Annotated in this window: 51 protein-coding genes (2 of these 51 running past the window's edge); 23 read left to right on the top strand and 28 right to left on the bottom strand. The window is 70.9% G+C overall.

The annotated features are described in order from the left end of the window. Together ACZ4FV_RS01410 and ACZ4FV_RS01405 are read left to right on the top strand one after the other, a co-directional pair. A protein-coding gene (locus ACZ4FV_RS01410) for an MDR family MFS transporter (protein WP_402229112.1) crosses the window boundary here: on the top strand, positions 1-306 show its final stretch. 1161 nt of this gene lie to the left of the window's left edge; the window shows 306 of its 1467 coding nt (coding positions 1162-1467); its start codon lies beyond the left edge, outside the window; it ends in the stop codon at positions 304-306. 37 nt (positions 307-343) lie between these two features. Then, complete coding sequence (locus ACZ4FV_RS01405; protein WP_395859686.1) at positions 344-862, top strand: SRPBCC family protein; 519 nt, start codon at positions 344-346, stop codon at positions 860-862. Positions 863-997: 135 nt separating this feature from the next. Here the strand turns inward: ACZ4FV_RS01405 and ACZ4FV_RS01400 are convergent, their stop codons facing one another. Together ACZ4FV_RS01400 and ACZ4FV_RS01395 are read right to left on the bottom strand one after the other, a co-directional pair. Next, positions 998-2308, bottom strand: coding sequence for a DUF1214 domain-containing protein (locus tag ACZ4FV_RS01400; protein WP_395859687.1), 1311 nt, complete (start codon positions 2306-2308; stop codon positions 998-1000). 1 nt (position 2309) lies between these two features. After that, positions 2310-3566 (bottom strand): sulfotransferase family protein, encoded by a 1257-nt coding sequence (locus ACZ4FV_RS01395; protein WP_395859688.1) that lies wholly within the window; start codon positions 3564-3566, stop codon positions 2310-2312. A 390-nt stretch (positions 3567-3956) separates the two neighbouring features. Here ACZ4FV_RS01395 and cysC point away from each other — a divergent pair, with 390 nt between their 5' ends. Further along, positions 3957-4550, top strand: a complete 594-nt coding sequence (cysC, locus tag ACZ4FV_RS01390) for an adenylyl-sulfate kinase (protein WP_395859689.1) — start codon at positions 3957-3959, stop codon at positions 4548-4550. Between the two features lie 233 nt (positions 4551-4783). Here the strand turns inward: cysC and ACZ4FV_RS01385 are convergent, their stop codons facing one another. The 4 genes from ACZ4FV_RS01385 to ACZ4FV_RS01370 form a co-directional block, all read right to left on the bottom strand. Further along, positions 4784-6454 (bottom strand): MFS transporter, encoded by a 1671-nt coding sequence (locus tag ACZ4FV_RS01385; protein ID WP_395859690.1) that lies wholly within the window; start codon positions 6452-6454, stop codon positions 4784-4786. Between the two features lie 1445 nt (positions 6455-7899). Further along, positions 7900-9066: an ATP-binding protein gene (locus tag ACZ4FV_RS01380; RefSeq protein WP_465321563.1), complete on the bottom strand. Its 1167-nt coding sequence runs from the start codon at positions 9064-9066 to the stop codon at positions 7900-7902. 1550 nt (positions 9067-10616) lie between these two features. Then, positions 10617-11642 (bottom strand): TIGR03617 family F420-dependent LLM class oxidoreductase, encoded by a 1026-nt coding sequence (locus tag ACZ4FV_RS01375; RefSeq protein ID WP_395859692.1) that lies wholly within the window; start codon positions 11640-11642, stop codon positions 10617-10619. Next, the gene (locus ACZ4FV_RS01370) at positions 11639-12574 is read right to left on the bottom strand and encodes an enoyl-CoA hydratase/isomerase family protein (RefSeq protein WP_465321562.1); all 936 of its coding nucleotides are present in this window, start codon (positions 12572-12574) and stop codon (positions 11639-11641) included. The genes ACZ4FV_RS01375 and ACZ4FV_RS01370 overlap by 4 nt, the downstream gene beginning before the upstream one ends. 130 nt (positions 12575-12704) lie before the next feature. Between ACZ4FV_RS01370 and ACZ4FV_RS01365 the strand changes: the two genes are divergently transcribed. From ACZ4FV_RS01365 to ACZ4FV_RS01355, 3 genes are all read left to right on the top strand, one after another. After that, entirely contained in the window at positions 12705-13520 is an 816-nt protein-coding gene (locus ACZ4FV_RS01365) for a coniferyl-alcohol dehydrogenase (RefSeq protein WP_395859694.1), read from the top strand. Positions 13521-13930: 410 nt separating this feature from the next. Then, on the top strand, positions 13931-14275 hold the full coding sequence (locus ACZ4FV_RS01360; protein WP_465321561.1) for a hypothetical protein: 345 nt from the start codon (positions 13931-13933) through the stop codon (positions 14273-14275). 121 nt (positions 14276-14396) lie between these two features. Beyond that, positions 14397-14612: a hypothetical protein gene (locus tag ACZ4FV_RS01355; RefSeq protein ID WP_465321560.1), complete on the top strand. Its 216-nt coding sequence runs from the start codon at positions 14397-14399 to the stop codon at positions 14610-14612. A gap of 251 nt (positions 14613-14863) precedes the next feature. Here the strand turns inward: ACZ4FV_RS01355 and ACZ4FV_RS01350 are convergent, their stop codons facing one another. From ACZ4FV_RS01350 to ACZ4FV_RS01340, 3 genes are all read right to left on the bottom strand, one after another. Continuing rightward, a complete protein-coding gene (locus ACZ4FV_RS01350; RefSeq protein ID WP_395859697.1) occupies positions 14864-15061 on the bottom strand; it encodes a DUF397 domain-containing protein in 198 nt (65 codons plus the stop codon). 143 nt (positions 15062-15204) lie between these two features. Continuing rightward, positions 15205-15402: a DUF397 domain-containing protein gene (locus ACZ4FV_RS01345; RefSeq protein WP_395859698.1), complete on the bottom strand. Its 198-nt coding sequence runs from the start codon at positions 15400-15402 to the stop codon at positions 15205-15207. Continuing rightward, entirely contained in the window at positions 15381-16175 is a 795-nt protein-coding gene (locus ACZ4FV_RS01340; RefSeq protein WP_402229127.1) for a helix-turn-helix domain-containing protein, read from the bottom strand. The genes ACZ4FV_RS01345 and ACZ4FV_RS01340 overlap by 22 nt, the downstream gene beginning before the upstream one ends. Positions 16176-16826: 651 nt before the next feature. On the opposite strand from ACZ4FV_RS01340, the gene ACZ4FV_RS01335 reads away from it, so the two are divergent. Further along, positions 16827-17366, top strand: a complete 540-nt coding sequence (locus ACZ4FV_RS01335) for a hypothetical protein (protein ID WP_465321559.1) — start codon at positions 16827-16829, stop codon at positions 17364-17366. A 192-nt stretch (positions 17367-17558) separates the two neighbouring features. Here ACZ4FV_RS01335 and ACZ4FV_RS01330 read toward each other — a convergent pair whose 3' ends face one another. The 4 genes from ACZ4FV_RS01330 to ACZ4FV_RS01315 form a co-directional block, all read right to left on the bottom strand. Next, complete coding sequence (locus tag ACZ4FV_RS01330) at positions 17559-18038, bottom strand: MarR family winged helix-turn-helix transcriptional regulator (protein WP_395859701.1); 480 nt, start codon at positions 18036-18038, stop codon at positions 17559-17561. 347 nt (positions 18039-18385) lie between these two features. Further along, entirely contained in the window at positions 18386-19327 is a 942-nt protein-coding gene (locus ACZ4FV_RS01325; RefSeq protein WP_465321558.1) for a cyclase family protein, read from the bottom strand. 139 nt (positions 19328-19466) lie between these two features. Continuing rightward, positions 19467-20573 carry an alcohol dehydrogenase catalytic domain-containing protein gene (locus tag ACZ4FV_RS01320; RefSeq protein ID WP_395859703.1) on the bottom strand — a complete coding sequence of 369 codons (1107 nt, stop codon included), beginning with the start codon at positions 20571-20573 and terminating at the stop codon, positions 19467-19469. Between the two features lie 471 nt (positions 20574-21044). Further along, on the bottom strand, positions 21045-21557 hold the full coding sequence (locus ACZ4FV_RS01315) for a GNAT family N-acetyltransferase (protein WP_395859913.1): 513 nt from the start codon (positions 21555-21557) through the stop codon (positions 21045-21047). Positions 21558-21647: 90 nt separating this feature from the next. Here ACZ4FV_RS01315 and ACZ4FV_RS01310 point away from each other — a divergent pair, with 90 nt between their 5' ends. The 3 genes from ACZ4FV_RS01310 (at position 21648) to ACZ4FV_RS01300 (ending at position 23418) form a co-directional block, all read left to right on the top strand. Next, a complete protein-coding gene (locus ACZ4FV_RS01310; RefSeq protein WP_395859704.1) occupies positions 21648-22241 on the top strand; it encodes a maleylpyruvate isomerase N-terminal domain-containing protein in 594 nt (197 codons plus the stop codon). A gap of 186 nt (positions 22242-22427) precedes the next feature. After that, a complete protein-coding gene (locus ACZ4FV_RS01305; RefSeq protein ID WP_465321556.1) occupies positions 22428-22781 on the top strand; it encodes an avidin-fold protein in 354 nt (117 codons plus the stop codon). A gap of 70 nt (positions 22782-22851) precedes the next feature. Then, positions 22852-23418, top strand: a complete 567-nt coding sequence (locus tag ACZ4FV_RS01300) for a hypothetical protein (RefSeq protein WP_465321555.1) — start codon at positions 22852-22854, stop codon at positions 23416-23418. A gap of 55 nt (positions 23419-23473) precedes the next feature. On the opposite strand, the gene ACZ4FV_RS01295 is transcribed toward ACZ4FV_RS01300, so the two are convergent. Beyond that, positions 23474-23920: a winged helix-turn-helix transcriptional regulator gene (locus ACZ4FV_RS01295; RefSeq protein WP_402229137.1), complete on the bottom strand. Its 447-nt coding sequence runs from the start codon at positions 23918-23920 to the stop codon at positions 23474-23476. Between the two features lie 80 nt (positions 23921-24000). Here ACZ4FV_RS01295 and ACZ4FV_RS01290 point away from each other — a divergent pair, with 80 nt between their 5' ends. The 3 genes from ACZ4FV_RS01290 to ACZ4FV_RS01280 all read left to right on the top strand — a co-directional run bounded on the left by ACZ4FV_RS01290 (position 24001) and on the right by ACZ4FV_RS01280 (position 27697). Beyond that, positions 24001-25455: an MFS transporter gene (locus ACZ4FV_RS01290; protein WP_465321554.1), complete on the top strand. Its 1455-nt coding sequence runs from the start codon at positions 24001-24003 to the stop codon at positions 25453-25455. Between the two features lie 302 nt (positions 25456-25757). Beyond that, a complete protein-coding gene (locus ACZ4FV_RS01285; protein ID WP_465321553.1) occupies positions 25758-27065 on the top strand; it encodes a sensor histidine kinase in 1308 nt (435 codons plus the stop codon). Continuing rightward, a complete protein-coding gene (locus tag ACZ4FV_RS01280; protein ID WP_395859711.1) occupies positions 27053-27697 on the top strand; it encodes a response regulator in 645 nt (214 codons plus the stop codon). The genes ACZ4FV_RS01285 and ACZ4FV_RS01280 overlap by 13 nt, the downstream gene beginning before the upstream one ends. A 51-nt stretch (positions 27698-27748) precedes the next feature. Here the strand turns inward: ACZ4FV_RS01280 and ACZ4FV_RS01275 are convergent, their stop codons facing one another. The 5 genes from ACZ4FV_RS01275 to ACZ4FV_RS01255 form a co-directional block, all read right to left on the bottom strand. Next, positions 27749-28729 (bottom strand): fumarylacetoacetate hydrolase family protein, encoded by a 981-nt coding sequence (locus ACZ4FV_RS01275; protein WP_465321551.1) that lies wholly within the window; start codon positions 28727-28729, stop codon positions 27749-27751. A 136-nt stretch (positions 28730-28865) separates the two neighbouring features. Continuing rightward, complete coding sequence (locus ACZ4FV_RS01270) at positions 28866-29495, bottom strand: 3-oxoacid CoA-transferase subunit B (protein WP_395859713.1); 630 nt, start codon at positions 29493-29495, stop codon at positions 28866-28868. Then, positions 29495-30277 (bottom strand): CoA transferase subunit A, encoded by a 783-nt coding sequence (locus tag ACZ4FV_RS01265; RefSeq protein ID WP_395859714.1) that lies wholly within the window; start codon positions 30275-30277, stop codon positions 29495-29497. The genes ACZ4FV_RS01270 and ACZ4FV_RS01265 overlap by 1 nt, the downstream gene beginning before the upstream one ends. A 349-nt stretch (positions 30278-30626) precedes the next feature. Then, on the bottom strand, positions 30627-31562 hold the full coding sequence (locus tag ACZ4FV_RS01260) for an MBL fold metallo-hydrolase (RefSeq protein WP_395859716.1): 936 nt from the start codon (positions 31560-31562) through the stop codon (positions 30627-30629). Between the two features lie 138 nt (positions 31563-31700). After that, a complete protein-coding gene (locus tag ACZ4FV_RS01255; RefSeq protein ID WP_395859717.1) occupies positions 31701-32240 on the bottom strand; it encodes a TIGR03086 family metal-binding protein in 540 nt (179 codons plus the stop codon). Positions 32241-32525: 285 nt separating this feature from the next. Here ACZ4FV_RS01255 and ACZ4FV_RS01250 point away from each other — a divergent pair, with 285 nt between their 5' ends. Together ACZ4FV_RS01250 and ACZ4FV_RS01245 are read left to right on the top strand one after the other, a co-directional pair. Next, positions 32526-33221: a DsbA family oxidoreductase gene (locus tag ACZ4FV_RS01250; protein ID WP_395859718.1), complete on the top strand. Its 696-nt coding sequence runs from the start codon at positions 32526-32528 to the stop codon at positions 33219-33221. Continuing rightward, entirely contained in the window at positions 33218-34441 is a 1224-nt protein-coding gene (locus tag ACZ4FV_RS01245; protein ID WP_395859719.1) for an MFS transporter, read from the top strand. The genes ACZ4FV_RS01250 and ACZ4FV_RS01245 overlap by 4 nt, the downstream gene beginning before the upstream one ends. A 237-nt stretch (positions 34442-34678) precedes the next feature. Here ACZ4FV_RS01245 and ACZ4FV_RS01240 read toward each other — a convergent pair whose 3' ends face one another. Then, positions 34679-36349, bottom strand: a complete 1671-nt coding sequence (locus ACZ4FV_RS01240) for a family 20 glycosylhydrolase (protein WP_402229150.1) — start codon at positions 36347-36349, stop codon at positions 34679-34681. Between the two features lie 497 nt (positions 36350-36846). Here ACZ4FV_RS01240 and ACZ4FV_RS01235 point away from each other — a divergent pair, with 497 nt between their 5' ends. The 6 genes from ACZ4FV_RS01235 (at position 36847) to ACZ4FV_RS01210 (ending at position 44553) form a co-directional block, all read left to right on the top strand. Beyond that, entirely contained in the window at positions 36847-39366 is a 2520-nt protein-coding gene (locus tag ACZ4FV_RS01235; protein WP_395859722.1) for a sensor histidine kinase, read from the top strand. Then, positions 39363-39788 (top strand): roadblock/LC7 domain-containing protein, encoded by a 426-nt coding sequence (locus ACZ4FV_RS01230; protein ID WP_360314312.1) that lies wholly within the window; start codon positions 39363-39365, stop codon positions 39786-39788. The genes ACZ4FV_RS01235 and ACZ4FV_RS01230 overlap by 4 nt, the downstream gene beginning before the upstream one ends. 80 nt (positions 39789-39868) lie before the next feature. Next, positions 39869-41083, top strand: a complete 1215-nt coding sequence (locus ACZ4FV_RS01225; RefSeq protein WP_395859723.1) for an ABC transporter substrate-binding protein — start codon at positions 39869-39871, stop codon at positions 41081-41083. Positions 41084-41113: 30 nt separating this feature from the next. Then, complete coding sequence (locus ACZ4FV_RS01220; protein ID WP_395859724.1) at positions 41114-41989, top strand: branched-chain amino acid ABC transporter permease; 876 nt, start codon at positions 41114-41116, stop codon at positions 41987-41989. Further along, entirely contained in the window at positions 41986-43842 is a 1857-nt protein-coding gene (locus ACZ4FV_RS01215) for a branched-chain amino acid ABC transporter ATP-binding protein/permease (RefSeq protein ID WP_402229155.1), read from the top strand. Before ACZ4FV_RS01220 ends, ACZ4FV_RS01215 begins: the two co-directional genes overlap by 4 nt. Before the next feature lie 3 nt (positions 43843-43845). Further along, positions 43846-44553: an ABC transporter ATP-binding protein gene (locus tag ACZ4FV_RS01210; RefSeq protein ID WP_395859726.1), complete on the top strand. Its 708-nt coding sequence runs from the start codon at positions 43846-43848 to the stop codon at positions 44551-44553. Positions 44554-44620: 67 nt separating this feature from the next. On the opposite strand, the gene ACZ4FV_RS01205 is transcribed toward ACZ4FV_RS01210, so the two are convergent. From ACZ4FV_RS01205 to ACZ4FV_RS01175, 7 genes are read right to left on the bottom strand one after another with little or no spacing between them, the layout of a single operon-like run. Continuing rightward, the gene (locus ACZ4FV_RS01205; protein WP_465321548.1) at positions 44621-45370 is read right to left on the bottom strand and encodes an FHA domain-containing protein; all 750 of its coding nucleotides are present in this window, start codon (positions 45368-45370) and stop codon (positions 44621-44623) included. 56 nt (positions 45371-45426) lie between these two features. Beyond that, a complete protein-coding gene (locus tag ACZ4FV_RS01200) occupies positions 45427-46728 on the bottom strand; it encodes a VWA domain-containing protein (protein WP_395859728.1) in 1302 nt (433 codons plus the stop codon). 24 nt (positions 46729-46752) lie between these two features. Beyond that, entirely contained in the window at positions 46753-48006 is a 1254-nt protein-coding gene (locus ACZ4FV_RS01195; protein WP_465321547.1) for a protein phosphatase 2C domain-containing protein, read from the bottom strand. Further along, positions 48003-50288, bottom strand: a complete 2286-nt coding sequence (locus tag ACZ4FV_RS01190) for a serine/threonine-protein kinase (protein ID WP_465321546.1) — start codon at positions 50286-50288, stop codon at positions 48003-48005. The genes ACZ4FV_RS01195 and ACZ4FV_RS01190 overlap by 4 nt, the downstream gene beginning before the upstream one ends. Continuing rightward, on the bottom strand, positions 50285-51559 hold the full coding sequence (locus ACZ4FV_RS01185; protein ID WP_395859731.1) for an FUSC family protein: 1275 nt from the start codon (positions 51557-51559) through the stop codon (positions 50285-50287). Before ACZ4FV_RS01185 ends, ACZ4FV_RS01190 begins: the two co-directional genes overlap by 4 nt. Continuing rightward, entirely contained in the window at positions 51556-52554 is a 999-nt protein-coding gene (locus ACZ4FV_RS01180; RefSeq protein ID WP_402229161.1) for a glutamate ABC transporter substrate-binding protein, read from the bottom strand. The genes ACZ4FV_RS01185 and ACZ4FV_RS01180 overlap by 4 nt, the downstream gene beginning before the upstream one ends. Then, the gene (locus tag ACZ4FV_RS01175) at positions 52551-53861 is read right to left on the bottom strand and encodes a hypothetical protein (RefSeq protein WP_395859733.1); all 1311 of its coding nucleotides are present in this window, start codon (positions 53859-53861) and stop codon (positions 52551-52553) included. Before ACZ4FV_RS01175 ends, ACZ4FV_RS01180 begins: the two co-directional genes overlap by 4 nt. 438 nt (positions 53862-54299) lie before the next feature. Here ACZ4FV_RS01175 and ACZ4FV_RS01170 point away from each other — a divergent pair, with 438 nt between their 5' ends. Together ACZ4FV_RS01170 and ACZ4FV_RS01165 are read left to right on the top strand one after the other, a co-directional pair. Further along, entirely contained in the window at positions 54300-55289 is a 990-nt protein-coding gene (locus ACZ4FV_RS01170) for an ATP-binding cassette domain-containing protein (protein ID WP_395859734.1), read from the top strand. Positions 55290-55386: 97 nt separating this feature from the next. Next, the gene (locus ACZ4FV_RS01165; protein WP_465321545.1) at positions 55387-56220 is read left to right on the top strand and encodes an ABC transporter permease; all 834 of its coding nucleotides are present in this window, start codon (positions 55387-55389) and stop codon (positions 56218-56220) included. A 100-nt stretch (positions 56221-56320) separates the two neighbouring features. Here the strand turns inward: ACZ4FV_RS01165 and ACZ4FV_RS01160 are convergent, their stop codons facing one another. After that, positions 56321-57671: the final stretch of an AfsR/SARP family transcriptional regulator gene (locus tag ACZ4FV_RS01160; RefSeq protein WP_465321544.1), read on the bottom strand. The gene runs 1898 nt beyond the window's last position; only the last 1351 of its 3249 coding nucleotides appear in the window; its start codon lies beyond the right edge, outside the window; the stop codon is at positions 56321-56323.

The raw sequence follows: 57671 nt of genomic DNA, 5'->3' as shown, positions 1-57671 counted from the left end.
GCGCCGGCCGACAACGGCCGCGCCTCGACCCTCTTCAACGTGCAGCGCCAACTCGGCTCGGCCCTCGGCGTCGCGCTACTGGCGAGCGTGCTCGCCGGAATCGGCACGATGACCATCCACTCCGGCGGCGCCCCGAGCCCGAACCTGCACGCCTACCACGTGGCCTTCCTGGTCGCGGCCGGCCTCGCGGTCCTCGGCGCGATCGCCGCCCTGACCATCCGCGACTCGGACGCCGCCTCCACGCTCCGCAAGAAGACCGAGGTCGTCCCCGCCCCGAAGCCGGAGACGGAGAGCGCAACGGTCTGATCCGAGGTTCCGGCCGTCGGCTGCCTACACTCGGGCCATGGACAGGACCGACCGTGCGAGTCGGGTGATCGCAGCATCACCGGCGACCGTCTACGACGCCCTCCTGGACCGGGAGTCCCTCGAGACCTGGTTGCCGCCGGAGGGCATGCGCGGGCGGATCGAGCGGTGGGATCCGCGGCCCGGTGGCGGGTTCCGGATGGTCCTCACCTACCTCGACCCCACCGACAGCCCCGGCAAGACCTCGGACGCGACGGATGTCGTCGACGTCGAGTTCGGTGAACTGGTGCGGGCGGAGCGCGTGGTGCAGCGGGCCGTGTTCGAGGCCGACGACCCGTCGTACGCGGGGACCATGACGATGACCTGGCACCTCGTTGCCGATGATGGCGGTGGCAGTGGCGGTGGTGGCAGTGGCAGTGGCAGTAACCGTGGCGGGGACGCGACCAGGGTGACCGTCACCGCCACGGATGTGCCGCCCGGCATCGACCAGGCGGCACACGAGGTCGGAATCGCCTCCTCGCTCGCCAACTTGGCGGGGTACGTGGAAGAGACCGGCTGACGCACGTCGACGCCGAACCGGGCTGACGACGTCGGCCCGGGAGCGAGCGGCCGTCCGGGCGTTCGGTCCCGCCCGCCGGATGTGGCAGGACGTGTCGGCGTCGATGGCGGTGTCGGTGTCGGCGTCGATCCGACGTCAGGCCCGGAAGCGCCACGAGACGTGCGCGGAGCGCCTTCGCATCGTTTCGCGGCGTTCCGGTTCGTCGACCGTGCGGGTGGTCGGGACGAGGTGGTCGCGGACCTCGTGGCGGGGGACCACCAGAGCCCGGACGGTGGGTTGTTCGCGGGGGTCGAGCCAGCGGTGCGTCGCGAAAACCTCCGTTCGCCCCTCGGTGTCCAGCCAGTTCGGTACGCCGGGGTCCACCGCGCCGATCACGACCCGGATCAGCCCGTCGGGATCGCGCTCGGCCTGCACGTGATTGAGCGAGGTCTGGCGGTTGGCGAAATCGAGCGACTCGAACCAACCGGGGCTGTAGAGCTGGAGATCCCACTGCCCGGAGACGCGGGGGTCGGTCTCCACGATCAGCACCTGATCATCCGTCAGCCGCACCCGCGCGAAGCCGTACACGACCTCCTTGACCCCGCCGGCCACCGTGGCCGGCGTACTGAACGTGTTCACCGCCTGCCGGTCGCCGGTGGTGCGCACCCAGTCGTTCCAGACTTCGATCGAGTTCTCCACCGACGTCGCGGCGCCGTCGAGCATGCCCGCGACCCGCTCCGGGGTCACCCGTGCGGCCGGTCGCCCCTGGGTGTCCAGGCGTTCGAGGGCGAGCATGGCGGGCTGTTCCGGCTTCCAGTCGAAGTAGTAGTCGCGTACGTGCAGAACCCGGGCGTCCGGTGTGAGGGGGACCCAGTTCCCGGGCTGCTCGGTGGCGCTGAGGATGATCTCGACGGTGTCGCCGGGCCCGACGCCCAGCGCGGTCGAGGAGGTCTCGGCGACGATGTCGGTCCGCCCGGAGTGCATGTCCCCCGGTTTGACCTGGAGTACGAACTTCTCGCACGCGTTCATCGTCACGGTGAGCCGGTACACGCCGTCCCCCGCGATCGGCGCGCGGCGCGCGTTCTGGTCCACGTTCGGCCCGCCCCAGCGGTAGGCGAGGTCGTTGTGGGTGAAGAAGGCCGGGTTCTGCGGGTCGGTCGCGGCGAGTTGGTAGGTCAGCCAGCAGGCGACCTGATTGGCCAGGTGCCGGATGCCCTCGGCTCGGTCGGCGTCGGTCGCGCCGGGGAAGTCGGCCTCCAGGATGCGGTCGCCGAGGGCGGCCATGCGCTCGCAATAGGCTCGCCACGCGGTGCCGTTGACCACGTCGTGCGCGGGTGGGTCGTTGCGACGCGGGTCGTGGTGGTGCCGGTCGTGGTGGTGGCGGTCGTTCGCGACTTGCCGTTGCGGTGCTTGCTGGTGCGGGACTTGCTGGTGCGGGTCGTTCGCGCGGAGTTCGTTCGACTGCACGTCAGATCTCTTCCGTCGGGACCAGGAACCGCTTCTGATAGTCCGTCAGCCGAGATCGTACGTCCTCCCGGGCCAATCCGAGGTCGTCGAACGAGTAGTTGTGCCTCCCGTGCCTACCCTGGGGCCGTTCGGTCAGGTACGCGCGCATCGCCGTCTCGGCCACGGTGGTGAGATCCAGACCGAATGTGGCGTACAACTCGCCCACCACCGCGATCGGGTCGCGCATGAAGTCGGCGTAGGCCGAGTCGTGCCAGTCGGATTCGGCGACCCGACCCGCGTCACGAAACGCGGTGAGCCGGTCGTACGCGGTGCACCACAGGGCGCTCTGGGTGCGGGCGACGTCCCGAATGTCGGACGGATTGCCGTACGCGTGGTGGATCGTGGCGATCAGGCTGCTCAACGAGGCCAGCACGGTGAGCGGATCGCGATGGGTCACCGCGAGCCGCGCATCGGGGTACACGTCGACCAGCGCGTCCAGGGTCAGCAGGTGCGCGGGTGACTTGAGCACCCAGCGGGTCTCCCCCGGCGTTCGGCGCTGGAGGATCTGCAACACGAGCCGGTGATAGGCGTACGCGGGTCGCATGTCGCACTCGGCCAACCACGCGGCGTAGGACGGGATCGCGAACTGCCCGGTGAAGTCCTCGGATCGGAACGCGAGCGCATGCGCGCTGATGCATTCCTTGGGCAGCGTGCCGCTCTTCTCGTGGATCGCGTCCATGGCCGGCACCGCACTCGTGATGAACCGGATCTCGCGCTCGGCGAGCCCGATCCGCGGGTCGGCGTCCCGGGTCGCGGGCTCCGGCGGCGGAACCGGGCGCAGGAACTCCCAGGTGGCCGGCACCCGGTTCGCCGGATCCCGGGCAAGCAGCGCATGCAGGATCGAAGTCCCGGTCCGGGGACCGCCGGTGACGAAGATCGGGCGCTGGATCGGCTCGTCGCGGACGCCGGGATCGTCCCGGACGTAGCGGGCCACCTGAAGCCGCACGTCCAGGAGCCGGGCCACCCACGTGTGCGCCCACCAGCGGCCCACCCGGTCCAGGTTCGCCTCGTGCTCCAGCGCGTGGAGCAGTCGGTCCAACCCCTCGCGGAAGCCGGGGTCGTCGTCCTCGCCCGGGTCGGTCAGTCCGGTCCTGGCCTGGGCCTCGCCGATCAGCGCGGCGGCGGCGAACGGCCGGTCCAGATCGTCGGTGAGCGGTGGGATGTCGCCGGCGGCAAGGGTCTCGGTCCAGGCGGCGCGGTGCGGCGGTGTCCAGGCCATGGCGGTACGGCCTCCCTCACGTCGTTCGAGTTCGCGGGCGGACGCCGAGTGGGCGCGACCCCGCCGCAGATTAGCTCTTTGTGAAGGTAAATCTGAAGAGGTGTCAGATACTGATCGGCGATGCGGTTGTGGGGGGTGGGGTGGCTCGGGGTGCGGCTCGGGTTGCCGACTTGAGTTCGGGCTCGGGTTGCCCGCTTGAGTCCGGCTCGGGTTGCATGAGTTCCGGCTCCGGGTACGGCTCGGCTCCGGGTACGGCTCGGGTTCGGATTCGGGCTCGGGGCTGAGTGGTCCGGGTGGCGGACCGGATCCGGGAGGGTGAGGGGTGCCCCGTACCGTACGAACCCTCGGTATCAGCGCGGAATCAACGCGAATCAACGCGGATGGAGAGTCGTGAGCGAGCGCAACGTGGTCTGGCACGAGGGCGGAGTGACGCGCGAGCAGCGTCCGGCGCTCGGGGCGACAATCTGGTTCACCGGGCTGTCGGGCTCGGGCAAGTCGACGGTCGCGGTGATCGCCGAGCGGCTCCTGGTCGAGCGTGGGATCACCGCGTACCGCCTGGACGGCGACAACGTCCGGCTCGGACTGAACGGCGACCTGGGCTTCGGGGCCGAGGACCGGACCGAGAACATCCGCCGGGTCGGCGAGGTGGCCCGCCTGTTCGCCGATGCGGGTGTGATCGCGATCGTCCCGGTGATCAGCCCGTACCGCGCCGACCGCGACCGGGTCCGCGCCCTGCACGCCCGGGACGGACTGCCGTTCCTGGAGGTGTTCGTGGACACCCCGATCGAGGAATGCGAACGTCGCGACCCGAAGGGCCTGTACGCCAAGGCCCGCCGCGGGGAGATCGGCGACTTCACCGGGATCTCGGCCCCGTACGAGGCGCCGGAGGCACCGGAACTGCGCCTCACCCCGGCGGACGGCGACCCGGAGCAGCAGGCGGCGCGGCTGATCGCGCTGTTGGACACGCTGAAGCTCGGAGTGTAGGCGGGGCTGGGCGGGGACCGGATCGAATCGGGTCGGCGAGGCGAGGGCAGGGTCGGCCGGGTCGGTCGGGTCGGTCGGGTCGGCCGGGTCGGCCGGGTCGGCCGGTGACGTGCCGTCAGGGCCCGGGTATCCCCCTCGGATACCCGGGCCCTGAGGGTGTGTCAGGCCGCAGGCCACCCCTGTCGGACGCCGACCGACGCGACCGGGTCGACCCGTTCGGTGGCGGCCGATCGCTAGTGCAGCAGGCCGCCCGTGGCGGGCTTGCGACCGTGCTTCATCACCAGGGCGATCACGAGCGCCAGCACGCCGCACACGATCAGGACCCAGAACCCGGTGGTGAAGGCGTCCGTGGTGTACGTGCAGCCCCGCTCGTTGCACGCGTCGTTGGTGGCCAGGCCCTGGCCGCTCGGTGCCGGACCGGTGATCTTCAACCGGTTGTCGGTGAAGATCGGGGACAGCAGCGCGACCCCGACCGACGCGCCGAACGACTGGGCGACGACCAGCATGCTGGATGAGATGCCCTGCTGCTCCTGCGGTACCGCCTCGATGATCAGGTTCGGCGCCGCGGCGTAGTACATCCCGAAGCCGATGCCGTAGACCACGCCGCAGAGCAGCATCAACTGCCACGAGTCGTGCAGGAACAGGTACATGAAGCCGGCGACGGTCAGCGTCCCGACGCCGACGATCATCGGCATCCGCAGCCCTCGGCGCTGGCCCCACAGCCCGGCCAGTGGGCCGGCGATCATGCTGGACATCGACTGCCAGATCAGCACGTGCAGGGCGAGCCCGAGCAGGGTGAAGCCGAGCGCGTAGTCGAGCGAGTCGTTGAACGAGACAGCCGCCTTGACCTGGTCGGCGATTCCGGCCCACATCGCCTCGGGCGCGCCCATCGCCTTCGCGCCTTGGACGGCGCCGTCGGCGTACTGGTCGAGCGTGCTCTGCTTGACGTTGTCCGGGGTCAGGCCCATGTAGCTGGTGAGGTAGTTCTGGATGCCGATGATCATGTTCGCCAGGAACGCGATCCCGAGCACGAGCGCCACACGCGGGGCGGTGAGCAGCTTCAGGTCGATGATCGGGTTCTCCACCCGCTTCTCCCACAGTGCCCACAGCGCGATCACGAGCACGCCCAGGAGCGCGTATCCGAACGCGGAGGGCTTGCTCCAGCCCCAGGATTGCCCCTGGCTGATGTAGAGCAGGATCAGCGCGAGCCCGACGCCGAGGATGACACCGCCGACGTAGTCCACCTTCTGTGGGACGCGCAGCTTGGACTCCGGCACCACGACCAGCAGCAGCGGGATCAGCACGAGCATGTAGACGACCAGGAACCAGAACAGCGAGCGCCACGAGTAGTGCTCGGTGAGCAGCCCGCCGACCACCGGCGCGAGCGCGGCCGAGAGACCGAGGCCGGTGGCCGAGATGCCGATCGCGACCGGGATGAACTTGCGCGGCATCAGGTCGCGGATGAGCCCGTACACGACGGCGGTCATCCCGAACGCGACCGCCTGGAGCGCACGGCCGACCAGGAACAGCGGCCACGAACTGGTGAGCGCGCAGACCAGCGAGCCGACCAGGAACGAGACGCTGGTCGCGAGCAGCAGTCGCTTCTTGCCGTAGACGTCGGAGAGCTTCCCGATCAGCGGGCTCACCGCGCCGCCGACCAGGCCCAGGATCACCACCATCCACGAGATGCTCTCGCCGACGGACCGGAACGACGGGGCGATCTCGGGCACGGCAGAGGAGATCATCGCGTACTGGAGCGGCACGACCTCGGAGAACATGACCACGACGGCCAGAACTGCGAAGACCCGGCCCTTGGACACCCCTTCGAGTCGACCGGTGTCGACCGAGGACGGGTCCGATTCGGGCTCCGGCGGCTTCGCGGGTACTTCAACGGTCGCAGACATACCGGTACTTTCCGTTCTGTGCAGAGGCGCGCGCCGGACACGTGTCACCACTGCGACACGTCCGGTTTTGTACGGAATCTTTGGGGGCAAAACGCCGCTCGGCCTCGATGGGGCGGGCGCGTCTCGTGGACGGTGCCAACCGGATCGGTGTACTCCAGCCGAACTGATTGACAGTGTTTAGCACGGCGCACGGGCACGGGGAAGAGTGATCACCAGGAGTGCATACGCTTTGGTCCCATTTGTAGGGGAAATTCCCTGACGGCCCGTCAGCTAACTGTCGTGGTCGAGGGTTTGATCCGAGTCTGGAATCGGGGCGCGAGTCGGGGTCGTCGCAAGGGTTGGAAAGATCCGGCGAGGCGAGGCGGGGCGAGGTCGCAGCCGGGCAGAAAAGCGACCGTCGGTGGCGGGAGAGGGCGAGACTCCGATTGGGCCCGCCGAGGAGCCTCCCGCGCGAGTGACCCATGCTCTCCACAGAGAGCACTGCTCTCGGCCTTCGTTGCGCGATGGCCGGGCCGGGGGCTGCCGGCTTTGCGCTCATAGGTTGGCGGCAGCGGCCGGTGTCGATCAGCCCTGTTCCAGGTCACCGGTGGTCTGGGGCCCGAGTTCTCTCCGGCAAGACGCGAGCTCGCTCGCGGGAAAGGCACCCGCAACGACGGCGGGGGTGGGTGGTCGGTGAAGTTCGTCGAGGGCCTTGCCGAGTGGGTCGGCCGGTCGAACCATGCGCCGAGCCTCGGTGGGAGCAGGCATGGGCGGCCTTGTACGCACCGATCGACGTACGCCGATGCCGGTCGGCCCGGCCCCAGGTCACCGGCGCCAGGAGCCATGGGCCCTCCGGCGAGATGCGGGCCTTGCTCGTCGGGAGGCGCCCGCGACTACGGAGGGAGAGAGCGGTCCGGTGAGGTTCGCCGGGGCGCCTTCCCGGGTGGGATGGGGCGTTTTGGGTGCGGCGAGTGGAGGTGACGAGGTGTCACGAAGCCGGATGGCGTTGCAGGTTGCGGCTTCACCCGGGTTGAAACCGCAGGTCCGGGTGAGCGCGGAGCGAGACGCGGACGTCGGGATCCGGGTTTTGATCCCTGCGGCGGTACTTGCTCGGGTGTAGCGGTGAGTTGTGCCGACGGTGCGCGAAGCCGGCACTCGGCAAGTTCTTGTTTGCGCCGTCCCACCGAAACCGCAGGTCGCGCAGGCTCGCAACGTCCGCGACCGTCACCGTGATCCGGGTCGAGATCGCCGCCGGCCCGGGCTCGGGTGATCTGGTCGCTGTCACGGATGGGTTGTGCCGAGTTGTTCGTAGTCTCGGGTGACGGGCTGTCGGCGTGCTGTCTGTGGCACTGGACGCGGAAGCCGGCCTCGGGCGTGGCCGAGGCGCCGGCTTGGCTGCGTATGCGTGTGGTGCCGGTCGTCCCGCAGGTGCCGGATGTGGGACCAGCGGGGCGGCTTGGTGGCGGTCAGTCCTGGTCGGCGTCCTGGAGGATGCGGTCGATCAGGGCTGCGGCCTGCTCCGGGTGCTGTTCCAGCCACCTGGCGAGGTGTTCCCGGACGGCCTGTGCAACGCAGGCGCGTACTTCGGCGTTGCCCAGTACGCCGCGCGTGGAGCCCTCGAACTCGGGATGGTCCAGCTTCACCGACACGACCGCAGTCAGTCCCTCGCCGATCCGGTCGGCGCCGAGATCGGGATCCGTCGCCGTCAGGAGTCGCCGTGCCCGCGCGTACGCGTTGACCGCAGCGGCCAGTCCATCACGCAAGCCATTCGCGTGGGTTCCGCCGCAGGAGGTGGGCCGGCTGTTGGCGAAGCTCCGGATCCGCTCCTCGCCGGAGCCGCACCACCGGAACGCCACCTCCATCGTCCCGGCCATCCGTGGGTCTTCCTGTTCGAAGCCGATGATGTCCGGGTAAGCGGGTGCCGCCTCCTGTGCGTCGAGGAAGGCGACGAACTCCCGTGTGCCGTCCGAGGACCGGAATCGAACCGACCGGGACTCGGCCGGGCGGCGCAGATCTGTCAGCGAGATCTCCAAGTCCCGGTTCAGGAAGGCCAGTTCCCCGAAGCGGTCCGCCAGGGTGTCGAACGAGCATTCCGCCGTCCCGAAGATTTCGGGGTCCGGTCGGAAGGCGATGGTGGTGCCGCTTCCGGTCGACGGCTCCGCGTCGGTGAGCGCCGTGATCGGGACGCCGCGCGCGTACTCCCATCCCCAATGGACCCCTTCGCGCCACACCTCAGCCGTCATTCGACTCGACAGGACGTTGGCGACGAAGAGCCCGATACCGCCGTAGAGGGGCATCACGTCGTAGCGGCCACTGGGCCCCGGCCCGCAGTGCATGCGTGTCAGCAGGGCTTCGAGATTGGGGCCGCCGGTGTCCTCGCCGTCCTCGATGGACAGAGCCGGCCCGTCATCAGCGACGCGCACGCCGCCGTCGGGTGTGAGCGTGATGTCGACGCAGCCGGCACGGTCGGTCAGGACCTCGTTCACCGCCCGGTCGACGACATCGAACACCACGTGGTGCAGACCATGTTCACCGGTCGAGCCGACGTACATACCGGGTCGCTTCCGGACGGCTTCCCGCGGCTCCAGCACCTGGATGTCGGCTGCGTCGTACCTGATCGCTTCCCCACTCACGATGTCCCCTCCGAGGGTGTGCGGCAGAAGTCATCAGCCTAGGTAAGCTCCGGGAAACCAGCAGCTCAGAGCCGGTTTACCGAAGGTGTGGACGGCTGCGTGAACGCCTGTCCGAAGGCCGTCGACCCTGGGTTCGAGACCCGCCTCCAAATTGCGACCGGGGGCCCACCGAGCCCGCGCACGACGCCATTCCCAGCGACCTCGAGGCCACCAATCTCGATGCATTTCGCCGGAGCGTCGTGGGCTCCCGAACCGCTGGTCACCCGGGACCGGCCGACCAACACCGGCCAACGCCGCCCGGTGAGTACAAAGCCACCCGCAGCCGTTCTCGGCTTGGCGCGACGCATACCGCGGGCACCGCACTCCGCAACCACCCGACCCACCCGGGAAGGCACCGGCCAACCGCACCCGACCACCCGCTCCGGCGCCTCCCCGGCGAGGCAAGCGGGCATCTCACCGGAGAACTCAGGGCTCCTGACCGCCGACGTCCCGAGACCGGGCCGACGGACAGGGCCCAACGCCAACCTGTGGGCACGAGGCGGTCCCGCGGCCGACCCCACCAAGGCGCGACGCACGCCGAGAGCAGTGCTCTCCATGAAGAGTCGGGCCACTCGGGAAGGCGTTTCGGGGAAACCTCGGCGGACCAGTCCACTCCCTCCGCCGCTCGGGTGCCTTTCCTGCCGAGCATTTCGCCGGAAGGCTCAGGCTCCACCAGCGGCGACCTGCAACCGGGGCCGACCGACACCGCCAACGCCGACCGGCGAGCACAAATCCACCCGCACCCAGCCCCCCAACACGCGACGCATACCGAGAGCACTGCTCTCCGCAAACAATCAACCCACTCGGGAACGCGCCCCGGCCGGCCCCACTGGCCTACCCACCCCCGGCGTTGTCGGAGCCTTCCTGCCGAGCAAACCGCGTCTCACCGGAAAACTCAGACTCCACCACCGGCGACCCAAGGCCAACCGACGTCGGCCAACGCCAACCCATGCGCACAAAGCCACCCGCATACCGCCCCACCAATGCGAAGTGCACATCGAGAGCAGTGCTCTCCGTCAAGAGCACCGGTCACTCGCGAACGCGCCCCGGCCGGCCGCACCGAGCCGCTCACTCCCTCCACCGTCGCCGGCGGCCGTTCCTGCCAAGCAAAGCCCGCATCTCGCCGAAGAACTCAGGCCCCACCACCGGCGACCCGGGACCGGGCGACCGACACCGGCCAACGCAGACCCTGAGCAAAAGGCCGGCCGCGCTCGACCCCGCCGACGCGCAACGAACGCCGAGAGCAGTGCTCTCTATGAAGAGCACTGGTCACTCGGGAGGCTGCTCGACAAAAGCTCGACCGAAGACCCGCCCCTCCTACCACCGTTGGCCGCTTCTTCTGTCAGCTCAGGCCCCCGGCTCGCCGGACAACGCAACATCCGCGACAACCCCAAGCAGGCTTCATCCCGAGCCGCCCCGGCCGCGCGCACCGTGGCGTCGCGTCTCAGGATCGCCTGCCCCGCCCACCCGGGTGAAGCGCCTCGGCCTTGCGCCGCCGCGACCGGCCGCTCTCACGCCAGTTCGTGGAACGCGGCTGCGACCTCCGTCCAGCGTTCCACCGCGCCGGTGTCCTCGCGCCAGGTGCTGACCGCCGAGTACGCGACCACGCGGGTCGCGACGCCGCGGTAGCGGTTCATCAGGGCTTGGGCCAGGCCGTCCCACGGGGCGCTCACCGTCAGGCTGTCCAAGACCTCGTCGTCGATCGCGGCGGCCATGCCCGCGCGGTCCTTGGCGGCGAAGAGGCGGTTCAGGCGGGGTTGGAGGTCGTCCCAGCCGTGGGTCTCGAAGACCTTGGCGTAACCGGGCGTCGAGCCGTAGAAGGCCAAGCGCAGGCGCAGCTTCTCGCGTTCGGCCTCGATCTCCTCGTCGGTGTCGCCGGTCGCGGTCATCACCGGGCAGACCAGCGCGAAGTCGTCGGCCGCGCCGCCGGCGGCGAGTTGGGGGCGGACCACCTCCTCGATGTAGCGCACGCTGTGCAGCGGGTGGACGTGCAGGCCGTCGGCCACCTCGCCGATCATCCGCAACATCCACGGGTTGACCCCGGCCAGGTAGATCGGCGGGTCGGCGATCGAGCCGCCCGGCGTCCACTCCGGCGTCATCAGCGTGAAGCGATAGAAGTCGCCCTTGAACCGCAGTCGTTCCTCACCCCGGAAGGCCGCCCAGATCGCCCGCAACGCGCCGACGTACTCGCGCAGTCGCGGCCCCGGCTGGTCGAACTCGGCCGAGTAGCGCCGCTCGATGTGCGGTCGTACCTGCGTACCCAGGCCCAGGACGAAGCGTCCGCCGGTGGCCTCGGCGAGTTCCCAGGCCGCCGACGCGGTGACCATCGGGCTGCGGGCGAAGGCGACCGCGATGCCGGTGCCGATGGTCAGGCTTTCGGTGGCCAGCGCCGCGGCGGTCGCGGCGGTGTACGCGGTGCGGCCGCCTTCGGTGAGCCATAGCCCGTCGAAGCCGGCCCGCTCGGTGGCGGCTGCGGCGCGTTGCATGCCGCGCAGGGTGAGGCCGGCTGCCATGACATCGAGCTGAGGGGGCGTCACTTGTTCTCCTGTACCGAGGATTTCGCGGTTTCCGCTTCGTGTACACGGTCCCACGCGCCGGTGACCGTGCCGGTCCAGCGCGGCGCGCGCCGTTCCGACCAGGCGCGCGGGCCCTCGCGCGCGTCCTCGGTGCCCATCAGGATGCGGTGATAGGCGGTTTCGAGCCGCTCGACCTCGTCCGGGCCGGCGTCCGCCCACAGCAGCCGTTTGGTGAGCGCGGCCGACACCGGGTGCACGTTGGTGGCGATGTCGCGGGCGATCTCCAGCGCGGCGGGCAATACCTCGGCCGCGGGCAGCGCGCGCGAGGCGAGCCCCAGCGCGAGCGCCTCGCTCCCCCGGAACGTACGCCCGGTCAACAGGATGTCGGCGGCCACCGCTCGCGAGGTGGCGGCCGGCACCGTCCAGTGCGACTGCGCGTCGGGCACCATGCCGCGCCGCACCTGGGGAATCGCCAATTTCGCGTCCTCGGCCACGATCCGGATGTCGCACTGCATCGCCAGCGTGAACCCGATGCCGATCGCGTGCCCGTTGATCGCCGCGATCACCGGCTTGCGCACGGCCCAGGCGGGCGGCCGAACCGGCGACGCGCTGAACTCCCGCGCACGCGCAGGCGCACGCCCACCGGACCCCGGCTTCGGCTTCGGCTTCGGCTCCGGTCCGTGCGCCGACCCCGGCGCCGCCGTCGACCCCGGCCCGGACCCTGACCTCGGCTCCGGCCCCGCAAAAGTGTCCGCAGCCGGCGACATATCGGCCCCCGCGCAGAACGCCCGCCCCGCGCCGGTCAGCACCACAACCCGCACCGCGTCGTCCGCATCGCAGCGCGCGTACGCGTCTCCCAGGGCGATGCCCATCCCGCCGGAGAACACGTTCAGCTTCTCGGGCCGGTCAAGCGTGATGACGGCGATGCCGTCGCGAATGGCGAACTGGATCACTCTCGGACGGTAGGCCGATTCCTTGACAAGGTCAAGCGAAGGCTTCGAGGTCGACTCACCAGATCGTTGACCGAATCAAGGGATGCTCCTTAGGGTCTGACCAACCAATGTCACGAGGGGACTCCACACCATGACCAACCCGTTCGGGTTCGAAGGTAAGCGCGTTGTCGTCACGGGAGGCTTCTCGGGTGTGGGAGCCGCCCTGGTCGAGGTGCTGGCCGAGCAGGGCGCCGAGCACATCACCGTGCTCGACCTCAAGGAGCCGACCGGCTCGGCGCACACATTCATCCGGACCGACCTGTCGGACGCCGCGTCGGTCGACGCCGCCGTCGACACGATCGACGGCCCGGTACACGCGCTGTTCAACAACGCGGGCGTGGCCGGCACGCTGCCCGCACCGGCGGTGTTCGCGATCAACTACCTCTCGTTGCGCCGGTTGACCGAGGCGCTCGTGGCCAAGGGTGCACTGCCCGAGGGCGCGGCGATCGTGAACACCGCATCGATCGCGGGGATTTCGTGGCCGGCCCACCTGGAGGCGATCAAGCAGTTGATCGCGATCGAGGACTGGGACGCCGCGCAGGAATGGCTCGCGAGCAACGAACTCGGCAGCGACGCCTACAGCTACAGCAAGGAGCTCGTGCAGGTTTACACGATGCACTACGCCCGTACGGCCGCGGCGAAGGGCCTGCGGATCAACAGCGTGTGCCCCTCGCCGATCGACACCCCGCTGCTGCCGGACTTCCGCAAGACGATCTCCGACAAGGTGATCGACTGGAACATCTCCCAGGGCAACGGCCGACTCGCCACCGGCCGCGACGTCGCCCTCGCACTCGCCTTCCTGGGCGCGGACGCCTCCGGCTTCCTCAACGGCGTGAACATCAACCTGGACGGCGGCTTCAACGCCGGCCTGACCGTCGGCAACCTCGACTTCTCCGGCCTGGCGTAGCGCGCGCGACACCCGACACGACGCCCCGTCACCCGCCGAACCGGGCGACGGGGCGTGCCTCCTAGCCTCTGGTGCGCGGGGCCGGCAAGGGGGCGCCGGCTCGGCGGCGAAATCGTCCCATCAGGTTCACGTCGCCGGCGCCATCCGTACGGCCCGAGGCAAGGCGCACGAGGTGCCGGGGCCGGCGTTCGAGCCGGCAGGGTTCCGTGGCACTCGGACGATGCCTGATCTGCGGTGTCCCGATCCACACCCGAATACTGAACATCCGAACTACTGTGGATCTCATGCCAACGGCTTACGAGGACGTGCCCTTCAGCGAGCTGCTCCACCATCCCGCCGCGACCACGCGCAGGCTGGACTCCGTCCGCGCGCTACGACTGCGCTGACGCGACGCCGGGGACCTCGCCCTGATGCGTGTCGACCAGATGGAGCAAGACACCTCGGTGATGGGTTTCGCGTCACGCCTGCCGGCCGGTCTGGCGCGAACCGAGAACGTCGCCGCCTTGCGCCAGGCACTACCCGAAGCCCTGCCGTGGAGCACGTTCCTACCCGCCGACGACATAGACACCCTGTCCGAACTGGTGGATACGGCGCGCGGCGCGGTAGCCCTGGACAACCTGGCCCCGATCGCGCTCCTGCTCACCCAATGGCGGCACAGTGCGGAGATCCACGCGGATCCCACCCTGCTCTCGATCCTCACCCGCGAGCCGGATGGCGACCTCGGACCGGTGCCCATGCCCGAGGCAACGGGGTGAGCCCGAAGCGCGGAGACCGCGCCGCGCCGCCGCCGATCGGTGACGAAGACGACCTTCGTTTCGCCAACGGCGAGGCAGCTGACGGCTGGGAACACACTCGAGCCGCCAGGCAGCGGGCAATGTGCGCCGCGCGTTCGAGAAGATCCGGGTCGCTCCCCGCGCCGTCGACAACCCCAACCGTCAGCACCGCCTCAAGGGCAAACAAGCACCTTCAAAGGCCGGGAACTGGAACGTTGGCAATACGACGTCACCGCGTATCTGGTATCTCCTCGACGACGTCAACCGCATCGCGTGGATCACCTACGCGGGTACGGGCCATTCCAAGGCCACAGACTGAAGCCGTTCCACACTCACAACCACCGCGGGATCGCACCGCGTTGGGGGTGTAGACGTGAAGTCGAGCCGCGGATTCGACGTCGAATGGGCCGTCGAATCCTCGACCTCTCCGGACGCGCCTGGACGGCGGGTTCAACGCCGGACTGACCGTCGGAAACCTCGACTTCTTTGGTCTGGCGTAGCGCGAGCCGCGCACCGAGGGGACGATGCCCCGTCACCCGCCGATTCGGGCGACGGGGCAGGCCGATTGCCTCAGCCGCGCAACGACGCCGTGAGCACACCCCACGAACCCGCAGACACGACCAGGCAACCCATGCTGGGGTCCTTGCTGTCGCGAACGGGGACGAAACCCGGGAAGCCATCGGCCACTTCGACGCACGCACCTTGATCGTCGTTGCTGTGGCTCGACTTGCGCCAGGTCGCGGCGCTCAGGTCGGGAGTTGTGTGCATGCCTCGTGCTCCTTCCGGACGGCGGTTCAACGCCGGACTGACCGTCGAAGACCTCGACTTCTCCGGCCTGGCATGGCGCAGGCCGCACCCCGACACGACGCCCCGCCACTCACCGAACCCGGCAACGGGACAGACTGATTGCCTCAGCCGCGCAACGCCGCCGTGAGCACACCCCACGAAGCGACAGGAACAACCAGACACCCGACGCTCGGGTCCTTACTGTCGCGGACCGGGACGGCGCCGGGAAAGTCGTCGGAGACCTCGACGCACGCGCCCTGGTCAGGGTTGCTGTGGGTCGACTTACGCCATGTGAGTGCGCTTATGTCGGGAGGTGTGAACATCCTTCGTACTCCTTTAGAGCTGCACGGATCATGACCGCCGATTCCCTCGGGTCAAGGGCGTAGGCGCATGCGCGATCGTAGGCCAGCCGACGTACTCGGATGGTGTCCGGATCTTCAACGATCTGTCCGAACATGCCCCCCTCAACATAGACGACAGTCACGTCTTCCAACTCGACCACGATCTGGGTTACGTCACTGATGCCAAACCCGGCATTGCGGTAGGGCAGCACCCTGATCATCCCGTGTTCGTGATCCATGAGCGCCAGGAGAGATTCGAGTTGTGCGCGCATCACCTCCGCTCCGCCGATCCACCGGTATAGCACCGCCTGATCGATGAGGGCCATGAAGTAGGAGCCGCTCTCCCTGTCGAAGATGTGGCGTCTACCCATTCGTGCGGCTACACGGACGTCAAGCTCCTCGTCGGTGGCTCCCAAGTCCGCGTTTTGGAACAGGGTACGAGCGTAGGCCGGCGTCTGAAGCAGTCCGGGGATGTACAGCCCCGCCCACTCGCCGAGGCTCAGTGCCTCGTTCTCCAGGCTCATGTACTCCAAGTACCGATCCGGGAACCGCACTCCGCGCAGCATCTCGAACAGAGCGGTGAACAGGCCGTTCGTACCGAACGCCGCGTCGAGCTTCGGGCACAGTTCTTCCGGGACCGGACTGTCGCACGTCTCGAATCGGCTCATCGACGCCTTGCTGTAGCCAACGACGTCGGCCAACTCCGTTACGGACATGCCGGCTCGCGTTCGATGCTCGCGAATCTGGGCGGCCACGCGCTGACGAGGTGATCCGTTTGTCGGATCGGTCCGATGCTCCCGGAATCGCACACCCGTACCCCTCTTCGTTCCAATTGCATCCGCAACGGTGGCCTTCTTCAAAGACTAGGGCGATTGGCCGATCCTGAACCACAGAGTGGCCGAATAACCACCCACCGCAACCGCTGGGGTCACTCCGGCGCGGGATGGACTTCCGCGTGCGTCAAAGACCGTCCCGACCGACCGTGCGGGGCGAGGGAGTCGGCACAGCCGTTCCGTGGTCGAGCGGCGGTCCGACGAGGGATGGGAGGTAGGGGGCGAGTGAATGCCTGGACAGCGCCTCGCCCCCTGCGTGCCCCGAAACGAGAAAGGACACGTCATCACGATGACAGATCGCATCGGATGGACCCAACGAAGCTCGACGCTCGTGTCGACACCGGAACGCGACGCGCAAGACGAGCAGTTGCGCCTGCTCGTCCGGAAGTGGGTCGACGAAGCGGACTTCTGCGCTCTCCGACCTGCCCCGCGTGCCCCGCACCCGACGCCGGTCCTTCGGCACCTGCGTTCTCAGCGTCGTTGGTGGAGGACTTGGCGGACCTGGCAGACCCGGCGGGTCTCGCGGTTGACGGTGCGGTTTCGCACGTCGCGCTCGGGTGGACGGGACGGGCGATGACCGCCTCGTCGAAGCAGAAGCAGCTTGCGGGGAGCACGCAGCGGGACCTCGACAGAGGCCGCGCGTTCTTCGAGCGCTACCGGCACGCGTGGTGCCGCGACGCCTACTCCGGTCGTGAAGGCGTGCTCACGGATGTATGGGGCCGGCAGGTCCACCTGCGCCTGCGAAGCGGCATCGAATTCACGTGTCGAATCCGGGACCTGGTCATTCTCCGGCTCCCCCGGCCGGTCCTGTACGAGCGCGTCGCGTACGTCGGAGCGGAGGACGCGAAGGAGCGGCCGGTCGGCGCGGTCATGGAGTTGTGGGCCGTGGACAAGGGCACATTGGCGATCGTGCAACCGCCGACCGGTCCCGCCTGGTTCGCGCTGTCGGCGGACCTCGAACCGGTCGACCGCCCTATAGGCCTCGTGGCGGATTGGGCGAACCCCCCGTTTCCGAATGGAAGCCCGAGAGCCGTGGACAACGTCGCGCCGTCCCCGATCGGCGGCGAATACGGCCTCGACCGCACCGATATCGGGGCTACCGACGGCACGTAGGACTTTGCCGGCGGTCCGATCCCGAACCCGGGCGTCGGATAGCGGACAGTCGAAACCCGGATACGGATGCGGCCGGCTTTGTGGACAAGTCGATGGCTCACGCAAATTGCCGGGGCTTCTCGCAACGAGAAGCTCCGGCAATTTGGGGTATGACGAATTGTCAGGCACGCCACCCGAAGGCGTCGGTCGTGCTCAGACGGCGGGGTCCTCGACGGCGGCGGGAATCTCGCCCTCTGCCATCTCCTCGACGAATCGCTGCAACAGGGTGGCGAACGTCTCGCGGTCCGTGTCGCTCCAGCGGTCGAGCATCTCGCTCATCCGCCGATCCATGACGTCGTTGAGCCGGCGCCGGACCGAGTCGCCGCGCGGCGTCAGCGAGACGAGGCTGACCCGCCCGTCGTCCGGGCTGGGCGAGCGCCGTACGTAGCCGTCCCGCTCCAGTTGGCCCACCTGGCGGGCGGTGGCGCCCGGGTCCATGTTGGTCATGCGCGCCAACTCCCCCATGGGGAGCGGACCTTGCTTCTCGATTCGGCGCAGCAGCACATAGGCGGGCTGCGAGATGGTCGCGCCCGCCGCGGCGGCCTGGCCCGCGTACACTCGGCGGCTGGCGTGGCGCCGAAGCAGGGCCTCCAGCGCCCGCTGGATCGCTTCGACGTTTTCGGTGGAGTTCACCCGACCATGATAGCAGTCCTTGACTGCGTCAATTTAATACTGTGCGATAACGTGCATATCTCGGGCCGGATTTCGAAGCCGGGTCGGGTTGGGTTGTACACCGCGACTAAAGGTTCGGCATTGCGAACCCGCGAACGGGGCTTCACATCCAGGGAAGGCTCACGGAGAGCCGAGGAGCGGGGTCTGCGATACGTACGCGACGCACCCGCGATCATGTGTGATCACACATGTTGCTTTCTGCGGCCCGGCGGCGGGCCTAAGCGACTCGGCTAAGCGGTCGCCTCGGTCCCGACGGAGGAAACGAGACCGAGACGACCTGCCCATGGACTATGTCAGTCGTCAGACGATCAGACAATGGCAACCGGATTGATGGGGCTACCCGTTGCGCCGGTGACCGGAAGCGGCGCGACACACAGCAGGCACGAATAGGCGCCCTCCTCCGCCATCGCCTCGGCGAGCTCGCTCAACCACAGGTGTTCGAGAAGCGGGACTCCCGATTCGACCAGCAACGCGATGTGTACCGACAGGAACCGATCGTCGAACGGAATGCACTCGATCGCACTGTTGTCCGCGCCCACGACGCTGATGTCCCGCGCCCGGACGTACTCCACCGCGTCGAGCGACAGGCCCGGCTGCGCGAACGACGGTTCGCGGCCCGAGGCCGTGATGGCGCGGTACTCGTCGAGGTAGCCGGTGCGGACCAGCAGCACGTCGCCGGGGCGGACCTCGACGCCCTGTCGCTCGGCGCAACCGGCCAGGTCGGCGCCGGTGATCTTGTATCCGCCCTCCAAATACTGCATATCGAAGTACCGAGGCAGGTCCAACAGCACCGCCCGAGTCGCGAAGGCGCCGAGCTTGTCGATCCCGCAGCGGCCGGCGCCGGTGTGCGAGCGGAACGTCTCGGCCGGGAAGCCGTTGTAGAAGCGGCCCTTGGCCTGCACGTGGCACAGCGCGTCCATGTGCGTGAGGTTGTGCGACGGGATGATCAGCACGTCCTCGTTCGAGCCGACGTCGTCACCGCCCTCGAACCCCTCGAACATCGCGTCGGTCTGGCTGACCAGGGTGAGCCGCTGCGGTGAGCCGCGGAAGTCGAAGGCGGGCTGGTTGCCGCGCGTGATGGGCAGCGCGAGCGAGTACGAGCGCCCGGTCCGAATCTCGTGCGCGGCGGCCCGGACGCCCGCCGGTTCGATCAGGTTGAGCGCCCCGCGCTCGTCCTCGGGGCCCCAGCGGCCCCAGTTCCCGGCGGCGGGCACCGGCTCGTCCGTACCGGGTCGGGTGTCGTCCGTCATGGGTCGGCGGTCCTCTCGGGCGGCCGGCCGGATCGGCGATCCGCAACCGGCGGGCGGGCCGGCCGGATCGGCGATCCGCAACCGGCGGGCGGGCCGGTCGGATCGGCGATCCGGCCGGTCGATCCGGGCCGGGCGGGCCTCAGAACGCGATGACGCCGCGCGCGATCCGGCCGTTGTGCATGTCGTCGAGCACGTCGTGGAAGCCGTCGGCGGGATAGACCTTGGAGACCAGCGCGTCCAGGTCGAACTTGCCCTGGCGGTACAGCTCGACGATCGCCCGGATGTCCTCGTGCGGACGCACCCCGCCTGCGCGCGTGCCCAGGATGCCCCGGTCGCACTGGAGCAGGTTGGCGATCCGGATGTTGGCGGTCGCGGTCTGCGCGGGCTGGCCGACGGCGATCAGCGTGCCGCCCCAGTCCAGGGCCTCCATGGCGTTCTCCAGTACCGACGGGATGCCGGTGCACTCGAAGATCCAGTCCACGCCGCCCGCGCCGAATACGCCGACTTTGACCTCGTCGCTGTACGGGAACAGGGTGCGGATCTCGTCCGCGACGTCCACGTCCTTCCCGGACTTGACGAAGTCGGTCGCGCCGAACTTGCCGGCCAGTTCGAACTTGCCGGGCACGGTGTCGATGCCGACCACGCGGCCGGCGCCCTTGAGCCGGAGCGCCTGGACGGCGGACAGGCCGACGCCGCCGAGGCCGATCACGGCCGCGGTCTGACCGGGCAGTACGTTCGCCCGGTTGAGCACCGCGCCCGAGCCGGTGACCACGCCGCACGGCACCAGGCACGCGGAGGTCAGCGGCACGTCCTTCGGGATGGTCACGCACTGGATTTCCTTGACCAGGGTGAGCTCGGCGAAGGTGGACGCACCGGCGAAGTTCCACACCGGCTCGTCGCCGATCGCGAACGGCGTGCCCCGGTTGCCCAGCGTCTGGCGGCAACGATTGGGGTGGCCGGTCTGGCAGTGCCGACACATCCCGCACGCGGCGATCGTGGTGATCACCACGTGGTCGCCGGGCGCGACCGTACCGACGCCCGCGCCGACCTTCTCCACGATCCCGGCGCCCTCGTGCCCGAGCACGGACGGCGTGGGCCACTCGATGACGCCCTCCAGCACGCTGACGTCGCTGTGGCAGACCCCGGTCGCGACGATCCGTACCAGAACCTCACCGGCCTCCGGGTCACGTACGGTGACATCGTCCCGGATCTCGGCGCCCGTGGCGGTGTGCAGGATCGCGCGCATGTACCGTCTCCTCGTTCCGGGCGGACGGCCCGCCGCGAGGTGTGTTCGCCGCGCACCGGACCGGCCCACCCCAAGCCGAACTTCCACATCCTTGATCACTACAACGATGTCGATTATTCACCGCGCGCCGAAGAGGTCAAGGCATAGCGGGCCTGGGATCTGACGACCCGTCGGACGTTTGACGACGGCGGTCGCCGGGCGCGGAGACGGGCGCGAGCGGCGATCGTGGGCGCGTCGAGGACACTCCTCGAAGGGCGCGCCCTGCCGACCGCGATCCGTCGGATGCACGTCCTGCTCGACCCGCCGCGGTCCGGAGCCGTGCGCGCCCCGCTCGAACCACCCGCGGCACGGAGCCGTGCGCGCCCCGCTCGACCCACCGCGGTCCGGAAGCGTGCGCACCCCGCTCGACCCGCCGCGGTCCGGGGACACCTCTGGCCCGCGACCCGCCTCGACCCTCAAGCGCGCGTCCGCTCAGTCCACCGTCGGACTGCGGCGTTCCAGGAGGATGACATCGCGCCAGCGGCCGTGGTGCCGGCCGACCCGCTCGCGGGTGCCGATGGTGCGGAAGCCCAGAGCCGCGTGCAGGGCGAGGCTGCCGGTGTTCTCCGGGAAGACGCCGGCCTGGATGGTCCACACGCCGGCCGCCTCGGTCGAGGCGATCTGCGCGCTCAACAGGGCGCGGCCCACTCCCCGGCCCGCCGCGTCGGGATGGACGTAGACAGAGGTCTCCACCACACCGCGATAGACCGCGCGCTTGGACGTCGGGCTCGCGGCCACCCAACCCAGCACCGTGCCGGTCGCCCCGTCGAGCGCGACGAAGCGGTGCTCGGGCAGTTTGCCCGCGTCGAATTCGGCCCAGTCCGGCGCGCTCTCCTGGAAGGTGGCGTCCCCGCCGTCGATGCCGAGCTGATAGATCGCGAGCACCTGGTCGGCGTGCTCGGCACGCATCGGCACGATGGTCGCGGTCGTGGTGGCGGTGGTCATGATGCTCTCCGGGGACGCGGTGGCCGGCAGAACCACCATCCTCACCGAATGGACATGCGCCTTCGCACCCGCCCCGGTATAAATCGCCGAATGGGATCACAGGCTGCACAGGACGTGGAATCGACGGTCGCACACGCCGTCGCGGTGTTGACCGAGGCAACCGAGAGCGAACGGGACTGGTCACGCCCGGCGGGCGAATTGGAATGGGACTGTCGTTACACCCTGGTCCACATCGTCGGCGATCTGTACGTGTACGCCGGCCAGATCGCGTCGGGCCGGATGGACGACTACCTCCCGGTGGACATCGAGGCCGACGCCGACGCGACGCCGGCCGAGATCCTGCACGCGGTCCGGGCCGGCGGGGCGCTCCTCACCGCCATGGTGGCCACCCGGCCCGACTCGGCCCGCGCGTTCCATCCGTACGGGATCTCCGACCCGGACGGCTTCGCGGGAATGGGCATGATCGAGGTCATGGTCCACATGCACGACCTGGCGGCCGGGCTCGACCTGGCCTACCGGCCCGATCCGCAGATCTGCGCCCGCGTGCTGGCACGGATGTTCCCCGACGCGCCGACCGGTTTCGACGCCTGGCCCACCCTGTTGTGGTGCACCGGCCGTACCGAACTCCCCGGTCACCCGCGCCGGGTCGGCAAGTGGCGCTGGCAGGGCCTCCCCGCGACGTAGGCCGGGGCCGTCGAATCCTCCGGGTGGAGGACGTCGATCCAGGCGCCCCGCGTCTACGCTGCTCGCGTCCGAGCGCCGCATCGCACGCCCGGAGCCGAGTACCGCACGCGCGGTGCCCGGCGCCGACACCGGGTACCCGTCGCGCGTCGCATACCCGACCGCACACGCCCGTCGGAGGTACGCACCATGCCCGCACCGTCCCTGGATGGACTCGGCTTCGCCCCGCTCGATCGTCCCGAGCACGGCGAGGTGGACGCTTCCACGTTCTTCACGTACCACGAGCGCGACGGCGTGGTCTGGGCCGAGTACAGCGGCGGCGACATCGTGCGGGGCCACCTGATCGGCACTCGCGAAGCGGACACGCTGGACTTCCGCTACACGCAGCTCAACCGGTCCGGCGCCACCGCTTCGGGGCACTGCCTCAGTGCCGTGGTCGTGTTGCCGGACGGGCGGATCCGGCTGGAGGAGAGCTGGGAGTGGGAGTCCAGGCCGGGCAGCGGTACGAGCGCCGTGGAGCAGGTCCCCGAGGCGCGGACCTGACACCCGGTCGGTTGTCGGACGCGGTATCTACGTTGAACCCCGACGGACATCGCGACCGAAGGGGTGGGCCATGGGATTCAACGGGGACATCGTCGTATTACGCGCACAGACGCCGTTGACGGACCTGGCCCCCTTCGTCGGCGGAAGCGGACATCCGGTCTACGGCGAGTGGTCCTACCTCGACGGCTGGCGTGCGGTGCACGTGCGGCACTTCGAGGATCCGTACGCCTTCCAGGGGCCGTGGCTGACCGACTTGGCCGCCCGGACCGGCTCTCCCGTACTGGTCTGCGGCGTGTTCGAGAGCGATGTCGCGCACGTCCAGGGGCTGAGCGGGACGCACTTCTGGGAGGGCTGGCTCGACCCCGGCACCGCCGCCTCGCGGTTGGCCCAGGACCGGTGGGAACGCGCGGGCGGGCGGGGCGACTTCGCCCGGGTCCGGGACGAGGCCGCCGCGTGGCTGGAGGAGGATCGGCCGCGCGTCGCGGAGGCCGCGGTCCGGTGGGCCGCGGCGGCCGGGTACCAGGTGCGGCCCGAGCCCGTCGTGGAATTGTTGGCCCTGAAGCGGGATCCGTTCGTCGAGCGGTTGTTCTTCGAACTGCTGACCCGCCTCGGCCTGGTGGCGGCGCCCGCGCGGTAGGTCGATCGCGGTCCCGGGGCGCTCGCGGCTCACGCGGCCCCGGGCCGCTCGCGGCTCATTCGACCTTGCGCACCTCGGTATCCTCCGGCCGGATCCGCCGGCCGTCCGCGGCGTGCACCTCGAGCGCCCGCAGCGGCCGGCCGTCGCGGCGGTCCAGCAGGCTGGACTGCGGCTCGGCCGGCTCGAACCAGTGCGCCTCGCCCCACTGCCGCAGAGCGACGATCACGGTGAACAGGTCGCGGCCCTTGGCGGTCAGCACGTACTCGCCGTAGGCGCTGCCGTCCGACGCGGGCACCACCTCCATGATCCCGCCGGCCACCAGCGCGCGCAGTCGTGCGGTCAGGATGTTCTTGGCCACGCCCAGGCTGCGCTGGAACTCGCCGAACCGCCGGCTCCCGTCGAACGCGTCGCGCACGATCAGCAGCGACCACCAGTCGCCGATCGCGTCCACGGACCGGGCCACCGGACACGTGCTGTCGTCGAACCGCGTGCGCTGCACCATGCCTCGTCCTCTCCTGCCGGGCGATCACCCACCATCACCCTGGTTGCAACATGCTACCAAGCTCGTCTAGCGTGCATCTGGTGGCAATTTGCAACCAGATGCACGAGGGGCGGGACATGGCAGCCGAGCACGACGTGCCGGAGCACACCGAGGAGCGGAACGAACACAGCACCGCGGAGAGGACCGAAGCGCGCACCGGGAAGGGAACCGACGCGGGAACAGGGAAGGGGACCGAAGCCCGAACCGGCGCGCGAATCCGGGAAGCCGTGGGCACCGCGTCGACCGCCGGATCCGGCTCGCTCTCCCGTGCGCTCACCCTCGTCTTCGCGATCGCCGCCGGCGTCGCCGTCGCGAACGTCTACCTCGCCCAACCGCTCCTGGTGACCATGGGGCACGACCTCGGCCTCGCCGCAGGCACCGTCGGGGTCGTGGTCACGCTGACCCAGGTCGGCTACGGATTCGGCCTGTTCCTGCTGGTCCCGCTCGGCGACCTGGTCGACCGTCGCCGGCTGCTCGTCGGCCAATTCGCGCTGCTGGCCGCCGCGTTGGCCGGTGTCGGGCTGGCCGGCAACGCCGCATCGCTGTTCGTCGCGATGATCGCCGTGGGCCTGCTCGCGGTGGTCACCCAGGCGGTCGTCGCCTACGCCGCCGCACTGGCCGCGCCGGCCGAACGCGGTCGCGTCGTCGGTTCGGTGACCAGCGGCGTGGTCACCGGCATTCTGCTCGCCCGAACGGTCTCCGGCACGGTGGCCGACCTGGCGGGCTGGCGCGCGGTGTACCTCGGCTTCGCCGCGCTGACCCTGGCGCTGGCCGGGACGCTGTACCGAGTGCTTCCGCGTCGGCGCGACGATCGGGTGCCCGCTTCCGTCGACACGCCGCCGTCCGACCGCAAGGCGCCACCGTCCTATCGCAAGCTGCTCGTCTCGACGGTGACGCTGTTCGTCGAGGAACGCCTCTTCCGGGTCCGCGCGCTCTTCGCGCTGCTGATCTTCGCCGCCTTCAGCACCCTGTGGAGCAGCGTCGCGCTCCCGTTGAGCGAGCCGCCGCTGTCGCTGTCGCACACCGCGATCGGCGCCTTCGGCCTGGCGGGCGCGGCCGGGGCGCTCGGCGCGATCCCGGCCGGGCGGCTGAGCGACCGAGGACACGCGAACCGGGTCACCGGAATCGCGCTCGTGCTGCTCACCCTGTCCTGGCTGCCCCTCGCCTTCACCCGCCAGTCGCTGTGGGCACTGGTCCTGGGCACCATCGTGCTCGACCTCGCCGTACAGGCGGTGCACGTGACCAGCCAGACGTTGATCCACCCGCTGCGCCCGGACGCCGGCAGCCGGCTGATCGGCGGCTACATGATCTTCTACTCGATCGGCAGCGCGGGCGGCGCGATCGCCTCGACCACCCTGTACGCGGCGGCCGGCTGGCTCGCGGTGTGCGCACTGGGCGCGGCCTTCGGGGCGCTGGCACTGCTGGTGTGGGTGCTGGAACTGGGGCGCGCACACCGGATGGAGGGCAGGTCCGCGGCACCGCCCGTCACACCGTGATCAGTACGTTCACGACCACGCCGACGACGAGCAACAGCAGCAGCCAGGACCACGGCGGACGCAGCGCCGGACGCGGTCGGGAGGATCGGTCGCTCACGGTCGACTCCTTCGTCGTTGCCGCCGACCGCTCCGGGTGAGCCGCCGACCTGCACAAACGTAGGATTTCGTAGCGGTGTCCCGGCAGCCCGCACGCGCCCGTTCCGATGGTGGTGCGCGCACCACCATCGGGACACCCGCGGCTCGGCTACCTCTCGCGCGCGGCGGCGGAGACCATCGAACGAGCCCAGGAAAGGGGTCGAGCGGTGCACACGAAACCCGAACCGCCCGAAGCACGCGCCGCGCTCCCCACAGGGCGAGCCGCACTCTCCGGCCTGCCCGCAGCCCGCGCCGCGCTTCGCGGCCTGCCCACCCGGCTGGGTCTGCTCGCGCGAGCCGGCGGCACCGGCCTCCTCGCCCTGCTCGCGCTGCCCGTGGTCCTCATGTGCGCGTGCCTGTACGTCGCCGGCTTCGGCCTGCCCCTGCTGACCCCGCTGCTGCGCGGGGTGCGGCGACTGGCCGGCGCCGAACGCCGTCGGGTGGGCGTCGTGCTCGGCGGCCCACCGGTGCCCGAGCACTATCGCCCCCTCGACGGCCCCCTGCTCACCCGCGCGCGCATCGCGCTGACCGACCCCGCCGGCCGACGGGACCTGCTGTGGCTTCCGGTACACGGCCTGAGCGGAACCCTCGCCGCCGTGCTCGGCCTCGGCCTGACCGTCAGCGCCGTCAACAACCTCACCATGCCGCTGTGGTGGTGGGCCGTGCCGGGTCGGGCGCCGTCCGGCGTCGGCTTCGCGGTCGATTCGTGGTGGAAGGCCGCGGCGATGCTCCCGATCGGCGCGGCGGTCGCGGTGCTCGCGGTCGCCCTGGCCGCACCGCTGCTGCGCGGCCAGGCCCGGCTGACCCGGCCGCTGCTCACCCCGCCGGACGGGTCGGTGGTCGAGCGGCTGGCCGAGGTCACCGCGAGCCGAGCCGCCGCACTGGACGCGCACGGCGCCGAACTGCGGCGGATCGAACGGGATCTGCACGACGGTACGCAGAACCGACTGCTCGCCGTGGTGCTGCATCTCGGGCTGATCGAACGGGCCCTGGAACGCGATCCGGAGCAGGCGCTGCCGCTGGTCCGACGCGCTCGACGGGCGGCCGGCGACGCACTGGACGAGTTGCGCGACGTGGTGCGCGGCATCCACCCGCCGATCCTGGCCGAACGCGGCCTGGACGGCGCCGTCTCGGCCTTGGCCGCCCGCTGTCCGGTGCCCTGCGTCGTGCACACCGCCGGGCTGACCCGCACACCGGCCGCGGTGGAGACGGCCGCGTACTTCGTCGTCGCCGAGGCGTTGAACAATGTGGCCAAGCACAGCCGCGCCGCACACGTCGAGGTCCGGCTGACCCGCGAGGAGGACACGCTGGTGATCGAGGTCGAGGACGACGGGCGCGGTGGCGCGGACGAGCACGCGGGCAGCGGCCTGGTCGGCATCAGGCGGCGCGCGGCCGCGCTGGACGGCCGGTTGAGTGTGCACAGCCCGGTCGGCGGACCGACCCGACTGCGCGCGGAGTTGCCGTGCGGGTGGTGATCGCGGAGGACGACGCGCTGCTGCGCGAGGGCCTGGTCCTGCTGCTGACCGGTGAGGGCTTCGAGGTCGCGGCGGCGGTCGACAACGGCGCCGACTTCCTGGCCGCCGTCGCGGCGCACGGCCCGGACGTCACGGTCGTCGACGTGCGACTGCCGCCGGACTTTCGCGACGAGGGGCTGCGGGCCGCGATCGAGGCCCGGCGGCGCCGGCCCGGGCTGCCCGTGCTGGTGTTGTCCGCCTATGTCGAGGACCGGTACGCCGCGGAGTTGCTCGCCGACGGCAAGGGGGCGACCGGCTATCTGCTCAAGCAACGGGTGGGCGACGTCGACGAGTTCGCCGACGCGCTGCGTCGGGTGGCGGCGGGCGGCACGGTGATGGATCCCGAGGTGGTGGCCCAACTCCTGGTCCGGCGCCGCTCCGACGACCCGCTGCGTGAACTGACCCCCCGCGAGCGCGAGGTGCTCGCACTGATGGCGGAGGGCAGGTCGAACACGGACATCGGCCGGCTTCTGGTGATCAGCGAGGGCGCGGTGAACAAGCACATCCGCAACATCTTCGCGAAGCTCGGGCTGGCCCCCGACGACGCGGGGCATCGACGGGTGCTCGCCGTACTCGCCTATCTGAACGGCTGAGCGAACGAGCACCCGCCGACCGAGTGCCGGGAGGCCGGGGAGGCCGCGGCCTCACGCGTCGAAGGACTCCTTGCGGGTGCGCGGGCGCTTGCGCGCGGCCGGGATCGCTCGCGGTGCGGCGCCCTCGACCACGGTGTTGGTCAGCGTGCCGATTCCCTCGACCGTGAGCGCGACCGTGTCGCCCGGTCGCAGCGGCGGCAACTCGCGTCCCAGACCCCACAGTTCACCCAGGCAACCGCCATTGCCGCAGGTGCCGGTGCCCAGTACGTCACCGGGTCGGACCCAGGTGCCACGCGACGCGTAGGCGACCAGTTCGGCGGGCGGCCAGCCCATGTTGACCAGTGAGTCCCGGCCGACCTCGACGCCGTTGACCGACGCGCGCATGGCCACGTCCAGGAAGCCGTCCGCGTCCCGGTGGACCTCGAACTCGTCGGCGGTCACCAGCCACGGGCCGAGCGTGGTCGCGGTGTCCTTGCCCTTGCACGGACCCAGGCCCACCCGCATCTCACGGGCCTGGAGGTCGCGCGCCGACCAGTCGTTGAAGATGGTGTAGCCGATGATGTGCTCCGCCGCCTGCTCGACCGTCAGGTCCTTGCCCGCGCGGCCGATCACGATGCCGACCTCCAACTCGAAGTCGAGCACGTTCGACCCGGGCGGCATCGGCACCACGTCGCTCGGGCCGATGATCGCGTAGGGGTTGGTGAAGTAGAAGGTGGGCAGCTCGTACCACTCCGGCACCACGGTCGCGTCCGGGCCCTGCACGGTGACCGCGACGCCCTCGACGTGTTCCTCGAACGCCACGAAGTCGCGGACGGTGGGCGGCTGTAGCGGCGGCAGCAGCCGCACCTCGGGGAGCGCGACCGCCGGCTCCGACAGAGCCCGCTCGCCCGCCGCGCGCAATTCCTCGGCGCCGCGCTCGATCAGGCCGAGCAGCGTGACGCCCACCGGCAGCGGGTGCACGACGGCGTCGCCCGCACCGGCCACGACTCCGCAACGGGTCGAGCCGGCCAGGTCGAAGGTGGCGAACTTCATGCGATTGCTCCCTGTTCCGATACGTGCCGAGCACCGGCGACGCGGCGTCGGTATCGCTGAATGATCACAGGTAAATGATCACTGCCCCATGATCATCGCCACATGATCACAGAGCCACAGGGGTCGGCCCACCGTGTCAGGACAGCAACTTCGCGCCGGTCTTCGCGCGCACCTCGTCCTCGGTGACGTCGGGGGCCGTCTCGACCAGGAGCAGGCCGCGGTCGGTGACGTCGATCACCGCGAGGTCGGTGACCACGCGCTGGACGCAGCGCCTGCCGGTGAGCGGCAGCGAACACGTCTCGACGATCTTGTGCTCGCCCTTCCGGGACACGTGCTCCATCAGCACGATCACCCGACGGGCGCCGTGCACGAGGTCCATCGCGCCGCCCATGCCCTTGATCATCTTGCCGGGGATGGTCCAGTTCGCCAGGTCGCCCACCGCGCTGACCTGCATCGCGCCCAGGATCGCGGCGTCGATGTGACCGCCTCGGATCATCCCGAAGGACAGCGCCGAATCGAAGAACGAGGCACCCGGCAGGACCGTGACGGTCTCCTTGCCGGCGTTGATCAGGTCCGCGTCGACCTCGTCCTCGCGCGGGTAGGGCCCCACTCCGAGCAGCCCGTTCTCCGAGTGCAGCACCACGTGCACGCCGGCCGGGATGTGGTTGGGCACCAGCGTGGGCAGCCCGATGCCGAGGTTCACGTACGACCCGTCGGCCAGCTCGGCCGCCGCCCGCGCGGCCATCTCGTCCCTGGTCCAGGCCATCAGTCGCGCACCGTCCCCCGCGCCGCCGGCGCGGTGATCGTGGTCTTCTCGATCTGCTTCTCGGCGGCCTGGGCCGCGCTCAGGACCACGACCCGTTGCACGAACACGCCGGGCAGGTGCACCTCGTCCGGGTCGAGTTCGCCCGGTTCGACCAGTTCCTCGACCTCGGCGACGGTGATCCGCCCGGCCATCGCGGCGAGCGGGTTGAAGTTGCGCGCCGACTTGTCGAACACCAGATTGCCGTGCCGATCGCCCCGGGCCGCCCGGACCAGCGCGTAGTCGGTGGTGATCGACTCCTCCAGGACGTACTCGACCCCGTCGAAGACCCGCACCTCCTTCCTCGGCGAGGCCACCACGACCGCGCCGGCCGCGTCGTAGCGCCACGGCAGACCGCCCTCGGCCACCTGGGTACCGACGCCGGCCGGGGTGAAGAAGGCCGGAATGCCGCACCCACCGGCCCGCAGCCGTTCGGCGAGCGTGCCCTGCGGGGTGAGTTCGAGCTCGATCTCACCGGACAGGTACTGCCGGGCGAACTCCTTGTTCTCACCGACATAGCTGCCGGTCGCGCGCGAGATGCGCCCGGCGTGCAGCAGGATGCCGAGTCCCCATCGGTCCACGCCGCAGTTGTTGGAGACGACCCGCAGATCGCCGGCGCCCTGCGCGTACAGGGCCCCGATCAGCACCGAGGGAATCCCACACAGCCCGAACCCGCCGACCGCGATCGAGGCCCCGTCCCCGATATCCGCCACCGCCGCCTCGGCCGTACCGACCACCTTGTCCACGCCATCTCCGATCACCCACCACCCCGACCCCCCGAAGCTATGCGCCCACCCCCCGCCCCACCCCCCAACCTTCCACCCACCGGAAACCCACCAAAAGCGCCGGCCAGGCCACCCCACAGCCCAACCGGCGCTCCCACAACCACCCAACCCGCCCGCAACCGACCACATCCAACTCGGCCGACCAACCCAGCCCGGCCGGCGCTTGAGGCCACTCAGCCCGGCCGGCGCTTGAGGCCACATAGCCCGTGCGGCGCTTGAGCACACCAGCCCGGCCGGCGCTTGAGGCCACCGGACCGCAGGTCGACCAACCCCCGTCACGCGAAGCGAAACCGCAGGTCGGCCAACCCCGTCACGCGAAGCAAGAGAGCGGCTTGCCGTCGTTGAACGTCACCATGTCCCCGAGCGCGCCGTATATGTCGATCGCCCCCGCCCGCTCGACCCCGTTCAACTCCGCGTACGCACGATGCAGGTTGCCCACGATCCGCTCCGGGTCGGACAACGCCGCATACTCGCCGAGGTCCGTCTCGCGCGCCACGCTCAACGGGTCCAGCCCCGCGTCAAGCCCCTTGCGCGCGGTCTCCAGCACGAAGTTCGTGTACCCGATCGCGTAGTCGATCTGCTCCGGACCACACACCTCGCCGTGTCCGGGAACCAGCGTGGTGGCGCCCAACTGCTTCACCCGCTCCAGCACTTCGAGGTAGCCGGCGGGCGAGCCCATCAGCAGGAACGGAGTGCCGCCGTTGAAGATCAGGTCGCCGGTGTACAGGACGCCCTGCTCCTCGAGCCACACCACCGAGTCGTTCGAGGTGTGCGCGGCGCCGAAGTGCCGTACCTGCGCGCGCAGATCGCCCGCGTACACGGTGACGCCGTCGGTGAAGGTCAGGAACGGCGGGACCGCGCGCACTCCGCCCCAGCCGACGCCCGGCCAGATCGATTCGACCTCCATGATCCCCAGATTCAGGATCTCGGTCCGGGTGTTCTCGTGCGCCACGATGGTGGCCGACTCGAACAGGTAGTTCCCGTTCGTGTGGTCGCCGTGGTGGTGGGTGTTGATCAGCGTGCGCACCGGGGCGTCGGTGTGCTTCGCGATCGTCTCCAGGAAAGTGCGGGTCCGGGCCTCGGTGGCACAGCCGTCGATCGCGACGACGCCCTCCGGACCGACCAGGAACCCGGTGTTGTTGATCCACCAGGTGCCGTCCGGCTGGATGTACGCGTACGCTCCGTCGGCCACCTCCTGGACGCGAGGCGGATCCATCCGGCCGTGATCGTGCTGCGACGTGCTCATCGATACTCCCGATCGACTGGGGGTGTGCGTTGACGTGCATACACCGCCGACCACCCCGTGCGCAGCCTGACGAGCCGTCAGGTGCCGCGTCCGGTAGGGCTTGTCCGGGATGTCCCGGGCCCGGCGGGCGATTCGGGGTCAGTTCACCGCGCGGCCGGTGAACGCGGCGAGCCGGTCGGCGGGCGGCGCGTCCGCGGCGACCGGCTGCTCCGGGCCGAACGCGCGACCCTCCCCGCGCGCGGCGTCCGGCAGGGTCTTGCGCATGCGCTCCAGGAGCACCTCGGCGAGCTCGGGGTCCAGATCGGTCGGCTTGCCCAGGGCGCGGGCCAGGTCCCACGCGTGCACGAAGATGTCGCCGGTGGCCAGGCCGAGCAGGAAGCCGCCGCTCTGCTCGCCGAACGGGGTCTTGATCGCCGCGGCGATCCGCTCCGGGGTGAAGGTCGCGAGCATCGTCTCGACGACCGCCTCGAAGTCCTCCCGGGGATCCTCGGAAACCGGCTCGGTGGGCCCGGCCAGGGCCGCCGCCAGACCGCGCTGCGCGCCGGTGGCATGCGTGAGCAGACCTCGTACGTCCCACTGATCACACGGACACTCGAGCCCCAGCTGTTCGTCGCCGACCTCGGCGAGCAGCGGACGGAAGGCGTCGACGGCGCGCCTGTACTGGGTTATCTGGTCCACGAGGACTCCTCGGGCAGGTGACGCCGCGCGGGCACGGCATGCGTTCCGGGTGACGGACGACGAGCAGCGGTCAGATTACGCCCGGGTCCCCGGCGGCGATACGGCCGGTTGGGGAATGTTTGGCGCCTGCACGTATGTTTCACATCCGGTGCGTCCGCCGCCGTGACCGTCGGTACGTCCGTCCTTTGTATCGCCCCAGGGCGTGTCTTCGATCCCGTGCGTCCCGGGACGCCGCCGCCGAGCGTCGCGTGCCCCCGACCACCGAGCAAGGAAGCTGGAGAGCAAGTGAAGGTCGAGATCTACAGCGATATCGCGTGCCCGTGGTGCTACGTCGGGAAGCGGCGCTTCGAGCGCGCGCTCGCGGCGTTCCCGGGCGCCGAGGACATCCAGGTCACGTACCGTCCCTACGAGCTGGACCCCACCACTCCGGCCGAGCCGGCGCCGCTGCGCGAGCGACTGGCCGCGAAGTTCGGCGCGGCGAACCTCGACGGGATGAACGCGCGGCTCGCCGACGTGGGCGCCGGCGAGGGCATCACCTTCGACTTCACCCAGGCCCTGGCGGTGAACACGCTGACCGCGCACCGGGTGTTGTGGCTCGCGCTCACCGAGTTCGGTCCGGCGGCCCAGGCCGCGCTCAAGGACCGGCTGCTCGCGGCGTACTTCACCGAGGGCGAGAACGTCGCCGACCACGACCGGTTGACCGAGTTCGCGGTCGAGGCCGGCCTGGACCGGGACCGCGTGGTCGCCTTCCTCGCGTCCGACGAGGGCACCGACGAGGTCCGGCGCGAGATCGCCGAGGCGCGGGAGATGGGCGTCACCGCGGTGCCGACGTTCGTGTTCGAGGGCAAGTGGGCGGTCCAGGGCGCGCAGGAGGCGTCCACGTTCCTCCAGGTCCTGGAGCAGGTGCGGGGTCAAAGCGCCGAGTCGGCCGCGCCCGCGGGCGACGGCGACGCGTGCGCCGACGGCTCCTGCGCGGTGTGAGCGTCTCGGGGGGAACGACCCGGGAACTCTCCGCCGAGCGGTTGCGCGGTGCGCGACTGGCCGCGCTGTTCGTGTTCTTCGCGTTCAGCGCCGCGGTCGCGGACTTCCTGGCCCGGATCCCGCAGTTCAAGGAGGATCTGGAACTCGACGACGCCCAGTTGGGGCTGGCCCTGCTCGGCTCGCCGGTCGGCGCGCTGGTGGCGGTGCAACTCGCGGGTACCGCCGCCGGGCGATGGGGCAGCAAGCGGGTCGCGCGGGTGTCGGTGATCGGCGGCTGTCTGGCGCTGCTCCTGCCGGCGTTCGCGTGGGACCTGCCCTCGTTGGCGGTGGGCCTGCTGGTTTTGGGCATGCTGATGGGCTTCACCGATGTCGCGGTGAACGCGCAGGGCGTGGCGATCGAGCAGCACTTGCGCCGCCCGATCATGAACAGCCTGCACGGCGGTTACAGCCTCGGCGGGCTGTTCGGCGCGCTCGTCGGATCCGGCGCGGCTGCCCTGGGGATCACTCCCCGGGTGCATCTGTCGGTGATGGCGGTGGTGCTCGCACTGGCCGTATGGGCGGGTTCGCGTGCGTTGCTGGGCGTCGCGGACGACCCGCATGTACACGCGCCGGTCGAGCCGGCGGATCCGGCGCGACCGGCCGCGCCGGCCGCGGGCGGTGGTCTGCTCCGGTTGCTCGCGGGCTATCGCGCCGTGGTGTTGCTCGCGCTGATCGGGCTGTGCTCGTTCGTCGGCGAGGGTGCGGTGGCGGACTGGAGCGGCGTACATCTGCGCGAGACGCTGGACAGTTCGCCGGGTGTCGCCGGGTTGGGCTTCGCGGGCATGTCGGTGGCGATGGCCGCGGGCCGGTTCGCCGGTGACCGGGTGGTGGAACGGTTCGGCCCGGTCGCGGTGTTGCGGGTGGGCGCGCTGATCGGCGCGCTCGGCATGACGCTCGCGTTGGCCACGCCGTGGCCGGCGGTCTCGGTGCTCGGCTTCACGCTGTTCGGCGTCGGGGTGGCCCCGGTCGCACCGGTGACGTTCAGCGCGGCCGGCAACACCCCGGGAGTGCCCGCCGCGTGGGCCATCTCGCGGGTGACCGGCATCGCCTACATCGGGCTGCTCGCGGGCCCGCCGATGATCGGCTTCATCGCCCACCACACCAGCCTGACCACGGCGTTGGCCATTCCGGCGGTGCTGGTCGCGATCATCGCGCTCACCGCGGGGGCGGTCCGCCGCTGAGTGCTCCGTGCCCGGGTACCGGTCCGCCGATCGATCCGATCGGCGGACCGGTACCCGGCACGGATCCGAGGACGGGCCCGAGCACGGATCCGAGGTGGGCCCGGGCACGGGGTGTGGGCACGAGGTACGAGCCCGAACCGGAGCACAGGCCCGAGCACAGGCCCCGGGCACCAGCCCCGAGCACAGACCCCGGGCACAGGCCCCGAGGGCCGAACCCACCCACGCCGGGCGCCCGCGTCAGGACAACTTCCGCGCGTAGTTGATCCCCCGCGCCTGCCACCGCGCCTCGTGCGTGCCGATCCGGGTCCTGAAGTCCGCCCAGTCGCGCCGCTCCGGCCGGGACCAGGCCGCCTCGGCGACCGCCGCGATCCGTGGGAAGAGCAGATACTCGGCGTCCGCGACGCTCTTGATCGTCTCGCCCCACAACGCGCCCTCGACCCCGAGCACCGCGTCCGCGGGCAGCCCCGGCAGGTGCGTCGAGGGTTCCCAGTCGTAGGACGTGCGCACATCCACGGTGCCCGCCCAGGTCACCCCGAGCCGCTCGCCCCCGGCGTACTTCATGTCCAGGTAGGCGTGGTCGGCCGGGGCCATCACCACCTTGTGCCCGGCCCGCGCGGCGGCCGCGACCGCGGCCGCGTCCTGCTTGGACGCGCCCCAGTACTCGATGATCGCGCCGGGCACCGGGTCGCCCGCGGCGAGTTGGTGCCATGCGATGAGTTGCTTGCCGTGCCTGGCCACGATCGGCTGCGCGCGGGCCATGAACGCCCGGTACTGCGCGGGCTTGAGGGTGTGCGTCTCGTCGCCGCCGATGTGCAGGTAGGGGCCCGGGGTGAGTTCGGCGAGCCGGCCGAGCACCTCGTCGAGGAAGGTGTAGGTCGCCTCGCCGTCCACGCACAGCGCGGAGAAGCCGACCTGGGTACCGGTGTAGGGGGCGTACTTGCGTCCGTCGCACGCCAGTTCCGGGTAGGCCACGATCGCCGCGTTGGTGTGTCCGGGCATGTCGATCTCGGGCACCACGGTGATGAAGCGCTCGGCCGCGTAGCCGATCACCCCCTGGTAGTCGGCCGCCGTCCAGAAGCCGCCCGGCCCGCCGCCGACCTGGGTCGAGGCGCCGATTCCGGTGAGTCGGGGTCGGCCCTCGATCGCGATCCGCCAGCCCTGGTCGTCGGTCAGGTGCAGGTGCAGGTGGTTGAACTTGTAGGCGGCGATGTGGTCGATCAGTCGGCGCATCTCGGCGGGCGGATAGAAGTGCCGGGCCAGGTCGATCATGATGCCCCGGTACGGATACCGCGGCGCGTCCCGGACCACGGCGGGACGCAGTTCGAACGGTGCCCGGGCCGGGACCAGTTGGCGCAACGTCTGGGCGCCTCGATACAGGCCGGCCGGAGCGCTCGCGCGGATCGTGGCGCCGCCCGCGGTCACGGTCAACGCGTACGCCTCGTCGCCGGCCGGCCGGTCCGCCGGCGTCGTCCCGGGCGGGTCCGGCACCAGGGACAGGTCGGTTCCGGCGTGGGCGCGGGCATCGACCACCACGGGCAGGGGCAGGCCGGTGGCGGTGCGCAGTTCGGCGGCGACCACCTCGGCGACCGCCCGCGCGGCCTCGGTCGCGGCCCGCACCCTGGTGTCCCGGGACAGCGTCCAGCCCGCGCCCTGGGCGCCGAGCGCCTCGATCGGGATCGGGACCAGTCCTCGGGCGTCGGCGGCGAGTGGTCCGGGCGGCGGCTCACCGGCCTCGGCGGCGCCGGGCTCGGCACCACCGGGGTCCGGTGCGCCCGAGCCCGGGGCCGCGCCCGGGTCGGTCCCGGGGTTGCCGTCGGAGGAGGACGAGTCGGTGACCCATACGGCCGTCCCCGCGGCGGCGGCGATCGGCACGGCCAGGAAAAAAGCCAGGGCGCGTCGGCGCTGCATGTGACTCTCCCAATTCGGTCCGCCGGGATCGGTCTCGGCTCAGTCTAGGCAGTCGGGGTCGACTATCCGGTTGGTCGACACTTCGAAACCGGAGGGCAACGATCCGGTATATCCCAACGAATGGTTGGCAAACGGGCACTTGGAGATGGGGGTCAAAATACGGATAAAGACGTCCGACGGGAGAAGTCGGAGCCAAATCAGGTGATATGCGTCCGTGTATTGCCATGACCGACCATGCATATTCCTTCGCAGAGTTAACTTACGGATGTCAACATTCGCCGCCGTATGCGGGGCGCGCGATGCATTACCCACCGGCCACTGCGAGCACACGTGCGAATGCCGCTAGGCTCTGCCCGTCGTGCACGGAATAGGACGCGATCCGCGTCACCGAAAGCGCAAGACCGGAAAGTGCGAATCATCGGGAAAATGACGTACTTGACAAGCGGAATACTCGACTCCGTATCCCTGCCTCGCTCCACCCCGGCACCGACCTGGTGGTGGACGACCTGAACATCACTCGGAAGCTCGTCCTGCTCGTCGCCGTGCCCCTCACCGTGATGGTGGGGTCCGCGGGACTCGCCGTGTCCACCACGACCGGCGAGGCCCTCGACGCGAACCGCCTTCGCTCGCTGACCAAGGTCTCCGCGGAGGCGGGCGAGCTCGCGCACCGCCTGCAGAGCGAACGCGCGGCCGCCGCCGCGGTGCTGTGGCCGGACGCCGGCAGCAACGCGCTGGTCACGTACCACCAGCGCACCGCCGCGACGGACGAGAGCGCCACGCGCTACCGCAAGTTGCGCAAGGACCTCGGCTCGATCCCCGGCAACACCAAAGAACGCCTGCGCAGGCTGGACGCGGGTCTGACCGACCTGACCGCGCTGCGCGAGCAGGTCCAGGCGCCCAAGGGCACCTCGCTGACCGCCGTCGTCTTCCGCTACCGCATCCTGATCGCGGACGCGCTCGACTACCGCGACAGCGTGGCCCAGGCCGGCGGCGCCGGCCCCGACAACTCGGACCGCCTGCGTGCCGCCGCCGCGCTCTCGCACGCCACGGAGTGGCTGGGACAACAACAGACGGCGGTCCTGCGCGCGTTGTCGTCCAACCGGATCTCGCCGTCCCAACAGCAGGACATCCTGGCCACCCGGACCGGCTACGACGAGAGCGAGACGTCCTTCGAGTCGCTCGCCGACGAGGAGTGGCTGGGCTGGCTGGAACTCGCCCAGACCGGCCCGGAGATCCTGGCCGTCCACCAGCTCGAGGACGCCGTCTCCCGGGCCAAGGTGGACACACCCATCCTGATCCCTCAGGACGTGTGGACCAAGGCGACCGCCGACCGGATCGCCCGGATCAGCGACGTCGAACGACGCGTGGACGCGTCGGTGCTGTCCTCGGTCAGCGACGAACGCGACAGCCGACGCTGGTGGGCGATCGGACAGGCCGCGGCGGTGCTGCTCGCGCTGGCCGCCGCCGTGATCCTGGTGCTGCGCCTGGGCCGGCCGATGACGCGCGAACTGCTGCGCCTGCGCGACACCGCGCACGAGGTGGCCTACACCGGTCTGCCGGACGCGGTCGCCAAGCTCCAGCAGGGGCGTTCCCTCGACGGCGCGACCGCCGACGAGATCGCCGAACGCGCGGGGACCCCCATCGAGGTGCGCGGCAAGGACGAGATCGCCGAGGTGGGCTCGGCGTTCAACACCGTCTTCACCGCCGCCGTCCGCATCGCCGCCGAACAGGCGGTCCTGCGAGCCGGTATCGCCACCGTGCTGGTCGCGCTCGCCCGCCGCAACCAGCGGCTCACCGACGGCCTGGTCAAGGTCCTCGACGAGGCCGAGGCACACGAGCACGACCCGGACCGGCTCAAGCGGCTGTACTCGCTCGACCACCTGGTCCAGCGCATGGGCCGCAACAACACCAGTCTGCTGGTGCTCGGCGGCGAGGGCACCGCGCGCGTGCGCGAGGACGCGCTGCTCCTGGACGTCGCGCGTGCGGCGATCGGCCGGATCGAACGGTTCACCCGGGTCGACCCCGGCGCGGTGGACCCGCGCATCCTGATCGCCGGACGGGCCCGCGACGACGTCGCGCACCTGCTCGCCGAACTGCTGGACAACGCGACCAAGTTCAGCCGTCCGGAGACCTGGGTGGTGCTCCAGGCGAACCGTCGCGGCGACGGCGCGGTGCTGACCGTGACCGACTCCGGCGTGGGCATCACCCCGGAGCGACTGGCCGGGTTCAACGAACGCCTCGCGTCGCCGGCCCAGTTGGACGTGCACGCGGTGCGCGCGATGGGTCTGACCGTGGCGGGCCACCTGGCCACGCGCTACGGCATCACGATCACCCTGACCCCGGGCCCGCAGGGCGGCACGGTCGCCGAGGTCGGCCTGCCCGAGGACATCGTGGTCTTCCGCGATCGCCCCGGTCGGCACCGCGGCGTGCCCAAGGCCGAGGTCGCGCAACTGCCCCCCTCGGGTCGGGCGCCGGACGTCGGCGTGCGCGCCGGCGGCCATCCCGACCCGGGTCCGTTCGAGCCGGTGCCGAGCGTGTTCACGCCCACCCGGCCGCAACCGGTCAGCGACGCGAGCGCTCCCGGACCGCGTGAACCCGCGCCCTCGGGACTGCGCTTCACCGGTTCTCGGCCGCCCGTGCCCGCCGCCCCGACCCCGCCCGCGCTCGCCCCGCCGGCCCCGCCGGCGCAGGTCGAACCCGAGCGGCGTCCGGAACGGTCGCTGCCGTCGGCTCCGGAACCGACGGAGTCCGGCCGCACCACGAACACGGGCCTGCCGCTGCGGGTTCGCCGGGACACTCCCACCGTGCACCCGGGCAGCCCCGCCGCACCCGCCGCGCCGCTGGTCGGCTCGGCCGGAACGCCCGCCCGGGCGAACAACACGCCGGACCGCCGGGACGCCCGCCAGGTGTCCGCGGCCATGTCCGCCTTCGCGCAGGGCATCGGGCACAGCCGGGCCCGCCGCGCCCCCTCGCCCCGCCCCGGCGGCGGCGAACCGGATCACAAGGAGAGATCGTGACCCACCCCACCGCAGCCGATCTCAGTTGGCTGCTCAACGATTTCGCCACCCGGGTGCCCGAGGTGCTGCACGCCGTCGCGGTCTCCGCGGACGGACTCGTGGTGGCCAACACCAGTTCGCTGCCGCAGGACCGCGCCGACCAGCTCGGCGCGGTCGCGTCCGGCCTGGTCAGCCTGCTGGCCGGTGCCGCACGGCTGTTCGGCACCGACCCGGTGGCCAGCAACCTGACCGAGATGAACGGCGCGTTCATGTTCTCGATGCAGGTCAGCGACGGTGCCTCGCTGCTGGTGCTGGCCTCGCGGGAGTGCGACATCGGTCAGGTCTCGTTCGAGATGGCCGAGCTGATCAACCAGGTCGGCCCGGCGCTGACCCCGGCCGCCCGCGAGCGCTTCCTGCACGTGCAGCGCGGCGCGCTGGGCTGACCGAAGCACTCTCGCGTCCCTCCCGACGCAGCCCTCCCTCTGCTCGATCGCTCTCCCACGTCCACACCCTGGAGCACGTCATGACCCCGGCAAGTCCCATAACCCGACGCACGTTCCGCGTCACCGCCGCCGGCCTGATCGCCGGCGCCCTCGCCTTCACCACCGCGTGCAGCGGCAGCGCGGCGGACGACAAGAAGGGCGGGTCGTCCTCCGGCACGATCAAGATCGGCCTGACGATCCCGCTGACCGGTGTCTACGCGTCGCTCGGCCCGGACCTGCAGAACGGCTTCCAGACCTACCTCGACCAGCACGGCGGCAAGCTCGGCGGGCACAAGATCGAGCTCGTGATCACCGACGAGGGCGACGGCCCGCAGACCTCGGTGCCCTCGGTCACCAAGCTGATCAAGCAGGACAAGGTCACCGCGGTGGTCGGTCTGTCCAACGCGGCCACGGTGGCCGCCAACGTGCAGATCGTCAACGACAACAAGGTGCCGATGATCGGCGCCGTCGGTCGCCCCGGCAAGATCGACAAGCCGGACTACGTCTGGCACACCAGCTACCTCTCGGAGGAGCCGGGTGTGGCGGCGGCGCCGTACATCAAGGAGAACGTGGCCGGCTCGGTCTACGCGATCGGCCCGGACTACCAGGGTGGTTGGGACCAGCTCGGCGGCTTCACCAAGACCTTCGATCAGGCCGGCGGCAAGTTGGCGAACCCGGACGGCAAGACCAAGTGGACGCCGTTCCCGGCCACGACCAACTTCCAGCCGTACTTCACCGAGATCAAGAACTCGGGCGCCAAGGCCGTCTACACGTTCTACGCGGGCACCGCCGCGGTGAACTTCGTCAAGCAGTACAAGCAGTCCGACGTCAAGGACATCCCGCTGTACGCCGCGGGCTTCCTGACCGAGGGCGCGGTACTCGGGGCCGAGGGTGATGCCGCCAAGGGCGTGTTCACCTCGCTCAACTACACGCCCACCCTGGACATCCCGGCCAACCGCTCGTTCGTCGCGGCCTACCAGGGCAAGTACAACACGCTGCCGACGATGATGTCGGCGACCATGTACGACGCGGCCGCCGTGCTGGACAAGGCGATCGCCGCCGCGGGCGACAAGGTCACCCCGGAGGCGGTCAACGCCGCGATCGCCAAGACCGGCAAGGTCGACAGCCCGCGCGGGTCCTGGGAGTTCAACCCGAACACGCACGCTCCCGTGCAGAAGTGGTACCTGCGTGAGGTCAAGCAGGACGGCACCGCGCTGAGCAACGTGATGGTCCGCGAACTCGGCACGCTCGGCTAGCGGCGGATTCGGAGCGAAAGGGAGCGTGCCGTGGGCTGGTTCGACGACAATTTCATCCCCGCCCTGGACGGAGTGGCCTACGGGCTGCTGCTGTTCGTCGTGGCCGCGGGCCTGACTCTGGCCTTCGGCTCGGGTGGAGTCCTCAACCTCGCGCACGGCACGCTCTACGCGTTCGCCGCCTACACCGCGACCGCCGTCGCCGACGGCTCGTGGGTGGGTCTGGCTCTCGCGGTGCTCGCGGGCATCGGGGCGGGCGCGGCCGGTGGCGGGGTGCTCGCGGCGCTGACCGCGCCGATCGCCGGCAGAGGTCATATGGCGCAGGCCATGCTGACCTTCGGCGTCGCGCTGGTCGGCAGCGATCTGCTGACCACCACGTTCGGCAAGGACGACCCGCAGGTCTCGGTGCCCGGCGCACTCGAGGAGCCGGTGTCGATCCTGGGCCACAACTACCCGGGCTACCGACTCGCGTTCATCGTGGTCGCGGTCGTGCTCGGGGTCGCCGGCTGGTACGTGCTCTCGCGTACCCGCGTGGGCGCGGCCGTGCGCGCGTCGGTGGACGACCCCGAGATGCTCGCGGCCGGCGGCATCTCGCCGGCCCGGGTGCGCACGGGCGTACTGATCGCCGCGGGCGCCCTGGCCGGCCTCGCGGGCGGTCTGGGCGCGCCGATCATCGGCCCGTCCACGTCGGTGGCCAACACCGTGTTGCTGCAATCCCTGCTGGTCGTGGTGATCGGCGGGCTGGGTTCGGTCGGCGGTGCGCTGTTGGCGGCGATCCTGGTCGGCGAGGTGCAGACGCTCGGCGTCACGCTGATGCCCGATCTCGCGCCCTATCTGCTGTTCGCCACGATGGCCGTGATGCTGATCGCGCGCACCGCGCGCTTCGGCCCGACGGGGAGCCGAGTATGACCACCCTCGCCCTGCGCGCACGCACCGCGCTGCGCTCGCCGCGCGCGGTCCTGGTGGGCCGAATTTTGGCCGTCGCCGCGATCGTGTGGTTGTTCGCGGCGCCCTACCTGGTCGGCCTGTTCACCCTGATCCTGCTGTCCCAGGCGCTGTCCCTGGGCGTGCTCGCGGCCAGCGTCGCGGTGCTCGGCGGCGGCGCCGGACTGCCCTCGCTGGGCCAGGTCGCGCCGTACGCGGTCGGCGGCTACACGGCGGCGATCCTGGCCGAGCACGGCATGCGGATCGGCGTCGTGCACACCCTGGTCGCGGCGGCGGCCGGCGCCCTGTTCAACGCGGTCACCGCGCCGATCGTGGTGCGCACGCGCGGCGTCACGGTGCTGATGATCACCCTGGCCGTCGGCGAACTGGTGCGCACGGCCGCGGAGAAGTGGAAGTCGGTCACCGGCGGCACCGACGGCAAGTCCGGTGTGCCGCCGATCGAGCCCTTCTGGGGCATGGGCGACCTCGTCGACGACGTGGACACCTACTGGTACGTGCTGATCACCACGCTCGTGGTGATCGGGATCACCGCGCTGGTGCTGCGCTCGCCGGCCGGTCTGCTGCTGGACGGCGCGCGCGAGAACGAGACCCGGATGCGCGCGACCGGCCACCCGGTGACCCGCTACCTCTCGGTCACCTACATCGGGGTCGGCGCGCTCGCGGGCGTCGCCGGCGCGTTGCTAATCTCGGTGCAGCGCTACATCTCGCCCGCGCACATCGGCTTCGACACCTCCTCGCTGGTGCTGCTCGCGGTGGTCATCGGCGGCGGCGCGTCGCTGGTCGGCGCGATGATCGGCGCGGCGCTGATCGTGTTCACCAGGGACTGGCTCTCCGGTCCCTGGCCCGGGCACGGCCCGCTGCTGCTGGGCGTGCTCTTCCTGATCGCGGTGTACACGCTGCCGGGCGGCCTGGTCGGATTGACGGCGGGCGGCCCACGCGCCGCGTGGCGCGCCCTGGCCCGAGCCGGCGGAGCGGCGGAGAAGGAAGGGCAAGAGGGGGAAACCGAGAAGGCGGTGGCGGATCCGGTCACGAAGCCGGAAACCGTCGCCGACCCGGAGGCGCTGCTCACCATTACCGGCCTGACCCGCCGCTACGGCGCGCTGGCGGCCGTGGACGGCCTGGATCTGACCGTGCGCCGCGGTGCCCGGCACGCGCTCCTCGGTCCCAATGGCGCGGGCAAGTCGACCGTGCTCGGCATGGTCGCGGGCGCGATCCCGGTGACCTCGGGCAGCATCGTGTTCGCCGGTCGCGACATCACCCGGCTGCCTCCGGCGCGCCGCTCCCGGATCGGCATCGCGCGCGCGTTCCAACAGCCCGCGGTGGTGCCCTCGCTCTCCGTCCTGGACAACGTGACACTGGCCGCGTGGCGGCACGCCCGGGTCACCGGCACGGCGTGGCGACCCACCCGCTACCGCGCGTTGGCGGCTGAGGCGGCGACCCATCTGGAGACCGTCGGCCTGACCGACCGCGCGGACGAGAACGCCGGCGAACTCTCGCACGGCTCACGGCGGTTGCTCGACATCGCGATGGCCCTCGCGGGCCATCCGAAGCTGCTGCTGCTGGACGAGCCGGCCGCGGGTCTGACCGACACCGACATCGAGCGGCTGGCCGCGGTGCTCAAGGCGCTGCCGGCCGAGGTGACCATGGTGCTGGTCGAGCACAACTTCGCGCTGGTGCGCGAGGTCACCGACACCGTGACGGTGCTGGCGTCCGGACAACTGCTGGCCACCGGCACGCCCGACGAGATCGCGGCGGACCAGGCGGTACGCGACACGTATCTGGGCGCGTCCGAGCCCGAGCACCAGGAAGTGGGCTGAATCGTGCTGGAGATCGGCGAACTGACGGCGGGCTACCAGGGCGGCTCGGTGCTGCACGGGGTGGACCTGAGCATCCCCGAGGGCACGGTGCACGCGCTCCTGGGCGCCAATGGAGCGGGCAAGTCCACCCTCATCCACACCGTCGCGGGGCTGCTCAAGCCCTCCGGCGGCCGCGTGACGCTGGACGGTGGCGACCTCACCGGGCGTCCCGCGCACCGCGTCTCGCTCGCGGGCATCGGCCTGGTGCCGCAGGGTCGGCGGGTGTTCGCGAGCCTGACCGTGGCCGAGCATCTCAAGCTGGCCCACCGCAAGCACGCCGCGTGGACCCCCGCGCGGGTGCTGGAGCTCCTGCCGCGCCTGGGCGAGCGCGCGGGCAATCGGGGTTCGCAACTCTCCGGCGGCGAACAGCAGATGCTGGCGATCGCCCGGGCACTGCTCGGCGGGCCGCGGCTGATCCTGCTGGACGAGCCGACCGAGGGCCTGTCCCCGGTGATCGCCGAGCAGATCCGGGCGTTGATCACCACGCTCGCCGACGAGGGTCTGACCATCCTGGTCGCCGCCCCGCAACTGGGCTTCGTCCAGGGCATCGCGGATCATCTGACGGTGTTGTCCACGGGACGCGTCACCGCGCGGCTGACCTCGGCCGAGGCCGCCGCCGACCCGGGCCCGATCCTGGCCGCCCTGGCCCCGGGCGTGGCCGCGACCGGCTGACCGCACCGGCGCCGGTCGGCCGTGGGGCGTGCCCCCGGGTCCGACCGGCGTCGCCGCGCCGGCGGCCTCACAGTTCCACGCGCCGGATCTCCAGCGTCGTCCAGGCCCCCACGTGCACGCGGTCGCCGTCCTCGAGGTGCACCGGGTCGCGGCGGACCCGGTCGAAACCGGCGTTGATGGTGGTCCCGTTGGCCGATCCCAGGTCCATCACCTCCCACGTGCCGTCCCCGCAGCGCAACAACATCGCATGGCGGCGGGAGACTCCCGGGGCACCGATCGGAATCTCCGGCGGGGCCGAGCTCGTGCTGGAGTTGCGCCGGCCGATGCGCATCGACTCGCCGGTCAACTCCAGCGTCCACGGCTCCTGTTCGTGCGGGAAGCGCATGCTGTGCGCGTCCGGGCCGTCCCATTCGAGCACCCGCAGGAAGTAGTCGTGGTCGGGCACCACGCGGGCCGTCCACACCGTGCGGGAAGGCGGCGGGTCCTCGGTCGGCCCCGGCCCGCCCTTCGTGCCGTTGCCGCCGTTCCCGTCCTTCCCACCGCCCCCGGTGTTCCCGGTGTTCCCGTCGTCGTCCACGCCGCCGGGCTGGTTCGACCCGTGCGTCAACTCGTGCCCGCAGCCCTCGCAGAACTGGTCGTTTGGCGTGTACTCGGTCGCGCAGAAACGACAGGTCAGCACGTTCCCGCCCGGCCCCGACCCGTCCGGGCCCGACCCGCTCGGGCCGTCGGACGGATCGCCGGCGGTGGGCATCGTACGTCCGCACTCGTCGCAGTAGTCCGCGGCGGTGGACTCATGACCGACCGGACAGATGTGCATGAGCGGACCTCCTTCCTGTTCCCCGTACCCAGCCCGACGCGTGCCGGCAACCAGGCTCAGCCCTCGATCGGCGGTCCCACCCGGGCAGTCTTGTGCGACTCGACGTCGATGATCATCATGCCCTCGTCGTCGTCGTTGCGGAGCCTGCTGGTGCCGTCCGCCTCGACCTCCACGACTCGGCCGAGCAGCCGCGCGGTGTGCTCGTCACCCGCCTCGTTGGCCAGCTCCAGGGCCTGCACCAGCCGCGCGGTCGCGGTGGTCTCGTCCCCGTCGCGACGGGCCTGCAGACCCTCCTGGACCGCGTTGGCCAGCTTCTCCCGACCGGTGACCTTGGCCACCTCCTGGTTGATCCGGGTGGAGAGTTCCTCGTCGTCGGTCCACTGCGCGAACACGCCGGCCTTGGCCAGTTCCAGACCGCCCGCGCCGTCCGGCAGCACCACCGAGATCTGACACGGACGGCGCTTGCCGCCCGGGTTGACCTCGTCCGGCTCGACCTCCAGGCACACGTGGTAGTGCTTGCTCTCGCCGCCCCACGAACCGGTCGGGTAGTCGCCGACGTTGGGCCCCACCTCGGTGCGCCGCGCGGTCAGGTCGTCGATCACCGGGTAGGTCTGCTTGACGTACTTCACCCGGGCGTTGTTGATCGTGCGCACGCGCAGGGTCACGTCGGCCACCGACTTGCCCATCGCGTTCTGCATCATCCTGGTGAAGTCGGCGACCAGGTCCGCCGGTTCGCTCACCAGGCCGATGTCGCCCAGCAGCGCGGTGGAGATCTTGCGCACCTCCTCCACCCGCCAGTCCAGGCCGATGCCCCGGCAGTCGCAGACGAACACACCCTCGCAGTAGGCGATCGCCTCGGCGAGGTCCTGCTCGCGCTCGCTCTCGTTCTTGCCGTCGGTGAGCAGGATCGCGTGCCGGATCGCGTCCTTGTGCGGTTCCAACAGGCGACGGGCCATCAGCAGCCACTGCCCCATCGCGGTGCCGCCGCGCGCGCGGAGCTTGTCCACCTCGCGCTTGGCCTCCTTGCGGGTGCGCTCGTCGGCCGCGACCAGGCCCTCCTCGAACGGATACACCATCGACGCCATACCGGTCCCCGAGACCACCGCGAACAGTGTGCCGTCGCGCAGCGTGTCGATCGCGGCCTTGGTGGCCTGCTTGGCGGCCTTGAGCTTGGTGGACGGGAAGTCCATCGAACCCGAGCTGTCCACCATGATCACCTCGGCACCGCGAGCGCCGGCCCGCACTCCGGTCGGCGGCCCCGAGGCCCGGATGTGCGCGACGGCGTGGACCTCGTGACCTCCCATCGGCAGGTAGGGGTTCTGGTTGATCTCGATGGTGAATTCGGGGGCGCCTGACATGAATCCGACTCCTTCGTTTCCGGCTCAGACGTGGTCGGGGCCGCGCACCGGATCCCCGGGCGGGTTGAACGGGATCAGCGCGACGGTGATGTTGTCGGCACCGCCGCGGTCGAGCGCGAAGCCGGTGAGCATCCGCGCGGCGGCCAGCGGCTGTTCCAACGCGCCGGGCAGCACCATCGCGGCCAACGTCGGCGCGACCGAGAGGTAGTTCCACAACCCGTCGCTGCACAGCAGCAGGACTCCGGGGCCGGACGGGCGCAGACTGGTCACCCGGGGCCGCACCTCGCCCGCGTCCGCGCCCAGCCAGGACACGATCGCGTGCGCGCGTCGGTCCGCGTACGCCTCGGCCTCGGTCATCGCGCCGAGCGCGATCATCCGGGTCGCCCAGGAGTCGTCCTCGGTCAGCAGCGCGGAGGGGGTGCGCCGGGCCTCGTCCGACCCCGCGTCGTCCGCGTGCGGCTCGCCGACCGCCCCACGAGGCAGCGTGCTCGCACCGGGCAGCGTGTCGTCGCCGTCCGCGGCGTCGTCCGCGCCGCTGTCCGGATCGGCCAGCCAGTAGGCGCGGCTGTCACCCACCCAGCCCACGGTGATCTCGCCGGGTGTCATGATCGCCGACACCAGGGTGCACGCCGGGGCGTTGCCCGCGTCCTCGGCCCCGGGCATCCGGGCCACCGCGCTCGCCGCGGCGGCCACTCCCGCGCTGGTGGCCTTGGCCGGTCCGCATCCCTCGACCAGCGTGGCCGCCATGGTCGCGCACGCGGTCTCGGCGGCGGTCGCCGACGCCTCGTCGGGGCGCGGCGAGGAGGACACCCCGTCGCACACCACCGCGACCACGTGATCGCTGCCGTCCGGCATCCGCAACACCCGCAGTGCGGCGGAGTCCTCGTTGCGCCGGTGCCGCAGACCCCGGTTGCTGACCATCGCGACCAGCCCCAGGTCGCTCTCGACGTGATCGCGCGGGTTGAACGGCCGCCCGCACGCGTCGCACCACCCGTCCGAGCCGATCGTCGCGGTACCGCACGCGGAGCACACCGGGCCGTGCCCGCTGGGCGTCACCACCCGCCTGGGCGGCGGCCGTTCGGCCACCGGCGGCACCGGGATGTCCAGGTCGTAGCCACAGGACTCGCAGTACCGGTCATCCGCGTCGCCGGCGAGCCCGCACGAGGGACACGCCCCGCCGGCGGCCGTCGGCGGCTCGGGCGGGGCGGCCTCGTCCCCGTCCGGGGCACCCCCGGGCCCGGCCGCGTCCAGTCGTCCATATCCAGCCACTCTGATCACACCCACGTCCACGGTCGCACCTCGTTCGCCCGGTCGACGAGCGCGATGCGCTCCGCATGCGTCGTCACGTGCCGGGCCAGATCGCGGTAACACTTTTCCAAGGCGAACCGCAGAGGCTTTTCCTTCAACTCGCTGCCGAGCACCTTCGCGGTTCCACCCGCGTCCCCGGTGCCCGGATTCCCACCCTTCGCGCCCGCCTTGACCCATTCCAGCGCGGTCTCCAACAACTCCACGGCGAGCCGATCGTGCGCCTCCCCCTCCAGGCGCAACGCGCCCAGCCGGTCGGACGCCGCGGTCAGGTCGGGACCCAACTCCTCGCCCGCGCCCCGCCCGCTGATCCGGGTGCGCAACGCCGCGGTCTGCGCCGCGACGTGGTTGGCCGAGGTGTCCGGCACGCTCTCCAGGGTGCGTACCGCACCCGCCCGGTCGCCGGTGGCCAGTTGGCATCGGGCCAGTCCGAACGCCGCCGCGACGTAGGCCCGGTCGGTGGCCCACACACCGCGATACTCGGCGGCCGCCTCGTCGTGGCGGCCCATCAGTTCGCGGACCGCGCCGAGCGCGATCCGCGGCGCGGGCTCGCCGGGCAGCGCACCGCGCACCCCGTCGAAGCACTCGTGGGCACGCGGGAGATCCTGGTCGGAGAGCGCGGCAAGGCCCTCGAACCAGGGCAGTCGCCAGTCGTCGGCGTCGATGTCCGCGAGGAAGGCCCGGGCACGCACCACATCGCCCTGCTCGATGCACATCCGGACCAGCCGCAGCGTGCCCTCCGGCGAGGAGATGCCCGCGGCGGTGAGCGCGGAGAGCAGCTCGTCGGGATTGGTGGTGGCCACCGTGGCCAGCAGGTTCGCGGCCGGATCGGCGGCGTCCACCCGGGGCACCGGCAGCGCGCCGGCGATCACCGCCGGGTCGGGGGCGGGCGCGAGCAGGCCGGGCTCGGTGTTGCGCGCGGCCACCTCGGCGTGCACGACCCGGGTCTCCGGCCCGAACAGGCCGGACACGCCCGGACGCGGCTCGCCGGAGCGGATCGCGACCACCTCGCGCAGCACCGCGACGCACTGCTCGGCCATGTCCGCCGCGGAGGCGAAGCGCTGCTCCGGCTCGGGGTGCGTGGCCCGCAGCAACAGCCGGTGATAGGACTCGAATTCGGTGAACAGCGGCACCTCGGAGGCGGGTGGCAGGCCCGCCTTGTACTTGCGGGTGTAACCGGCGAAGTAGAAGCTGAGCACGGCCATCGTGCGGCCGATGGTGAACAGGTCCGACTCGACCGAGGGTTCGGCCCGGACGGTCTCGATCTCGGGTGCCTGGTAGCCGACCGTGCCGTAGGTGAACTTGCCCGGTCGGGCCAGGTCGGTCACCGCGCCGAGGTCGATCAGCTTGAGCTGGTCCTCGGTCTGGATCACGTTGTCCGGCTTGAAGTCGCAGTAGACCAGGTTCTGTTGGTGCAGGTAGCCGAACGCGGGCAGGATGTCGATCGCGTAGGCCAGCACCTGCTCGACCGGCAGCACGGCCTTGGGGTCGCTCTCGCGCTTCGACTTGAGCCGGTCCATCAGCGACAGGCCGCCGACGTACTCCATCACCAGGTAGGTCTCGTCCTGGCCGGTGAGCGGGTCCGGGTGCTGCACGACGGTCTGGATGTGCACGATGTTGGCGTGCTGGATCTGGGTCAGGATGCGCTGCTCGGCCAGGGCCGCGGCGCGCGAGTCGGCGTCGTCGCTGCCGAGCAGGCCCTTGAGCACGACCCACATGTTGTGCGCGGCGGTGTCCTGGGCGAGATAGACCCAGCCGAAGCCGCCGCGGGCGAGGCAGCCGATGATCCGGTACTGGCCGACCATGTCGTCGCGCTGGAGCTTGGGCGCGAACGAGAACGGCGTGCGATCGCGCGGGCAGAACCCGTTCGCGACGCCGGGCCGACCGCCCCGGCCGCGGCCGACCGGCTGCTCGCACTTGCGGCAGAAGCGCTTCTCCTCGGGAATCACCGGGTTGCGCGCGAGCGCGGTCTCCGGGTTGCGGCGCGGCACGTTGGGCATCTCGACCAGACCGCCGCCGAGCCGACGGCTGGTGCCGGTGCTGCCGGAGCGCCGCGAGCTGCGCCCGGAGGCGCTGCGCGCGGACGAGGAGCCCGCGGTGCCCGCGGTGCCGGAGACGCCGGACCTCGCGGACCGATTCGGGTCGTGCCCGGGATCCACCGGGGCCGGGCCGGCGGCCAGCGGTTCGCGGCCGCATTCGGTGCAGAACCCGTCGTCGATCTCGCCCGGGCAAGGCGGGCGATTGCACTTGGTCATCTCTGTTCCCCCTTGTCGTCCGGACGATCCTCGCGGTGCGCGGCGATCACCGCCTCCTGATAGCGGGTCACCACCCGTACCGCCACTTCGAGTTCACACGGCGCTCGCCACAACAACTCCTTGGCGTGGCTGTACAGCGACTCCAACGCGGCGTCCTCGCCGTGTCCGCCGCGTGCCGCCATCGCCCGGTAGGACTGCACCAGGCCGCGCAGTTCGTCGCGCCGGGCCAGTGGCGCGTCGATGTGCGCACGGGTGGCCGCAAGCCGGTCCCGGGCACCTTGTACGTCGTTCTCCAACGCGCTCAGCTCCCGCGAGACGCGCGCCCAGTCGCCCTCGCCGCCGAGCATGGTGACCGAGGCCAGCCGATCCCGCAACGTGGCCGCCCGCAGCGGCACCTCGGGCACCCGCTTGTCACCGATCCGGCCGAGCACGTGCGCGCGTCGCCGAATCGTGTCGCCCTCCTGGTACCCCAACTCGTCGAGCATGCCCGCCAGTCGGCGGATCCGTTCGTCGAAGCGACCCCGGACGATGAGCAAGTGTCGCACTGTGTCGTCGACTTGGCGCAGGTCGGCCTCGATGGCAGAGACGTCCACGGTGCCGATGCGGCGCTCGTTCGCACCGGTCAGCGCGAGCGGATCGCCGGCCACCAGGGTACGGGCTGCCTCGAGGCGGCGGCGGATCCCGTCCAGCGCCGCAGTCTGCTCGGGCACCGCGTCCGGGCCGCCGAGTTCGGCGACCCGGGCCTCGGCGGCCACGATTCCCGCGTCCACCCGGTCCAGGGTGGGCACCAGGCGGGTCCACACCGCGTCCGCAGCCTCGACCACCGCGGTCACCTCGGTCCACGCCGGCGCCATGTCCGCGACCAGTTCGGCCAGGCTCATCCGGCGTGCCTGGGTCGCCGGGTCGGTCAGCCCGCGCCGGCCGATCGGGATGTCGCGCGCGGCCAGTTCGGCGGACTGTCCCAGCAGCAGGAAGGACAACTCCTCCAACTCCGGCCGCAGCGGCTTGCCGCGCCGACCGCGCAGCGCGCGCAGCCGATCCAGCACCGCGCCGTACGCCTCGCGGTGCCCCCACAGCAGGGAGATCGCCCGACGGCCGGTCTCCCACTGCTCGGCGGTGCGACCGGTGAGCGGACCGCCTTCCAGGAGTTGTCGTCCCGGGTGGCTCTCCAACTCCATCAGACCGGCCGTGATGCCGTCGTACTCCGCTTCGTGACGAGCCATCAGTTCGTCGATCTCGTCGCGGCCCAGTACGCGGGGGGCTCGGTTCACGCGCTGTCCCGGTATTCGGCCGCGGGCGGGTCGGGTACCTCGGCTGCCAGGGAGTTGCCCAGGTACTCCCGGTACAGCTCCTTCCACCGGCCGTTCCGGCGGGTTCGCTCGAGCACCGCGTTGACGAACCGGACGAAGTCGGGACGATCCTTGGCGATCGCCATGCCGTACGGCTCCAACGTGAGGTTGCCGCCGACCACGACGGTGAAGACGCGGTCCTGCGCCTGGAGACCGGCCAGGATCGTGTCGTCGGTGGTGATCGCGTCCGCCTCGCCCTGTTGCAGCAACACCAGGCAGCCCGCCCAGGTGTCGCCCTCGACCACCTTCACCTGCGGCGCCTGCTCGCGCAGCAGGGTGATCGAGGTGGAACCGGGCACCGAGCACACCCGCATCGCACGCGGCAGTGCGGCCAACCCGGCACCGTAGTCGGCGCGATCGGCGGTGCCGTCGCGCTGCACCAGCAGTCGCTGGCCGGCGTTGAAGTAGACCGAGGAGAACTCGACGCTCTGCTTGCGCTGACAGTTGATCGTCATGGTCTCGGCGATGATGTCCACGTCGCCGCGCGCGACCGCGATCGTGCGCTCCTCGTTGCGCACCACCCGGAACTGGATGCGCTGCGGGCCGTCGTCGCCGAAGATCGCCTTCGCCACCTCGCGCAGCAGGTCGATGTCGAAGCCGCGGAGGGTGTTCGACTTCGGGTCCACGAAACCGAACGGGAAGCTGCTCTGATCGATGCCGGCGATCAGGAAGCCGCGTCGGCGCAGCACCTCCATCGTGCTGCCGGCGGGCAGCGCGGTCGGCGCGGGCAGCGCGCCGGTCGGGCGCAGGCTCGCGGTGACGTTCGGACACGAGGTGTCGGGTCCGGGGGTCGCGCGCGGCGCGGCGGCGGGCGGCGGGGGCTGCCCGGTGCCGCGCTGGTCGACCCCGGCGCCGCAACCGGCGAGGGTCAGCACGAGGGCACAGACCGCCGCGGGCAGAGCGATACGGGTGTTCATGGCCGGTTGTACCTCCCGACCTCGCGACGGACGCCGTCCACGGTCGCGGCGGCGGCGATCAGCGCCAGTACGCCCAGGCCGACGTCGAGACCGGTGAGCGCGTCCCGACCGGCGGCCACCGAACGTTCGAAGTCCTTCTGGTCCTTGTCGACCGCGGCCGCCAACGCCTCGTCGATCTTGGTGAAGGCCACTCGCGAGGCGCCGTCGGCCTTGGTCACCTGGGCGACGGCCTTCTCGAACTCGCCGTTTCGGTACAGCGAGACGACGTCCCCGTGCGCCTTCTTCCAGTCCGCGGCGGCGGCCTGCGCCGCCTTGACCTTCGCCAGCGTGCTCGCGTCCGAGCCGGTGACCTGCTCTGCGCGGGTCAGCATGCCGGTCACCGCGGGTTTGCCCCCCTCGGCCGGGACGCCGACGAGCTTGCCCCACACCTCGTTGAAGTCGTTCTCGTACTGTTCGTTGTCGCTGCCCCGCATGACCAGGGTCAGGCTCTCGTCGCCGTGCGCCTGCAAGGTCAGGAAGCGGGCCTGGGCGAGCGTCTCGACCGGCCCCCAGCCTCCGCTGCGGCTGCGGTCGAGGTCGGTGCGCGAACTGTCGGTGCCGGCCCACAGCCACCCGATGGACACCAGGGTGGCCAGTCCCGCGATCAGCAGGCCGATGTTGATCCGACGGTGCGTGCGCAGCGCGAAGAACCACAGGGCGGCGGCGAACGCGGCCAGGCTGACCAGCAGCAGGCTCAGCGGCACCCACGGGGTCGAGGTGGCGTCGCGGTGGTCGCCGGCGAGGCGCTTTTCCACCATGTCGTGCAGCGTGGTGGCGGCGGGCAGGATTTTGCCGCGCATCACGTTCTTGGAGGCGGAGCGCAGGTAGGCGGCGCCGACCGTGTTGCCCTGCCGGGTCTCGGCGCGGGCGCGCTCGACCAGGCGGGCGTACTCGGGCAGTTGCACGCCGATCACGGCGAGTTGTTCGGCAACCTTGCCGGTGGCGCCGGCGGCGGTCGCGGAGATCAGCGTGCTCGACGCGGTCTGGATGGCCCGCTGGTAGCGCTCGCGCACATCGGCCGATTCGACGCCGCCTTCGAGCAGCCCGGCCGCCGCGGTCGCGTCGGCGTCGGCGAGTGCCCGGTAGATCTCCTGGGTCTTGACGCCGAGCGGTTCACTGCCGGTGGCCACCGCCTTGGCCGCGTCCGCGCGGTCCCCCACCGCGAGTACGGCGAACAGTCCGGCCAGCAGGCTGATCAGCACCAGCACCACGCCGGTGACGAGCATCAGGCCGGGAGTGGTGGCGCCGGCGCGAACCAGTCGGCGCACGGATATGCCTCGTGATCGCATCATCCCGGCCGGACCGCTCGTACCCCGTGCGGGCACTCCCGGGCCCGGTGCCTGCGAAATCGGAACGGCTGCCGCCAACGCTCTGCCTCCCCCACTGTCGCGTGTGCCCCTTGTCGGTCGACCCGACCCCACGTCCGCCGCCCCCGACCGCCCGCGTGCTCCGCGAACGCTGTCACCTCGAAGTTATCGCGAGCATGTGGCGGCTCCCGATGGTCTTCCCTCGTTCTCCCCACGCGGACCCTCAAGGCCAGGACATTACCGCTGCGGGCGCCGGGTCGGTGGCGGCACCGTGTCAGGCCGGTGCCGGCGGTGCCGGCGGCGTGTGCGCGCGATATCAGCGGGCCCGGTGAAGCTGATCGCGCCACACGACGAAGACGTCGAACACGGACGACGAACACCTAGCGGGGAGCGACCCCAATGACATACGCGATCGAGACCGAGGGTCTGGTCAAGCGGTACGGCACCACCACGGCGTTGGCCGGGGTCGACCTGCGGGCCGAGGCCGGCACCGTGCTGGGCCTGCTGGGCCCCAACGGCGCGGGCAAGACCACGATGGTCCGCGTACTGGCCACGCTGATCAAGCCGGACGCGGGCATCGCCCGGGTCGGCGGGTTCGACACGGTCCGGCAGGCGCACGACGTGCGCGGCCTGATCGGGCTCACCGGCCAGTACGCCTCGGTGGACGAGGAGATGACCGGCTTCGAGAACCTGCTCCTGCTCGGCCGACTGCTCGACATGCCCCGCAACGAGGCGAAGGCGCGTGCCCGCGAACTGCTCGCCCGTTTCGACCTGACCGAGGCCGGCGGTCGCACCCCGGGCACCTATTCGGGTGGTATGCGCCGCCGGCTCGACCTGGCCGCCTCGCTCGTGGGTCGCCCCGCCTTCCTGTACCTGGACGAGCCGACCACCGGGCTCGACCCGCGCAGTCGCGGCGACGTGTGGCAGATGTTGCGCGAACTGGTCCGCGACGAGGGGGTCACGGTGTTGCTGACCACGCAGTACCTGGACGAGGCCGACCAGTTGGCGAGCGACATCGTGGTCATCGACCACGGTCGGGTGATCGCCAACGGCACGGCCGACCGACTCAAGAGCCAGGTCGGCGGCCAGAGCCTGGAGGTCCGGCCGGCCGACCCGACCCGAATGCCCGACGTGGTCGAGTTGTTGCGCGAACTCACCGGCCGGGATCCGATCGTGGAGAGCGAGCGCGGTCAGGTCACCGTCGCGGTCTCCGACGAGAACCTGCTCCCGGTGGTGGTCTCCCGGCTCGACCAAGCCGGTATCCGGGCCACCGAGTTCGCCCTGCGACTGCCCAGCCTGGACGAGGTGTTCATGACCCTCACCGGGCACCGCAGCCAGGACTCGGCCGAACGCGACGACGGGGCGACCGACCGGGGCAAGGCCGCGTGAAACACCGTCCCGACGTCTACGGCACCCGGGTTCTGCCGCTGCTCGCCGTCCTGCTGCTGACCATCTCCCATCTGGCCCGTGTCCTAGGAGCCTCCCGATGACCACGACCACCGTCCGTCCCGCCGACGACACCGCCGCGCGCCCGCCCGGGCACCTACCGCACCGCAACGCCCCGAGCGCCGCGCTGCGACACACGCTCACGCTCACCTGGCGCAGCCTGGTGAAGTTGAAGAAGCAGAGCGAACAACTGATCGACCTGACTCTGCAACCGATCCTGTTCATCGTGATGTTCGTGTACCTCTTCGGCGGCGCGATCGAGGGCAGCACGCACGACTATCTCCAGTTCGTGCTGCCCGGGATCCTGGTACAGACCGTGGTGTTCGCGTCGGTGGGCACCGGAGTCGGGCTGTGCACCGACATGTCCACGGGTGTGTTCGACCGGTTCCGCAGCCTGCCGATCTCGCGGATCGCGCCGCTGGCGGGCACCGTGCTCGGCGACGTGCTCCGGTTCCTGGTGGCCGTCGCGTCCGTGTTCGTGTTCGGCACGATCATCGGCTTCCGGTTCCACACCAACGTGTTCGCGGTGATCGCCGCGGTCGGCCTGGTGCTGCTGTTCGCGTTCGCCATCTGCTGGGTCGTGGCGTTGCTCGGGGTGACCTTGAAGCAGCCGCGCACCGTGCAGGGCGTCTCGTTCCTGATGATGTTTCCGCTGACCTTCGGCTCGAACCTGTTCGCCAAGACCTCGACGATGCCGGGCTGGTTGCAGGCGTGGGTCAAGATCAACCCGGTCACCGAGGTGACCAACGCCTCGCGTGGTCTGCTCACCGGCGGGCCGGTGGCCCATCATGCGACCGTGGCGGTGATCTGGGCGTTCGCCCTGATGGCGGTGTTCATCCCGTTGACGCTTCGCCAGTACAACCGCCGGGTCTGACGCCTCGCCGGTACGACCGCCGGAGCCGACCCTCCGGCGGTACCGCCCCACCGCCGGAGCCGACACCGGCCGGCTCGCGCTGCGAACCGCCCCGGCGCCCTCAGGGTTCCGGGGCCGCGAGCGGTTCCGGCCGGACCAACGCGGTCACCTCGTCCACCCCCAGCGCCGCGCCGATCGCCCTCACCCGGGTGAATTCCTCGACCCCCATGCTCACTTCCAACCGTCGCGCGACCCGGTCCGCGTCGATGTCGCCGAAACCGGGGTGGCCGCGCACCACCTGCGCCGCGCCGAGCAGCAGCGCCGCGCTCTCGAGGTCGCCGTTGGTCAGGGCCAGCACGGCGAACCCCTCGACACACGACGCGAACACCGGCATGTCCTGGCTCTCCAGCGCGTACGGGAGCGCGGCATCGAGGTGGTACCGGGCCGCCGCCACGTCGCCGCGGCCGCACGCGACGTGGGCCCGACCGACGTGCAGGCTGCCGATCAGTTGCGGGGGCAGCAGGGAGGTGTTCGGCAGCTCCGCGAAGGCGCGCCGATAGTGCTGCTCGGCATCCTCGAAATCTCCCGTGTAGCGCGCGAGTTCGCCCAGTCCGAGCTCGGCGAGCAGGAGTGAGAGCGGAGTCGAGTGCACATCGACCCGCTCGACGAGATCGTCCATCACCCGCCGCGCGGACTCGATGTCGCCGGACCGCGCGTGGATCATCCCCCGGCGGACCAGCAGTTGTGGGATCTCGTCCTCCGCCTGCAACTCGTACAGCAGCACGAGCGCCTCGTCCACGGCGGCCAAAGCGCCGTCGAAGTCGGCGGTGTACATCAGCAGTTCGGCCAGCCCCGAGATCGCGGACGCGCGTCCCCACCGGTCGCCCATGGCGGCGAACCGGTCCCGGGCGTCGTTCAGGAAGTAGACCGCGCTCTCGGGGTGGCCGAGATTGACCGCGAAGTGCCCACGCATCAGCCGGGCCATCGCCTGGGTCCACGGGTCGTCGAGCGTGTCGGCCGCCACCAGCGCCGCGCTCATCGCCTGGTTGTCCCCGCGCACCACGTAGCCCAGCATGTCGAGGAAGACCGGCAGCGATTGCGGTGCCTCGGGTCCGAGTCGACGGACGATGATCCGGGCCCCGGCGTAGGCGCGGATCGCGTCCCACCGCTCGCCGGCCGAGAAGGCGTGCAGCGCGTGGAACGCGAGCGCGGTGGCGCGCTTGTCCTGCGGCGCGAGTCCGGGCACCGCGAGCCCCTCGTGGCCCCACGCGTGCCCTTCGCCGTGATTGCCGCGTATCGCCCAGAACCAGGACAGCGCCTCGACCAGTCGGGTGGCGATGTCCGCGTCCCCGTGCTCGACCGCGTGGCGCAGCACGACCGCGAGGTTGTCGTGCTCGGCGGCGATCCGGTTGATCGCCTCGATCTGTCCCGGCCCGCGCAGCCGCGCGTCCTCCGCCTCGGTGTAGCGGATG

The sequence above is a fragment of the Embleya sp. NPDC025285 genome (genome assembly GCF_055558835.1).
The sequence above is the reverse complement of the archived record's forward strand: the minus strand, read 5'-3'. Positions and strand labels throughout refer to the sequence as shown.

Coding starts and splice junctions, on each gene's coding strand:
- ACZ4FV_RS01200 (WP_395859728.1), bottom strand. CDS start 46,728: ATGTCAGGCGCCCCCGAATTCACCATCGAGATCAACCAGAACCCCTAC.
- ACZ4FV_RS01305 (WP_465321556.1), top strand. CDS start 22,428: ATGCCCGCACCGTCCCTGGATGGACTCGGCTTCGCCCCGCTCGATCGT.
- ACZ4FV_RS01350 (WP_395859697.1), bottom strand. CDS start 15,061: ATGCACACAACTCCCGACCTGAGCGCCGCGACCTGGCGCAAGTCGAGC.
- ACZ4FV_RS01240 (WP_402229150.1), bottom strand. CDS start 36,349: ATGCAGCGCCGACGCGCCCTGGCTTTTTTCCTGGCCGTGCCGATCGCC.
- ACZ4FV_RS01170 (WP_395859734.1), top strand. CDS start 54,300: ATGACATACGCGATCGAGACCGAGGGTCTGGTCAAGCGGTACGGCACC.
- ACZ4FV_RS01165 (WP_465321545.1), top strand. CDS start 55,387: ATGACCACGACCACCGTCCGTCCCGCCGACGACACCGCCGCGCGCCCG.
- ACZ4FV_RS01395 (WP_395859688.1), bottom strand. CDS start 3,566: ATGGCCTGGACACCGCCGCACCGCGCCGCCTGGACCGAGACCCTTGCC.
- ACZ4FV_RS01295 (WP_402229137.1), bottom strand. CDS start 23,920: ATGGTGCAGCGCACGCGGTTCGACGACAGCACGTGTCCGGTGGCCCGG.
- ACZ4FV_RS01275 (WP_465321551.1), bottom strand. CDS start 28,729: ATGAAGTTCGCCACCTTCGACCTGGCCGGCTCGACCCGTTGCGGAGTC.
- ACZ4FV_RS01270 (WP_395859713.1), bottom strand. CDS start 29,495: ATGGCCTGGACCAGGGACGAGATGGCCGCGCGGGCGGCGGCCGAGCTG.
- ACZ4FV_RS01345 (WP_395859698.1), bottom strand. CDS start 15,402: ATGTTCACACCTCCCGACATAAGCGCACTCACATGGCGTAAGTCGACC.
- ACZ4FV_RS01300 (WP_465321555.1), top strand. CDS start 22,852: ATGGGATTCAACGGGGACATCGTCGTATTACGCGCACAGACGCCGTTG.
- ACZ4FV_RS01260 (WP_395859716.1), bottom strand. CDS start 31,562: ATGAGCACGTCGCAGCACGATCACGGCCGGATGGATCCGCCTCGCGTC.
- ACZ4FV_RS01405 (WP_395859686.1), top strand. CDS start 344: ATGGACAGGACCGACCGTGCGAGTCGGGTGATCGCAGCATCACCGGCG.
- ACZ4FV_RS01225 (WP_395859723.1), top strand. CDS start 39,869: ATGACCCCGGCAAGTCCCATAACCCGACGCACGTTCCGCGTCACCGCC.
- ACZ4FV_RS01215 (WP_402229155.1), top strand. CDS start 41,986: ATGACCACCCTCGCCCTGCGCGCACGCACCGCGCTGCGCTCGCCGCGC.
- ACZ4FV_RS01365 (WP_395859694.1), top strand. CDS start 12,705: ATGACCAACCCGTTCGGGTTCGAAGGTAAGCGCGTTGTCGTCACGGGA.
- ACZ4FV_RS01325 (WP_465321558.1), bottom strand. CDS start 19,327: ATGACGGACGACACCCGACCCGGTACGGACGAGCCGGTGCCCGCCGCC.
- ACZ4FV_RS01335 (WP_465321559.1), top strand. CDS start 16,827: ATGACCGCCTCGTCGAAGCAGAAGCAGCTTGCGGGGAGCACGCAGCGG.
- ACZ4FV_RS01180 (WP_402229161.1), bottom strand. CDS start 52,554: ATGAACACCCGTATCGCTCTGCCCGCGGCGGTCTGTGCCCTCGTGCTG.
- ACZ4FV_RS01205 (WP_465321548.1), bottom strand. CDS start 45,370: ATGCACATCTGTCCGGTCGGTCATGAGTCCACCGCCGCGGACTACTGC.
- ACZ4FV_RS01315 (WP_395859913.1), bottom strand. CDS start 21,557: ATGACCACCGCCACCACGACCGCGACCATCGTGCCGATGCGTGCCGAG.
- ACZ4FV_RS01320 (WP_395859703.1), bottom strand. CDS start 20,573: ATGCGCGCGATCCTGCACACCGCCACGGGCGCCGAGATCCGGGACGAT.
- ACZ4FV_RS01385 (WP_395859690.1), bottom strand. CDS start 6,454: ATGTCTGCGACCGTTGAAGTACCCGCGAAGCCGCCGGAGCCCGAATCG.
- ACZ4FV_RS01310 (WP_395859704.1), top strand. CDS start 21,648: ATGGGATCACAGGCTGCACAGGACGTGGAATCGACGGTCGCACACGCC.
- ACZ4FV_RS01190 (WP_465321546.1), bottom strand. CDS start 50,288: ATGACCAAGTGCAATCGCCCGCCTTGCCCGGGCGAGATCGACGACGGG.
- ACZ4FV_RS01360 (WP_465321561.1), top strand. CDS start 13,931: ATGCGTGTCGACCAGATGGAGCAAGACACCTCGGTGATGGGTTTCGCG.